Source organism: Acaricomes phytoseiuli DSM 14247, from assembly GCF_000376245.1.
Lineage (GTDB): Bacteria > Actinomycetota > Actinomycetes > Actinomycetales > Micrococcaceae > Renibacterium > Renibacterium phytoseiuli.
Genome location: NZ_AQXM01000047.1, coordinates 1 through 46,167, shown reverse-complemented (window position 1 = coordinate 46,167; position 46,167 = coordinate 1). Strand labels below are relative to the sequence as shown.

General features: G+C 62.2%; 41 protein-coding genes, 1 tRNA gene and 2 pseudogenes. 24 read left to right on the top strand and 20 right to left on the bottom strand.

What is annotated here, in order from left to right:
* Nucleotides 1–172: 172 nt before the first annotated feature.
* Both C501_RS12395 and C501_RS0103575 read left to right on the top strand, forming a co-directional pair.
* The gene (locus C501_RS12395) at nucleotides 173–1,093 is read left to right on the top strand and encodes an agmatine deiminase family protein (protein WP_083906528.1); all 921 of its coding nucleotides are present in this window, start codon (nucleotides 173–175) and stop codon (nucleotides 1,091–1,093) included.
* Between the two features lie 3 nt (nucleotides 1,094–1,096).
* A complete protein-coding gene (locus tag C501_RS0103575; protein ID WP_018134261.1) occupies nucleotides 1,097–1,675 on the top strand; it encodes a TetR/AcrR family transcriptional regulator in 579 nt (192 codons plus the stop codon).
* Here C501_RS0103575 and C501_RS0103570 read toward each other — a convergent pair.
* Together C501_RS0103570 and C501_RS0103565 are read right to left on the bottom strand one after the other, a co-directional pair.
* Entirely contained in the window at nucleotides 1,668–4,058 is a 2,391-nt protein-coding gene (locus C501_RS0103570) for an ATP-binding cassette domain-containing protein (RefSeq protein ID WP_018134260.1), read from the bottom strand. The genes C501_RS0103575 and C501_RS0103570 overlap by 8 nt on opposite strands.
* A 30-nt stretch (nucleotides 4,059–4,088) precedes the next feature.
* The gene (locus tag C501_RS0103565) at nucleotides 4,089–4,670 is read right to left on the bottom strand and encodes a helix-turn-helix domain-containing protein (protein WP_026174572.1); all 582 of its coding nucleotides are present in this window, start codon (nucleotides 4,668–4,670) and stop codon (nucleotides 4,089–4,091) included.
* Nucleotides 4,671–4,859: 189 nt separating this feature from the next.
* Between C501_RS0103565 and C501_RS0103560 the strand changes: the two genes are divergently transcribed.
* Nucleotides 4,860–5,366: a GNAT family N-acetyltransferase gene (locus C501_RS0103560; protein ID WP_018134258.1), complete on the top strand. Its 507-nt coding sequence runs from the start codon at nucleotides 4,860–4,862 to the stop codon at nucleotides 5,364–5,366.
* A gap of 36 nt (nucleotides 5,367–5,402) precedes the next feature.
* On the top strand, nucleotides 5,403–5,678 hold the full coding sequence (locus C501_RS0103555) for a glutaredoxin domain-containing protein (protein ID WP_018134257.1): 276 nt from the start codon (nucleotides 5,403–5,405) through the stop codon (nucleotides 5,676–5,678).
* Here the strand turns inward: C501_RS0103555 and C501_RS0103550 are convergent.
* From C501_RS0103550 to C501_RS0103515, 8 genes are all read right to left on the bottom strand, one after another.
* Entirely contained in the window at nucleotides 5,656–6,372 is a 717-nt protein-coding gene (locus C501_RS0103550) for a lipoate--protein ligase family protein (RefSeq protein ID WP_018134256.1), read from the bottom strand. The two genes, C501_RS0103555 and C501_RS0103550, sit on opposite strands and share 23 nt — an antisense overlap.
* A complete protein-coding gene (locus C501_RS0103545; RefSeq protein ID WP_026174571.1) occupies nucleotides 6,369–7,184 on the bottom strand; it encodes a thioesterase family protein in 816 nt (271 codons plus the stop codon). The genes C501_RS0103550 and C501_RS0103545 overlap by 4 nt, the downstream gene beginning before the upstream one ends.
* Nucleotides 7,185–7,219: 35 nt before the next feature.
* Nucleotides 7,220–7,711 (bottom strand): DedA family protein, encoded by a 492-nt coding sequence (locus tag C501_RS0103540; protein ID WP_018134254.1) that lies wholly within the window; start codon nucleotides 7,709–7,711, stop codon nucleotides 7,220–7,222.
* Nucleotides 7,712–7,778: 67 nt separating this feature from the next.
* Nucleotides 7,779–8,756, bottom strand: coding sequence for a class 1b ribonucleoside-diphosphate reductase subunit beta (gene nrdF, locus C501_RS0103535; protein WP_018134253.1), 978 nt, complete (start codon nucleotides 8,754–8,756; stop codon nucleotides 7,779–7,781).
* Between the two features lie 73 nt (nucleotides 8,757–8,829).
* The gene (nrdE, locus tag C501_RS0103530) at nucleotides 8,830–11,004 is read right to left on the bottom strand and encodes a class 1b ribonucleoside-diphosphate reductase subunit alpha (RefSeq protein ID WP_051064456.1); all 2,175 of its coding nucleotides are present in this window, start codon (nucleotides 11,002–11,004) and stop codon (nucleotides 8,830–8,832) included.
* A gap of 2 nt (nucleotides 11,005–11,006) precedes the next feature.
* A complete protein-coding gene (gene nrdI, locus C501_RS0103525; RefSeq protein ID WP_018134251.1) occupies nucleotides 11,007–11,495 on the bottom strand; it encodes a class Ib ribonucleoside-diphosphate reductase assembly flavoprotein NrdI in 489 nt (162 codons plus the stop codon).
* Entirely contained in the window at nucleotides 11,492–11,746 is a 255-nt protein-coding gene (gene nrdH, locus C501_RS0103520) for a glutaredoxin-like protein NrdH (protein WP_018134250.1), read from the bottom strand. The genes nrdI and nrdH overlap by 4 nt, the downstream gene beginning before the upstream one ends.
* Nucleotides 11,747–12,080: 334 nt before the next feature.
* Nucleotides 12,081–12,851 carry a potassium channel family protein gene (locus C501_RS0103515; protein WP_018134249.1) on the bottom strand — a complete coding sequence of 257 codons (771 nt, stop codon included), beginning with the start codon at nucleotides 12,849–12,851 and terminating at the stop codon, nucleotides 12,081–12,083.
* A 142-nt stretch (nucleotides 12,852–12,993) separates the two neighbouring features.
* Between C501_RS0103515 and C501_RS0103510 the strand changes: the two genes are divergently transcribed.
* Complete coding sequence (locus C501_RS0103510) at nucleotides 12,994–14,022, top strand: LysR family transcriptional regulator (protein WP_018134248.1); 1,029 nt, start codon at nucleotides 12,994–12,996, stop codon at nucleotides 14,020–14,022.
* On the opposite strand, the gene C501_RS0103505 is transcribed toward C501_RS0103510, so the two are convergent.
* The 4 genes and pseudogenes from C501_RS0103505 to C501_RS0103490 all read right to left on the bottom strand — a co-directional run bounded on the left by C501_RS0103505 (nucleotide 13,955) and on the right by C501_RS0103490 (nucleotide 20,504).
* On the bottom strand, nucleotides 13,955–15,511 hold the full coding sequence (locus C501_RS0103505; protein WP_018134247.1) for an aldehyde dehydrogenase family protein: 1,557 nt from the start codon (nucleotides 15,509–15,511) through the stop codon (nucleotides 13,955–13,957). The genes C501_RS0103510 and C501_RS0103505 overlap by 68 nt on opposite strands.
* 38 nt (nucleotides 15,512–15,549) lie before the next feature.
* A pseudogene (gene metE, locus C501_RS12390) lies at nucleotides 15,550–17,918 on the bottom strand (5-methyltetrahydropteroyltriglutamate--homocysteine S-methyltransferase).
* A gap of 139 nt (nucleotides 17,919–18,057) precedes the next feature.
* Nucleotides 18,058–18,969 (bottom strand): methylenetetrahydrofolate reductase, encoded by a 912-nt coding sequence (locus C501_RS0103495; RefSeq protein WP_018134243.1) that lies wholly within the window; start codon nucleotides 18,967–18,969, stop codon nucleotides 18,058–18,060.
* Between the two features lie 338 nt (nucleotides 18,970–19,307).
* Nucleotides 19,308–20,504, bottom strand: coding sequence for an ROK family transcriptional regulator (locus tag C501_RS0103490; protein WP_043568102.1), 1,197 nt, complete (start codon nucleotides 20,502–20,504; stop codon nucleotides 19,308–19,310).
* A 440-nt stretch (nucleotides 20,505–20,944) separates the two neighbouring features.
* Between C501_RS0103490 and bcp the strand changes: the two genes are divergently transcribed.
* Together bcp and C501_RS0103480 are read left to right on the top strand one after the other, a co-directional pair.
* Complete coding sequence (bcp, locus tag C501_RS0103485) at nucleotides 20,945–21,439, top strand: thioredoxin-dependent thiol peroxidase (protein WP_018134241.1); 495 nt, start codon at nucleotides 20,945–20,947, stop codon at nucleotides 21,437–21,439.
* A 108-nt stretch (nucleotides 21,440–21,547) separates the two neighbouring features.
* Nucleotides 21,548–21,629, top strand: a tRNA-Leu gene (locus tag C501_RS0103480).
* A gap of 10 nt (nucleotides 21,630–21,639) precedes the next feature.
* On the opposite strand, the gene C501_RS0103475 is transcribed toward C501_RS0103480, so the two are convergent.
* On the bottom strand, nucleotides 21,640–22,509 hold the full coding sequence (locus tag C501_RS0103475; RefSeq protein ID WP_018134240.1) for an SGNH/GDSL hydrolase family protein: 870 nt from the start codon (nucleotides 22,507–22,509) through the stop codon (nucleotides 21,640–21,642).
* Between the two features lie 231 nt (nucleotides 22,510–22,740).
* Between C501_RS0103475 and C501_RS0103470 the strand changes: the two genes are divergently transcribed.
* The 6 genes and pseudogenes from C501_RS0103470 to C501_RS0103445 all read left to right on the top strand — a co-directional run bounded on the left by C501_RS0103470 (nucleotide 22,741) and on the right by C501_RS0103445 (nucleotide 31,869).
* Nucleotides 22,741–24,432, top strand: a complete 1,692-nt coding sequence (locus tag C501_RS0103470; protein WP_245532393.1) for an ABC transporter substrate-binding protein — start codon at nucleotides 22,741–22,743, stop codon at nucleotides 24,430–24,432.
* Between the two features lie 201 nt (nucleotides 24,433–24,633).
* Nucleotides 24,634–26,133 (top strand): malate:quinone oxidoreductase, encoded by a 1,500-nt coding sequence (locus C501_RS0103465; RefSeq protein WP_018134238.1) that lies wholly within the window; start codon nucleotides 24,634–24,636, stop codon nucleotides 26,131–26,133.
* Nucleotides 26,134–26,202: 69 nt separating this feature from the next.
* Complete coding sequence (locus tag C501_RS0103460; RefSeq protein ID WP_018134237.1) at nucleotides 26,203–29,448, top strand: efflux RND transporter permease subunit; 3,246 nt, start codon at nucleotides 26,203–26,205, stop codon at nucleotides 29,446–29,448.
* 79 nt (nucleotides 29,449–29,527) lie between these two features.
* Nucleotides 29,528–30,653 (top strand): annotated as a pseudogene (locus C501_RS12385) (CE1758 family FMN-dependent luciferase-like monooxygenase).
* Complete coding sequence (locus C501_RS0103450; RefSeq protein ID WP_083906527.1) at nucleotides 30,650–31,195, top strand: MarR family winged helix-turn-helix transcriptional regulator; 546 nt, start codon at nucleotides 30,650–30,652, stop codon at nucleotides 31,193–31,195. Before C501_RS12385 ends, C501_RS0103450 begins: the two are co-directional and overlap by 4 nt.
* Nucleotides 31,192–31,869, top strand: a complete 678-nt coding sequence (locus C501_RS0103445; RefSeq protein WP_018134233.1) for a DUF1684 domain-containing protein — start codon at nucleotides 31,192–31,194, stop codon at nucleotides 31,867–31,869. Before C501_RS0103450 ends, C501_RS0103445 begins: the two co-directional genes overlap by 4 nt.
* Nucleotides 31,870–31,871: 2 nt before the next feature.
* Here C501_RS0103445 and C501_RS0103440 read toward each other — a convergent pair whose 3' ends face one another.
* Entirely contained in the window at nucleotides 31,872–32,591 is a 720-nt protein-coding gene (locus C501_RS0103440) for an ABC transporter ATP-binding protein (RefSeq protein WP_018134232.1), read from the bottom strand.
* Between the two features lie 25 nt (nucleotides 32,592–32,616).
* Complete coding sequence (locus C501_RS0103435; RefSeq protein ID WP_018134231.1) at nucleotides 32,617–33,747, bottom strand: ABC transporter permease; 1,131 nt, start codon at nucleotides 33,745–33,747, stop codon at nucleotides 32,617–32,619.
* A 187-nt stretch (nucleotides 33,748–33,934) separates the two neighbouring features.
* Between C501_RS0103435 and C501_RS0103430 the strand changes: the two genes are divergently transcribed.
* Nucleotides 33,935–35,221, top strand: coding sequence for a sensor histidine kinase (locus tag C501_RS0103430; RefSeq protein WP_018134230.1), 1,287 nt, complete (start codon nucleotides 33,935–33,937; stop codon nucleotides 35,219–35,221).
* The gene (locus C501_RS0103425; RefSeq protein ID WP_018134229.1) at nucleotides 35,214–35,873 is read left to right on the top strand and encodes a response regulator; all 660 of its coding nucleotides are present in this window, start codon (nucleotides 35,214–35,216) and stop codon (nucleotides 35,871–35,873) included. Before C501_RS0103430 ends, C501_RS0103425 begins: the two co-directional genes overlap by 8 nt.
* A 37-nt stretch (nucleotides 35,874–35,910) precedes the next feature.
* Here C501_RS0103425 and C501_RS14230 read toward each other — a convergent pair whose 3' ends face one another.
* The 3 genes from C501_RS14230 to alr all read right to left on the bottom strand — a co-directional run bounded on the left by C501_RS14230 (nucleotide 35,911) and on the right by alr (nucleotide 38,693).
* Nucleotides 35,911–36,057, bottom strand: coding sequence for a hypothetical protein (locus C501_RS14230; protein WP_018134228.1), 147 nt, complete (start codon nucleotides 36,055–36,057; stop codon nucleotides 35,911–35,913).
* Between the two features lie 519 nt (nucleotides 36,058–36,576).
* Complete coding sequence (locus C501_RS0103410; RefSeq protein ID WP_018134226.1) at nucleotides 36,577–37,545, bottom strand: D-alanine--D-alanine ligase family protein; 969 nt, start codon at nucleotides 37,543–37,545, stop codon at nucleotides 36,577–36,579.
* Nucleotides 37,542–38,693, bottom strand: coding sequence for an alanine racemase (gene alr, locus C501_RS12380; protein ID WP_051064455.1), 1,152 nt, complete (start codon nucleotides 38,691–38,693; stop codon nucleotides 37,542–37,544). Before alr ends, C501_RS0103410 begins: the two co-directional genes overlap by 4 nt.
* Nucleotides 38,694–38,780: 87 nt before the next feature.
* Here alr and C501_RS14705 point away from each other — a divergent pair, with 87 nt between their 5' ends.
* The 9 genes from C501_RS14705 to C501_RS14550 all read left to right on the top strand — a co-directional run.
* Nucleotides 38,781–39,179, top strand: coding sequence for a glycosyltransferase (locus C501_RS14705; protein WP_083906526.1), 399 nt, complete (start codon nucleotides 38,781–38,783; stop codon nucleotides 39,177–39,179).
* 229 nt (nucleotides 39,180–39,408) lie between these two features.
* A complete protein-coding gene (locus tag C501_RS0103400) occupies nucleotides 39,409–40,791 on the top strand; it encodes an amino acid permease (protein WP_018134224.1) in 1,383 nt (460 codons plus the stop codon).
* Between the two features lie 118 nt (nucleotides 40,792–40,909).
* Nucleotides 40,910–42,076 (top strand): thiamine pyrophosphate-dependent enzyme, encoded by a 1,167-nt coding sequence (locus C501_RS0103395; RefSeq protein WP_018134223.1) that lies wholly within the window; start codon nucleotides 40,910–40,912, stop codon nucleotides 42,074–42,076.
* Nucleotides 42,069–43,094 carry an alpha-ketoacid dehydrogenase subunit beta gene (locus C501_RS0103390; protein ID WP_018134222.1) on the top strand — a complete coding sequence of 342 codons (1,026 nt, stop codon included), beginning with the start codon at nucleotides 42,069–42,071 and terminating at the stop codon, nucleotides 43,092–43,094. Before C501_RS0103395 ends, C501_RS0103390 begins: the two co-directional genes overlap by 8 nt.
* Before the next feature lie 9 nt (nucleotides 43,095–43,103).
* The gene (locus C501_RS0103385; RefSeq protein ID WP_018134221.1) at nucleotides 43,104–43,433 is read left to right on the top strand and encodes a biotin/lipoyl-containing protein; all 330 of its coding nucleotides are present in this window, start codon (nucleotides 43,104–43,106) and stop codon (nucleotides 43,431–43,433) included.
* A 12-nt stretch (nucleotides 43,434–43,445) separates the two neighbouring features.
* A complete protein-coding gene (locus C501_RS0103380; protein WP_018134220.1) occupies nucleotides 43,446–44,252 on the top strand; it encodes an alpha/beta fold hydrolase in 807 nt (268 codons plus the stop codon).
* Between the two features lie 173 nt (nucleotides 44,253–44,425).
* Nucleotides 44,426–45,286 (top strand): serine/threonine-protein kinase, encoded by an 861-nt coding sequence (locus C501_RS0103375; RefSeq protein ID WP_018134219.1) that lies wholly within the window; start codon nucleotides 44,426–44,428, stop codon nucleotides 45,284–45,286.
* Between the two features lie 54 nt (nucleotides 45,287–45,340).
* Nucleotides 45,341–45,610 carry a ribbon-helix-helix domain-containing protein gene (locus C501_RS13900; RefSeq protein WP_083906525.1) on the top strand — a complete coding sequence of 90 codons (270 nt, stop codon included), beginning with the start codon at nucleotides 45,341–45,343 and terminating at the stop codon, nucleotides 45,608–45,610.
* Between the two features lie 346 nt (nucleotides 45,611–45,956).
* On the top strand, nucleotides 45,957–46,167 hold a 211-nt coding region (locus C501_RS14550), incomplete at its 3' end, for a transposase (RefSeq protein ID WP_026174527.1).

Sequence of the window (46,167 nt, the reverse complement as noted above, 5' to 3'; positions counted from 1 at the left end):
GAGATACATCCTTCCAGCGAGGACGAATCCTCACAGATCAGATGTCAACCAAACCCGGGGCAGACCCATCAGAGACCACTTCCTACAGTAGACGCTTACGACAAGCTCCTACCGAACAAGAACCGGAACAAACCGTCCTGATACGCCCTGTACTTGTCACTTCAGGACAGCTATAGGAATACCGGGCCAAGGGCAGCAGAATCTCGCGGATATCGCGAACGCCATAGCCGATTTCGAACCAGCGTCCATGCTCGTCCGCTCCACTGATACCGAACTCGCCCGGAGCCTGATGCCGAGCTCTTCGATCGATTTCGTCACCACCGATATGGATGACTTCTGGATGCGCGACACAGGTCCGGTTTTTGTGCAGAACGGAGTCAAGCAGGCTGGTGTTGACCTCAACTTCAATGGCTGGGGCGAGAAGCAGGAATACCGCGATGATGCTCAAGTCGCCCAGTTCACAGCAGAGCGCGCCGGAGTGGAACTCATCACTACGGACCTCATCCTAGAAGGCGGCGCTATCGAGGTCGACGGAGAAGGCACCGCGATCATCACGGAAAGCTGTGTGCTCAATGACAACCGGAACCCTGGGCGCACGAAAGCTGAGGTCGAGCAGGAACTCGACCGCCTGCTGGGCATCAAGAAAGTGATCTGGCTGCCCGGAATCGTGGGTAAGGATATTACCGACGGGCATACTGACTTCTATGCTCGGTTCACATCACCGGGTGTCGTGGTGGCGAGCCTCGATAACGATCCGCAATCCTATGACTACGCGGTCACCCGCAGGCACCTGGAAATCCTGCGCACCGCAACCGATGTCCAGGGCCGGGAACTGCAGGTTGAAGTGCTGGAAGCCCCCTCGGTGACCCGTGCGGGGTACGAGGAAGAGTTCGCCGCCGGTTACATCAACTTCTACGTATGCAATGGAGCTGTGATCGCCCCCGAGTTCGGTGATAGCGAAGCTGATTCTGCCGCCCGGACAACGCTGGAGAAACTCCTCCCGGAGCGGCAGATCATCCAGATCAGTATCAACGGCGTCGCAGCCGGCGGTGGTGGTATTCAATGCGCCACGCAGCAAGAACCGGCGCTGTAGTCCATGCCGAAGAAAACTGCTCAAGAGCGCCGCACGGAAATTCTCGATGCTGCTCTCCGGGTGATCGCCGAATCCGGGGTGCGCGGACTTCGAGTAGAGCAGCTGGCTGCCGAAGCCGGGGTCTCCACAGCCCTGATCTACTATCACTTCAAAGACCGCTCAGGTGTGCTCCTCGCCGCTCTGGAACACGTCAACCGTCAGGCAGAGGAGTACACCGAACCCGCGCTCGCCCAGGAGGATCCGGAAGATCGGCTGCGGCAGCTGCTTCTTCTCGAGCTGCAGGACACTCATGCACACCGGCTCAACAGCATCGCCTGGGGCGAGCTGAGGGCCAGTGCCGTGTTCACTCCCGAACTCCGGGAACCGCTGAGAGCCAGCACTCAGAAGTGGACAGAGGACATTCGAGTGCTTCTGGAGGAGGTAGGGCACACAGACTCAGCCGCGGCCGCCGAGCATCTCACCGCCTTGCTGGAGGGCCTCAGCGAACGCTGGCACGGCGGGTCGATCACCTACCCAACAGCACAGCGCACACTATCCCGGGCGATCAACCTGGAACTCAGCGCCACTGACTCGGCTAGCTGATGTACGCGGCAAGATGTTCGCCGGTGAGGGTATCCTGCTTCTTCGCCAGTTCAGCAGGGGTACCCTCGAAGACAACCTTCCCGCCGTCATGACCGGCCCCCGGGCCGAGGTCGATGATCCAGTCGGCATGGGCCATCACCGCTTGATGATGCTCGATCACGATCACCGATTTGCCGGACTCCACCAGCCGGTCGAGTAAACCGAGGAGCTGCTCGACATCGGCCAGATGCAGGCCGGTAGTCGGTTCGTCGAGAACGTAGACACCGCCCTGCTCCCCCATATGCATCGCCAGCTTGAGCCTCTGCCGCTCACCGCCGGAGAGCGTATTCAACGGCTGGCCGAGGGTCAGGTAGCCCAGGCCGACATCGGCCAGATGGGTCAGGATCTTATGCGCGGCCGGCAGCTTGGCCTCCCCCGCACCGAAGAACCCCTCTGCATCGCTGACGCTCATGGCCAGGACCTCGCTGATATCTTTTCCGCCCAAGTGGTACTCGAGCACCGAAGCATCGAACCGCTTGCCTTCGCAGACCTCGCAGGTGCTCGCGACACTGGCCATGATGCCCAGCTCGGTGTAGATCACGCCGGCCCCATTGCAATTGGGGCAGGCCCCTTCCGAATTGGCGCTGAAAAGCGCCGGCTTCACGCCATTGGTCTTGGCGAAGGCTTTGCGGATCGGCTCGAGCAGCCCGGTATAGGTCGCCGGGTTGCTGCGCCGCGAACCCTTGATGGGCGTCTGATCCACGGAGATCACGCCTTCCTGCCCCGCTACGTAGCCGTCGATCAGCGAGCTCTTGCCGGAACCTGCGACTCCGGTCACCGCGACGAGCACGCCCAGCGGAATATCGACGTCCACCTTCTGCAGGTTATGGGAGCTCGCCCCCCGGATCTCCAGCTTTCCGGAACTCTTGCGCACGCTGCCCTTGATCTGTGCCCGATCATCCAGATGCTTTCCGGTGAGTGTGCCGCTGCCCCGCAGCTCGTCCAGAGGGCCTTCGAACATGAGTTGCCCGCCCGCGCTTCCCGCCCCGGGGCCCAGATCGACGATGTGGTCGGCGATAGCGATCATCTCCGGCTTATGCTCCACCACGAGCACGGTATTGCCCTTATCCCGCAGCCTCAGCAGCAGCTCGTTCATCCGCTGGATATCGTGCGGATGCAGGCCGATGGTCGGCTCGTCGAAGACATAGGTGACATCGGTGAGCGCGGAGCCCAGATGCCGGATCATCTTGGTGCGCTGCGCTTCGCCGCCGGAGAGGGTTCCCGCGGGCCGGTCCAGGGAAAGGTATCCCAGCCCGATCTCCACAAAAGAATCAAGGGTCTCCCCCAGCGCCTTCAGCAAAGGAGCCGCAGAGGGTTCGTCGAGTCCGCGCACCCATCCGGCGAGATCACTGATCTGCATGGCGTAGGCATCGGCGATGCTGATCCCGGCGATTTTCGAAGATCTCGCCTCGGTGGTCAGCCGGGTGCCATCGCACTCCGGGCAGATACTGAAAGTGATCGCACGCTCCACGAAGCGGCGGATATGCGGTTGCATCGCCTCCGGGTCTTTGGAGAGCATCGATTTCTGGATCTTCGGGATGATGCCCTCGAACGTGAGGTTGACGCCCTCGACCTTGATCTTGGTGGGTTCCTGGTAGAGCAGACTCTTGAGCTCTTTCTGGGTGTACTTGCCGATCGGCTTGGTCATATCGAAGCCGGCACCGCTGAAGATCCTCCCGTACCAGCCGTCCATGCTGTAACCCGGTACCAGCAGTGCGCCCTCGCTCAGGGATTTGGAGTCGTCGTAGAGCGCGCTCAGGTCGAAGTCCGTTACGGAGCCACGGCCTTCGCAGCGCGAACACATGCCGCCGGTGATACTGAAGCTGCGCCGCTCCTTGATCTTCTCGCCGCCACGTTCCAGGGTCACCGCGCCGGCACCGCTGATCGAAGCCACGTTGAAGGAGAACGCCTGCGGCGAGCCGATATAGGGCTGCCCCAATCTGCTGAAGAGGATCCGCAGCATGGCCCCGGTATCCGTCGCGGTGCTCACCGTCGATCGCGGGTCGGAGCCCATCCGCTGCTGATCGACGATGATCGCCGTGGTCAAACCCTCGAGGACGTCGACATCGGGCCGGTCCAGATTCGCCATGAACCCCTGCAGGAAGGCGCTGTAGGTCTCGTTGATCATGCGCTGGGATTCTGCAGCGATGGTCGAGAACACCAGAGAGCTCTTGCCCGAGCCGGAGACGCCCGTGAAAACGGTCAGCCGGCGCTTCGGGATCTCCAGGCTGATGTCTTTGAGGTTGTTCTCCCGAGCACCTCGAACCCGGATCAGGTCATGCTGGTCAGCTGTCTGCGGATTCGAAGACTGCGCTGCGGTTGCCTGCTTCGGCGAGGTAGTCATTCTTGTATGATAATTCCCTCGGTCTGTGGATCAGGCGAGATCATTGAGGTGGACGTGCTTGCCCTCTTGACTGAACAGACTGAGCATCTCGACAGCCTGCGGGCCGGCAGCATCGAACCAGTGCGGGGTGCGGGTATCGAACTCCGCGGCCTCCCCGGGACTGAGGAAAAATTCGTGGCCTCCGAGAATTAACCGCAGCTCGCCGTCGATCACGTAGAGCCATTCATAACCTGCATGTCCCTGAGGCGTAGGCTTAGCGGGTTTCGATTTGCCGGGAAGAACATGCTTGTACACGTTGATCCCGCTGCCCTCGCGGCTAAGCGGCAGGATGATCTGGCCGAAGCGCTGCAAAGGCCTGATGTGCACGCGCGGATCCCCGAGCGCCGGAGCGCCTACGAGATCGTCAAGAGGCACCCCATAATGCTCTGCAAGTGGCAGCAGGAGTTCCAGCTGGGGTTTGCGCTGGCCGGATTCCAGCCGGGAGAGCGTGCTCACTGAGATTCCGATGACATCGGCGACTTCAGCCAGCGTGAAGCGCCGTTCGGTGCGGATCCTGCGTAAGCGGTCGCCTACGGCGGAGAGCACAAGGTAAAGGTTCGCTTTTTCAGGCATATCTACATTCTCGACCATTCCTGACTGTTCCTGAGCAGAGCTGCCGGTTCAGCAAGCACCAGGCCGACCATAAAGTTCGCTGCCGAGAAGAACCCGAAGTAGTGCGGCTACCGAACACGCCTTACTATGGCATAAAGGCGTAGTGGCGCCCGCCAGTCACATCGGCTGCCGAAAGAATAGGAGCGATCAATGAGCAGTCCCGTTACCCTCATCGCCCAGACCTCGCCCCTGCCCTTCGAATTGGATATCAGCACGCGGGCCCTGGAGTCCGCCGATATCGCAGGACTCGGTGAGCTGTACTTTACCGCTTATGACGCCGGCCTCGCCGAGGCTTCGCTCGAAGAGGCCAAGAACGTCATGGCCGAGATCTTCGACGGGAAGCTCGGCTCGCTGCTCAGCGATGCTTCCCATGCCGCGTTGAGTGATGACGGCAGCATCGTCGCCGCGATACTCGTGGTGGAACGCGCCACTCATGAAGGCGCACCGGAGTCGCCTTTCTTGATCGAGTTGTTCACCGATCGCGCCCATCGGCGGCGAGGCCTGGCGGAACGGCTGGTTCTGGTCGCCGGGGATAAGCTCTTCCACTCCGGCCATCAGCAGGTAGCCGTCCGCGTCGACGATGAGAATTCGGCTGCACTGGCGCTTTACCTCTCCATGGATTTCCGACGCTGGGATGCGGAAGAGCAAGAAGACTGAAAACAAACACGGACTCGGATACTGGGGGATCAAGAAATGACAGAACTGAAGCTTGCCGATTACATTCCGCAGGCGGGCCAGCTTACCATATTCTCTACTTTATGGTGCGGTTTCTGTACGAATCTGAAAGCTGAACTCGATGCCCAGGGCGTCCTCTATCAGGACTTCAACCTCGGCTTCACGGACGGCGCGGCAGAACTGGTTCAAGAACTGAACCAGGGTGAGGAGACTGTGCCGACCGTGATCTTCCCCGATGGCTCCAGCGCAACCAATCCTTCCCTGAACGAGGTCATGCAACGGCTCGGCGGCTGATCTTTTCCAGAATCGCGGCCTCTGTATCAGCCACAGTGACCGCGGGATTGAGATCGACCGCGGCGCCGACGGTCCCCGGATCCCACTCCAGCCCTAGTTCCCGGTAGCAGTCGATCAATACCTGGCGCAGTGAATCAGTCCCCTGGACGACCACTGCTGCGCTGAACAACCAGGCACCTGAGACCACGCGCTGCGCTGTTCCGACGAGTTTGACTCGTTCCTCCGCCCGCGGCAGTCCTTCTGGTACCGTCCCGTGAACGCTGTATTCCCCGGGGCAGTACTCCCCCGGGATCTCCCCGAGCGCTGCTGGCACGTTCAGCTCAGTGAGCAGCTCCGTGAACCATTCCCCGAAGCGGCCAAATCTTTTCTGGGAGCCGAGGATCGCATCGGATTCCGCTTGGATCCAATCCACTACCAGGCAACCGCGATGATAGGGCATGGCTCGGCCGCCGGCCTTGCGCACCAAGGGAGTGAAACCCTGTGCCGCAGCAGCCTGGTAGGCCCGTTCGAAACCTGGCAGCCGGGTGTCCCGTTGGCCGAAGGCCATGGTTGGTTCAGGCCGGTAGATTCGAATGGTGTCTGCGCGCTTGCCCTGCCGGACCTCGTCGAGCAGTTCCAGGGCATGGTTCAGATCCTGTTCGGCCCCGGCGCTGCGCGATGGCCGTATGATCTCCGGCGCCACCTGAGCTCTCATGCGTTCAGTCGGCGAACCGTGAGGATCTGCTCTGCTCTGCCGAAAGGCCCGCTCGCATCGTGCAGAACCGAGGAAGTCAGCCCGATGCCGTCGGCGCCGAAACTCACCGATGTGTCCAGGCCGAGCCATTCACCGGAGGGCTCGCGGTGAAGATGGATGGATAGATCCGTATTGGGGTAGATATATTCCTTCTTGCTGGGGTCGATGAGCGGAACGATGCCGTTGGCGGTATCCACCAGGCCCATGAGCCGCGCCAGCTCTGAGCTGGGCTGATCGGCCACCAACTCGGGGGCGCCGCGCAGCCATACCTGGCCTCGCCCCGGGATGTTTCCCGGCGCGGTGTAGATCTCCAGCGAGCGGATGAAGCCGCCGGGCCAGATCAACGACGTGTCCGGGTGGTCCAACTCGGAATCCAGCCCCGGAATCCGCCGGTCCTGAGTGGCCGCGACCTCGGTGGTGTCCGAACGCTGGAGTCGCCACGCGGTGGCGCGCACCGCTGGCCGCTCCCCTGCGATCAGTTCTGCCTGGATCAGTTCGATCGTCTTACCCGGACGCAGAACGGAGGTCTCCACCCGGAATTCACCGCCGGGGATCATCCCGAGGATATCGAAGCTGACCCGGGCGAGCCGCAGCTCCGGACGGGGCTGAAAATTCTCCAGTTCCCGGACGAGGAGCCCGGTGACCGGAGCCATATGCTGCTCTTGCGGGTTCCAGGCGCCTTGGGCGTGAAGGGTAGAGGTGAACCACCCGGGCCCGTTCTCCACGTAATACCCTGCTGCTTCGGGAAGAGACTCACTAGTCTCGGCGCTCATCTGAGAAGACACGTCAAAGAGTTTACCGTCCCGACTCAGTGCTTCCGCTCGGAATCGTTGGCGCGCTGCGTCATCCTGCGGCGGAACAGAAGAGTCACCGTGATGACGACGACCAAGCCCAGCGGGGCGAGCATAACCCCGGGCTCTCCGCCAATCATATCGATAGCCGCGGTAAAGAAGGCCAAGCCGACGGTGGCGTACAGCAGCGCCCAGAGCACCGAACCGACGACGACAGCCGGCAGGTACCGGCTGGGATACGGCATGCGGGTAGCACCGGCACTGAAATTGATGGCCGTCTGCAGGCCCACGGTCAAGAAGCACAGGCTGACAGCGATAGCACCCCAGCGCGCCACGAGCTCCTCGGCCCGGGCCATGCCGGGTGAGTCGAGATAACGGCGCATTCTGGTGCGCCGCCCTCCGGCGACTGCCCCACGCCCAGCCCAGTAGGTGGCATTGGCCCTGAGCATCACGATCACGAAAAGCGCGGCAACAGCTAGGCCGAACGGCAATGACAGGAAGTAATCCACAATGCCGTTATCCTCTCATGATGCGCTGAGCGGGCACTATGCCGGAGGCCACATCACGATGAAGCGCTCAGAACTCCCAGTCCTCGTCCTCGGTGTTGACCGCTTTGCCGATGACGTAGGAAGAACCTGAGCCGGAGAAGAAGTCGTGATTCTCATCGGCGTTCGGCGACAGGGCAGAGAGGATCGCCGGATTCACGTCCGTGACCGAGGAGGGGAACATCGCCTCGTAGCCCAGATTCATCAGGGCTTTGTTGGCGTTGTAGTGCAGGAACTTCTTCACGTCTTCGCTCAGGCCGACGCTGTCGTAGAGATCGTGGGTGTATTGGACCTCGTTCTCGTACAGTTCGTACATGAGATCGAAGGTGTAGTTCTTGATCTCCTCGCGTTTCTCCTCGCTCACCAGCTCCAAGTTGCGCTGGAACTTGTAGCCGATGTAATAGCCGTGCACGGCTTCATCCCGGATGATCAGCCGGATGAGATCTGCCGTGTTCGTCAGTTTGGCCCTGGAGGACCAGTACATTGGCAGATAGAAGCCAGAGTAGAAGAGGAAGGACTCCAACAAGGTGGAGGCGACTTTCCGTTTGAGCGGCTCATCTCCCTGGTAGTAGTCCATGACGATCCGGGCTTTTTTCTGCAGGTTCTCGTTCTCTACGGACCAGCGGAAGGCCTCGTCGATCTCCTTCGTAGAGCACAGCGTGGAGAAGATCGAGGAGTAGCTCTTGGCGTGCACCGACTCCATGAAGGCGATATTGGTGTACACCGCCTCCTCATGTGGGGTTAGCGCATCCGGGATGAGGCTCACCGCACCTACCGTGCCCTGGATGGTGTCCAGGAGGGTCAGGCCGGTGAAGACCCGCATGGTGAGCTGCTGCTCCTCAGCAGTCAGCGTGCCCCAGGACTGCACGTCATTGGAGAGCGGTACCTTCTCCGGGAGCCAGAAGTTATTGACGAGTCGGTTCCAGACCTCTACGTCTTTATCGTCCTGGATCCGGTTCCAGTTGATCGCCTGCACGTGATCGACCAGCTTGAGCTTATCGGGGGTCATCTCTCTTCTTTCCTGCTAACAGTCAGTCCTGGATCGTTGTCTTCGGGCGGTGCCTGCAGGCACCGCCCGAAGCTCACAGCATGCAGCTAACGCAGCCCTCTACTTCGGTGCCCTCGAGAGCCAGCTGGCGCAGCCGGATGTAGTAGATCGTCTTGATCCCTTTGCGCCAGGCGTAGATCTGCGCCTTGTTGATATCCCGGGTGGTGGCCGTGTCCTTGAAGAACAGGGTCAGGGACAGGCCCTGGTCCACGTGCTGGGTCGCTGCGGCGTAGGTGTCGATGATCTTCTCGTAGCCGATTTCGTAGGCATCCTGGTAGTACTCCAGGTTGTCGTTGTTCAGGTACGGTGCCGGGTAGTAGACCCGGCCGATCTTGCCTTCTTTGCGGATCTCGATCTTCGAGGCCACCGGGTGGATCGAGGATGTCGAATTGTTGATGTAGCTGATCGAGCCGGTCGGCGGAACCGCCTGGAGGTTCTGGTTGTAGATTCCGTGCTCCATGACCGAGGCTTTGAGCTCCTGCCAGTCCTCGCGAGTGGGGATATGGATCTTAGCGAAGAGTTCCTTGACCCGTTCCGTCTGCGGAATCCACTCGGTGTGAGGGTCGGTGTATTTGTCGAAGAACTCGCCGCTGGCGTACTTGGAGTTCTCGAAGCCGCCGTAGGCCTGCCCTCTGTCCATCGCGAGCTGGTTCGAGGTCCGCAGCGCGTGGTAGAGCACGCTGTAGAAGTAGATGTTGGTGAAGTCGAGGCCTTCTTCGCTGCCGTAGTGGACCCGCTCCCGGGCCAGGTAGCCGTGCAGGTTCATCTGGCCCAGGCCGATGGCGTGGGATTGCGCATTGCCTTCCGAGACCGAAGGCACGGAGCGGATGTCGGACATTTCCGAGACCGCGGTCAGTGCACGGATCGAGGTCGCGATGGATGAGCCGAAGTCCGGTGAGTCCATGGTCTTGGCGATGTTCATGGAGCCGAGGTTGCAGGAGATATCCTTGCCGATCTCGGCATAGCTGAGGTCGTCGTTGTACAGCGACGGCGAGGAGACCTGCAGGATCTCGGAGCAGAGATTGCTCATCGTGATCTTGCCCGCCACCGGATTGGCGCGGTTCACGGTGTCCTCGAACATGATGTACGGGTAACCGGATTCGAACTGGATCTCCGCGAGGGTCTGGAAGAACTCGCGGGCGCTGATCTTGCTCTTCTTGATCCGCGCGTCATCGACCATCTCGTAGTACTTCTCGGTCACCGAGATATCGGAGAACGGCACGCCGTAGACTTTTTCCACGTCATAGGGCGAGAAGAGGTACATGTCCTCGTTCTTCTTGGCTAGCTCGAAGGTGATATCCGGTACCACCACGCCCAGGGAGAGTGTCTTGATCCGGATTTTCTCATCGGCGTTCTCGCGCTTGGTATCCAGGAAGCGGTGGATGTCCGGGTGATGGGCGTGCAGGTACACGGCACCGGCACCCTGCCGGGCGCCCAGCTGATTGGCGTAGGAGAAGCTGTCTTCGAGCAGCTTCATCACCGGGATGACGCCAGAGGACTGGTTCTCGATCTGCTTGATCGGGGCCCCGTGCTCCCGGATATTGGTGAGCGATAGCGCCACGCCGCCGCCGCGCTTGGAAAGCTGCAGCGCCGAATTGATGCCCCGTGCGATGGACTCCATATTGTCCTCGATGCGCAGCAGGAAGCAGGAGACGAGCTCGCCGCGTTGCCGCTTGCCGGCGTTGAGGAAGGTCGGGGTAGCCGGCTGGAAGCGGCCATCGATGATCTCGTCGACGAGCTGGGTGGCCAGTTCTTGGTCTCCGCGGGCAAGGTGCAGGGCGACCATGCAGACCCGGTCTTCATAACGCTCGAGGTAGCGCTGGCCATCGAAGGTCTTCAGCGTGTACGAGGTGTAGAACTTGAAAGCGCCCAGGAAGGTCTCGAAGCGGAACTTCTTGGCGTAGGCGCGCTTGAAGAGATCCCGGATGAAGTTCATCGTGTACTGATCGAGGGTCTCCCGCTCGTAGTACTCGTTCTTCACCAGATAGTCGAGCTTCTCTTCGAGGTCGTGGAAGAAGACCGTGTTGTTGTTTACGTGCTGGAGGAAGTACTGATGCGCTGCTTCCCGATCCGCAGCGAACTGGATCTTCCCTTCGGCATCGTAGAGATTGAGCATCGCGTTGAGTTCGTGATAGCCTAGGCCCTCATACTTGGCAGGCGTCTGCTCGCTCGCTGCCGGCGGGGTATCTGTCGTGGTATCCGTCTGCATGGTCAGCGGCTCCGCGGTTGTCGTGTCCAAAACTGTTCCAATCCCTGCTGAACCCGGGTGACATCCTCTGAGGTGCCCATGAGTTCGAATCGATAAAGAAGGGGTACTGAGCATTTCTCGGCGACGATGTCACCGGCTAAGCAGTACGCATCCCCGAAGTTCGTATTGCCTGCGGCGATCACGCCTCGTAGTAAGGAGCGGTTCTCCGTCAGGTTGAGGAACTTGATCACCTGCTTCGGCACCGCCCCGAGCCCGTTGCCTCCGCCGTACGTGGGAAGCACCAGGACGAAGGGCTGCTGTGCGCGAAGGGTCTCCGCTTTGCTCAGCACTGGGAGCCTTGCGGCTTTCATCTTCAGCTTCTCTACGAAACGATGCGTGTTCCCGGAGACCGAAGAGAAGTAGATCAACTGATCCGAAACTGATTCCGGAGCTTGCTCCCTGGGGGCGAGCCGGCCCACCGAATCCAAGGAGGCGGCGGCCCCGTTGCTCATGCTACTGAGCTCGCGCCGTTCTGGGAGTTCCCTGCGAGCTGGTCGATCTTGTCCGGACGGAAGCCGGACCAGTGATCCTGCTCGGTGACGACGACCGGGGCCTGCAGGTAGCCCAGCGCCTGTACTCGCTCGAGGGCTTCGGGGTCCTGCGAGAGATCGATGCTCTGGTAAGCGATGCCCTTTTTGTCCAGCGCTCGGTAAGTGGCGTTGCACTGCACGCACGCTGGCTTGGTGTATACCGTGACCGTCATGATCCTTCTTCTCCCATCGACGGGGGGATCACTCCCCCGGACCCCATGATTACGGGAATCGCCGTCTGCGTATGTTCTCTGAAATCTTCGTAGTATTCCCGCAAGCCGCACTGCCTGTCTTGAGATCCTGTTCCAGAATCTGCACCAGGCCGTATCAGGCTGCACGTTCGATACTACATATAGTGATGTTCGATTGCTCGGACCCCAAGATGATGTATTACAAGTATGTCATTTTGTGCACCGATAGTCCACAGGCAAGGCGTTGAAAAACCTGAGAAATCCGTGGATCCTGCGACGTTACCCACACCCTGTGGAACACTCGCGGTGCATAAAGTCACGGCGTGTCGAAATCGTGCCGGGCGTGTCGCAACCGGGCGTTCTCCTCACGCAGTGCACGCATCTCTGCCATCAGCTCGGCATCGGGGTCAGCGTCAGCGCCGCCGTCCGCTTGCCCGGCTGACTTCCCCTGAGCGGTTTCTTGGCTGATCCTCTCCATGAAGCACGAGGCCAGGGCGCCGGTGATCACACCCAGGGCGGAGATCCCGGCCACCATCAGCGCTATCGCGATGAGCCGGCCCATCGGAGTCACCGGATAGAAGTCGCCGTAACCCACCGTGGTGACGGTGACGATGGCCCACCACAGAGCATTCGGGAAGTTGCGGATATTGCTCTCCGGATCGTTTTGTTCAGCATCGAGCACGGCGAGAGCGCCGATCAGGACGAGCAGGATGGTGCTTCCCAGCAGGTAAACGCTGACCCGCTCCCGGAAACGCGATCTGGCCTGGCCCTGGAGTACCGACAGAAGCGGTATCAACCGCAGTAGTCGCAGCGGGCGCAGGACCGGCAGGATCAGCATCAGGAGCAGATGCACATGCCGCCAGAACCAGCTACTGCGATTCTCCGCCAGATACCAGCTCACGAAATAGTCGATGCCGAAGAGCATCCAGAGCCCGATCAGCAGCACATCGAGGGCTAGGATCTGACCGTCTGAGATATCGAAAAGAATCTGGATGGCATATCCGATCAAGAACAGCAGCGCTCCGACCGCCAGGGGAATCTCGGTGTACTTCTCCCAGCGGGCCAGGTTCCAGCCGCCCTGGACCACCTTCTGGTGCCCCCGCTGATGCTATGTCTGCTTTGTCTGCTGGTTTGGCTGCCGACCGCTTTACTGTTTGCTCCGCCATGCCAGTACTATGCCAGTCTCAGGACGTTTGAGCTGAACCTCATCGAATCCGGAAGGAATCCCCGTGGTCAATCCGACGCATCTGCGGACTCTGCTGGAAGTCTCCCGGTGGGGTTCATTCAGTGCTGCCGCAACGCATCTGGGGTACACCGCCTCAGCCGTATCCCAGCAGATGTCGGCGCTGGAGCGGGATGCCGGAGTCCGGCTCTTCGAGCGCTCCGCACGATCCATTCAGATGACCGAAGCCGCCAATGTGATGATCCGGCACGCGGCCAAAGTGCTCACTGACCTGGACGCTCTGCTCGCAGCAGCCGGCAAAGCGGCCGAACGCACCACTCAGGAACTGCGGTTGGGGCTCTTCCCCTCGCTCGCCACCTATGTGCTGCCCAAGGTCTTGGAGACCGAGGCTTGGCAGAAACTGGATTGGTCCTTGCGGCTCCGGGTGGCGGAGCCCGCGCAGACGCTCCAGGGCCTGCGCGCTGAAGGCGATCTGGATATCGCGCTCGTCTACCAGGTAGGCCAATCAGGGCTCGCCTGGCCGCATACCCTGGACCGGCAATGGGTTGCCGACGATCAGTTCCGGGTGGTGCTGCCGCGCTCCTGGGGCATCCGGGACGGTGCCACGATAACTACCGCTCAGCTCGATGAGCTGCCCTGGATCATGCACCATCCGGGCACCCCGGATGCGATGGTGATCGAACGGCTTTTCGGGTCCTGCAATTTGCGCCCCCAGGTCGTCACATACAGCGATGACTTCACCGCGAGCCTGGCACTCAGCTCGGTCGGTGTGGGTGCGGCTCTGGTGCCGGATCTCGTCCTGCGGACGAGCGATGCGGACCTGGTCGTCGTCGATGTTCCGGAATTCCGGATCGCCCGCTCCATCTTCGCGCTGTTCCCCAGGGATACCGGCGGGGAGCCGGGCGAGGGAACCGCGCAAAGGTCCCGTGCCGACCGTGGCACGCCACGGGACCCGGCAGCCCTGGCGAATTTCGTCGAGCTGCTCAGCATGGGGTACGCCGAGGCGATCAGCGTTTCTTCAGACGCTTCTGCACAGCCCGGGCGCCACCGCCGATCCGCGCCGCCAGCCGGGTGATCACCTGGCGTTTGAACGGCGTGAACGGCGGATAGATGAACTTCAGCGTGTCTGGGAACAGCGGTTTGTCCAGAATCGATTTGCGATGGCTGAAGAGCTCGATCGAGTTCTTGCCGTGATAAGCCCCCATCCCGCTCGGCCCGACGCCACCGAAGGGAAGTCCGGGTACCAGCAGCTGCGCCACCGGTACCCCGAAGCACAGGGCCCCGGATGAGGTCCGTTCGGTGAAGGCCCTGCGGGTTTCCCGATCCCGGCTGAAGACGTAGAAGGCCAGCGGCTTATCGCGCTGATTGATGAAGCTGACCGCTTCCTCCGAGCCGGCCACCTCCAGCACCGGCAGGATCGGCCCGAAGATCTCCTCCTGCATCACCGCGTCATCCGGGCCCGCCTGAAGGACCGTCGGCGCGATATAGCGCTCCTCCGCTTTCGCATCGCCGCCGGCGACCGGCGTGGCCCCGTCCAGTAAAGCCATGAGCCGATCGTGATGCCGGGAGTTCACAATCCGGCTGTAATCCGGGCTCAGCGCAGGCTCCGGCCCGAAAAAATCGGCGATCGCCTCCGGCAGCAGCCGCTCCAGCTCCGCCTTGGCATGCGGCGTAGCCAGTAGGTAATCGGGTGCGACACAGGTCTGGCCTGCATTGAGGTACTTGCCCCAGGCGATCCGCGCGGCAGCAGCCCGGAGATCAACGGTCTCATCGACGTACACCGGGGATTTACCGCCCAGCTCCAGGGTCACCGGAGTCAGCTGCCGGGCGGCGGCACTCATGATGATCCGACCCACAGCACCATTGCCGGTGTAGAAGATGTAGTCGAACTTCTGCTCGAGCAGTTCCGTAGTCTCCTCCACAGCGCCCTCCACGACCTGCACGGCTGCACCCAGATACTCCGGAAGCAGCCGGGCCAGCAGTGCGGAGACAGCCGGAGCCAGCTCGCTGGGTTTGATCACCGCGGTATTGCCGCAGGCCAGGGCTCCGATGAGCGGCACGAGCGCCAGCTGCACCGGATAGTTCCACGGGGTGATGATCAGCACCACTCCGTAAGGCTCGTAAGCGATCCGGGCGCTGGCCGGCTGCAGGGCCAGGGGCACGGTAGTACGCTCCGGTCTGAGCCAGCGGCGCAGATGCTTCAGAGTATGGCTGAGCTCGGTTCCGGTGAACCCCACCTCGGTCAGCCAGGACTCATCGACGGGTTTGGCTAAATCCTGTTGCAGCGCATCGAGGAACTCCTCGGTGTTCTCGGTCAGCATCCGCTGCAGGTCTCGCAGCCGTGATACCCGCCAGTCCAGACTCCTGGTTGCTCCGGAGTCGAAGACCCCCCGGGCTGCGGCCACCGCCGCAGCGGCCGCTTCCGCTGCGCTGGGTTTTCCAGATTCCCCAGGTTTCCCTGGTTTTCCAGTGCCTTGTCCAGTCTGCTGCTCGGTCTGCCCTGTGCCGGCTCTCGAGCTGTCGGTGGAGCCCTCAGCCTCTTTGCCTGACGTCACGGTACTCATGAACCTAACTTACCTATCAGTAACTTATCTGACCAGTGTCAGTTCCCTTCCCGCTGGTTCTTCCGCCCGTCGCCGGCAAGCCGCTCACCGATCTGCTCCCGCACCGCTTCGGCAGCCAGCACCAGATTCCGCAGCGACGCCTCAACCTCCGAGTACCCCCTGGTCTTCAACCCGCAATCAGGGTTCACCCAGAGCTGGCGCACGGGAATCCGGGCCAGTGCCGTCTCCAGCAACCCGGTCAGTTCACCCTGCCCCGGCACCCGTGGTGAGTGGATATCGTAGATACCAGGGCCCACTGCCCTGCTGAAGCCGTACTCCCCCAGATCCGCGGCCACTTCCATCCGGGAACGAGCGGCTTAGATCGACGTGACATCCGCATCGAGCCCATCGATCGCCTCGATAACTTCGCCGAACTCCGAATAACACAAATGCGTATGCACCTGAGTGCTCTCATCCGCACCGGAAGTCGCCAGCCGGAAAGCGGCAACGGCCCAGTCCAGGTAGGTTTGGCGATCCGCCCGGCGCAGCGGCAGCAGCTCGCGCAAAGCGGGCTCATCGACCTGGATGATTCGCAGACCCTCGGCTTCGAGATCGGAGATCTCCTGCCGGAGCGCGAGAGCCACCTGACGCGCGGTATCCGAAAGCGGCTGATCCTCCCGGACGAACGACCAGGCGAGGATGGTGACAGGCCCCGTCAGCATGGCTTTGACCGGTTTAGACGTCAGAGATTGCGCGAAAGCACTCCACTCCACCGTCATCGGCTCCTCCCGGACAACATCCCCCAGAGAATCGAAGGCCGGGTGCAACGGCTGCCGTAGGACTGCACCCACCCCTGCTGGGTGATCGCGAAGCCTGCCAATTGCTCTCCGAAGTACTGCACCATATCGTTGCGCTCTGCTTCGCCGTGCACCAGAACATCCAGACCCAGCTCCTCTTGGAGGTCCACTGCCCTGCGGATCTCCTCCCGGAGCAGCTGCCGGTACTCCGCACCGCTCAGCTCTCCCCTGGCGTTGCGAGCCCGGGCTGATCTGATCTGCGGGGTCTGCGGAAAGGAGCCGATAGTTGTCGTGGGAAGCTCCGGCAGGCAGAGCCTGGCCGCTTGCGATGCTGCCCGGCGGCCGTAGTCGACGCGCTCGAAATCCGCCGCAGAAAGCTCCGCCAGCTGCTGCCTCACCGCTGGCTGCCATACCCCGCGAGCATCGGCGCGTGAGACGAGCAGCGCGGTGCTGGCCTCGATCCGCTCTACGACCGACGCGGGGTTCTTCAGGTGCTGTGCCAGGGTCAGAACTTCGGTGATCTTCTGGTCTGCGAACGCCAGCCAGCTGCGCAGCACCGGGTCCAGCCGGTCCTCAGCGGCGGCATCGTACGGGACGTGGAAAGTGGATGTCGCGGTGCAGACCGCGACGTCGATTCCGGTATCGCGGAGTTCTTCCAGCACCGCTGCTGAGGCAGCCAGATCATTGCGCCAGATATTGCGTCCGTCAACCACCCCGGCGACCAGCGTGGTGCCGGCCAGCCCGGCGGCCAGCGCAGGTAGGTCTTCGGGGATGCCGCCGCGGACCAGGTCCAGGTGCAGAGCTTCGATCTGAGCCCCTGCCAGTATCGGCAGCGCGGCACCGACGCTGCCATAGGGCGTGCTGACCAGAATTCTAGGACGCTTCTGCTGTGCTGGCAGAGTGCTGAGCACTCGGTAGGCCTCGGCGGTGGCAGCAAGGATCTCCGCCTCTGGCACTGCCCAGTCTGCGCAGAGCGCCGGCTCGTCGAGCTGTACCCATGAGACCCCTGCTCCGGCCAGTGCATTGAGGAATTCGGTGTAGACGGGCAGCAGATCCGCGAGCCGGTTGAGCGGCTGGAAATCCTGCGGGGCGCCCTGCTCTGCTTTGCTCAGCAACAGAAAAGAGACGGGCCCCAGAAGATAAGGACGGCTGTCGATGCCTTGCTCAAGCAGCGCCCGGGTATCGTCCAGAAGGTGCCGCGAACTGAGCGAAAACTGGGTCTGCGGGCCGACCTCCGGAACCAGGTAGTGATAATTGCTATCGAACCACTTGGTCATCTCCAGCGGCAGCCGATGCTCGTCACCCCTGGCCAAAGCGAAGTACCCCGCGGTATCCAGCTGACCGCTGGAGTCGCGCAAATCCTCGAAGCGCACCGGGATCGCACCTAAAAGGACAGCCGCGTCGAGCACCTGATCGTAGGCAGAGAAGTCTCCAGGAATCGCCCCGGCACCAGTCAGCCCGGTCGCGATCAGGTGCCTGGCCGCCGCAAGCTGCAAGCGGCGGGCCTCGGCTTGGAACTCTTCGGCGTCGATCCGGCCGGCCCAGTACGACTCGAGGGCTCTTTTCAGCTCGCGTCGCGATCCGATACGCGGGTAACCCAGAATCGTGGCTGTCGGAAAGCTCGTCGCCATGGCGTTGCCACCGGCTTGATGCCCCTGGGAGCTCTGCGCGGCCGTGAATTCGCGATGCTGTGCTGATGAGGTCATGGGGTCCTCCAAAATGAAAATAGTTCTGTGGGGTGCGGGCAATGACAGGGGAAGGGGCGAGAACTTAAGCCGCCGGCCTGGGTAAGTCCAGACGTTCCAAAACGTCGAGTGCACTACGGTGCTCGTTGAAGGTGTAAAGGTGGATTCCCGGTGCGCCGGCCTCCAGCGCTACCCGTGCCAGCCGTACGGTCGCGGCGACTCCAATGCGACGGCGGGTAGCATCATCATCGACTGCGGCCAACTCCGCCAGGAGGGCCTCATCCGGAGCTGCCCCGCTGAGCTCGGCAAGCCTGCGCAACCGGACCAGACTGGTGAGCGGCATGAGCCCCGGAATGATCGGAATGCTGACTCCCGCCCGTTGCGCCCGGCTCAGCAGATCCTCGTACTCGGCGGGGTGGAAGAACACCTGAGTGATCGCGAAATCAGCCCCGGAGCGCTGCTTGGCAAGGAGCACCTCGATATCGTGAGCGCTATCCGGTGACTCCGGATGCTTGGCCGGATATGCCGCCACTCCGATAGCCAATTTGCCTGCCGCGAGCAGCGCAGAGCGGCGCTGCTCTACGCGCCGGATCAGTTCGACGAGGTCCTGCGCATGAAGCAGGCCGCGCTCATCGGGCTGCTCCGATGCCCTCGTTTGGCTCGGGGCCCGGTCTCCGCGCAGAGCCAGTATGCCGCGCACGCCGTGGTCCAGTAACTCGGCGATGAGCAGAGCCAATTCTTGAGCCGTATTGCCAATACAGGTCAGATGCGCGAGCGGGCGCAGGGAGGTCTCCTGCAGCTGGCGCAGCAGGCTCACTGCGGTATCCCGGTTAGAGCCGCTGGCACCGTAGGTCACAGAAACATAGTCGGGATGAGTGCTCTCCAGAGCCCGGATGGTCTCCCAGAGGCTATCCGCGGCGGCAGGGGTCCGGGGTGGAAAGAGTTCGTAGGAAAGCGCCGGCGGAGCGGGTGGCAGAGCAAGGTTCGGTGGTGACATTTGCATTCCTTCGTGCACTGACCCGGCTGGACGCGCGGGAATTCAGATATGGAAAGCCCGTCCCGTAGGTGGCCCTTTGGCAGGACACGAGGACGAACAGCAAATGTCAGACCCTCATGGGGGCACCCACACCCCCGGATGCCGGGGATCGCTGACATCAAGAATCAGTGCCGAAGCGAAGCGGGGCACTGTAGTTCTTCTCTGATCCTAAGAAGGCTCTGGACCAAAGGCAACAGATTTCGACAATAAGTCAGAGTCTTACGCCCGGCCGGAAAGCGCTGAGAGTGGGGCTCCGGTTCCGGAGCCCCACTCTCAGCAGGCTTAGTGCGGCGTCTGGCTCAGGCGTTGGCCGCGAGCATCAGGGACGAAGCATGCGGCCCGAAACTCTCCTCCAGTACCAGGCAGGCCGCGCCGACTGCGCCGACGTTCTTGGGCACTGCGGTTCCCATAACTTTCAGACTATGCACTTTCGTGGTCGCGCTGAAGTCCGCAAGCCGGGCCGGCAGCTCGGCCAGAAAAAGATCCTGGAAATACTTCCAGTACGGGCCGCCGAAAACCACATGATCGACATCCAGCAAGTTCACCTGCGCCGACAGCAGCGTGGCGAAACGGTCCAAGGTACGATCCATGATCTCCCGCGCCGCCGCATCACCGGCTTGCGCAGCCTCGGCGAGTGCCGCCATCTGCTCCTGCAGCGAAGCGCTCTTGAGTTTGCTCAATGCCTTCACGCCGGCCTCAACGGCCTCGGTGACGATATCTTCCGGCATGCAACTGCCCTTGACCCGGCCGCGGAAGCCGTCGACTTCCCTGGTGCTCTCACGGTCGGTGATGAAGAGCCCGACTTCACCCGCGTTACCCGAACTGCCCCGGACCACCTCATCTTCGAGCACAATGCCCGAGCCGATCCCGGTGCCCATATAGACGAAAATGAAGCTACCCGCACCGGACTGGCCACCGGACCAGATCTCGGCGACCGCTGCTGCGGTGACGTCCTTATCCAGGATCACCGGTAAGTCAACCGCTTCGCTGAGCTCTTTTCGCAGCTCGACTTTGCCCCAGCCCGGCATATGCGGCGGGTCGACCACTTCGCCGGCAGGGCCGTTGATAGGTCCTGGTGAGGCAACGCCGAGGCCCGCGATCTTAGCCCGGGGCACCTGGAATTCCTTGACGATGGACTCGGTCTCCTTGGCGATCTGAGCGATCACCGCCTTCGGCCCTTCAGCGGTGGGCAACGCCCGGTGAGCAACTACCGCGCCGGTCAAGTCCAGTAGTGCATATGTTGTTTCCGCCGGATCCAGATGCACCCCCAGAGCGTACATACCACTCGGGTTTAGCCTGAGGATAGTCCTCGGTTTACCCGGCCCGTTGCCGTACTTACCGGCTTCGACGATCAATTTCTGATCCAGGAGACGGCGGCAGATATTGGATACCGTCTGCGCCGCGAGGCCCACGATCCCAGCAAGCTCCACCCTACTCAAGCCATCTGGGCTGCGCCGGATAGCGTCCAGAATTACGGACAGATTAAAATCCCCCATACGCGGCAGATTGGTGCCGCGCCTACGTACCAATGCCTTTGCTTCCGGCAATGTCATCACATTCCTCGTCATCTTCATAGACCCACCCAGGTCGGTGCGGTTCGATGGAAGCAGCCCGCATACCCCTGGATTACCCAGCGGTACCCCGCCAGCGCGCCCCCATAGCACCGAGCCCAGTTGAATCCGATCATTCTGATGACCGAATAACACTTAAGGCGTACTCCTTGTCACCACTCTATCGAATAACCGGTATTATTCACCCGCCTAGTGAAGAAAAATCACGCATCATGCCGAATCATCTGGAGTAAATATCAACAATGCCGGTTGCAATAATGCCAGGGCCGGTTCGGCAGCATCGAACAGCACCGGGTGGCAGCGGAGACCGTTCCCCCGGCGGATGCAGCGTTAGGTACGCTGGGAAAAGCAAGCGAACAGGAGCCATGATGAATACCTCAACCGCTAACTTCCGGTTATCCCCAGGAGATACTGCACCTGCTTTCAGTCTCAGCGATGCCACGGGCCAGACGGTCGATTCAGTGCAATTCGCCGGGCAGCAGACCATCATCTACTTCTATCCGGCCGCGGCGACTCCAGGTTGCACCAAACAAGCCTGCGATTTCCGGGATAATCTGAACTCCCTGAAGTCTGCGGGCTATGCGGTGATAGGCATCTCCCCTGATCAGCCGGAGAAGCTGGCTCGTTTCGTCGAGGCGGAGGCGCTCAATTTCCCGCTGCTCTCTGATCCGGATCACCACGTGGCAGAGAGCTACGGGGCTTGGGGAGAGAAGAAGAACTACGGCAAGACCTACGAAGGCCTGATCCGCTCCACCTTCGTGCTCAGCCCGGAGTGGACAGTGGAACTAGCGCAATACAATGTCCGCGCCACCGGGCATGTCGCGAAGCTGCGGCGAGATTTGGGGCTGGACGACGCCTGAACGACTCTGGGGCACTAACGTCGCGGCAGTGCCAACAAAGCCCCAGAATAGCTACTGACCCTGAATAACTACTACACTGTTATGTGCTCGTCATTGCGAGCTGGGCAAGCGCGAGTGGTGAAATTGGTATACACGCCAGATTTAGGTTCTGGTGTCTTCGGACGTGCGGGTTCGAGTCCCGCCTCGCGCACTTACTTCACTCAAACAGCTACCTGCGTTTGCAGTAGTGGTTCCAACAAGGCTTCGAACTTCTTCGCTAGATATTGATGCCCGGCCACTGACGGGTGGGTTCCATCGGGCCCGATCAATTCGTCCTCGCGGCCCATGATCCAGCCTTCCTCGATCGGATCGAGGAAAAGGGCATCGAGATTCTGTGCCCCCTGTGCTATCTCGTCACGGACGGCCTGAAGTTCAGGGTCGACATCTTCTGAGTAGGAAGCCGGCCCGACGAAAACCAGTTTCACCGCTGGCGCGCGCTGCGAGACCTCCTCCGCGATCTGCTTCATCTGCTCAGGAATATCGGAAAGATCCATGCCGATGTCGTTCTCCGAGCCGTAGACCAAAACCACCGAGGCGTCGGGGCTTAGAGCGCTGCTTGCTTGCTCCCCGAAGTCCCTCCCATATTCACCCGGCACCAGATAACCTGCGCCGTTTTCGGCTGCATTTCGCAGACGCACCGGGCTGCCCTCGTCAGCTTGTTCCTGAACCAGTACATTGGGCCAGGAATCGGCGATGGAGGTCTGGAAGCCGGTGGAGATGGAGTCCCCGATCAGCACGATCAGCTGGCTCGCCTGGGGATCCCCCAGGAGGAATGGCGGCTCTGGATCCGCTGCCTCTGTATCATCCTCTGCATCGCCGTCCGCTTCATTGCCCGCTTCAGCAGCAGCTCCGTTATCAGCAGAATTACCGGCAGAGCCATTATCAGAAGCGCCGCCGGGCGAAAGCCAACCCGCTGCGGTCGAACCGTGCCCCAAGGCGCAGGCGGACAAAGTCAGCAGCATGGTCAGGAACAATGCGGCAAGACTCGCTGCCCGGATCGCAGCGGAACCGGGTGGGCTACTGATCGCCATGGCTCCACGCTAGTCCATTGAGGCAGAACCTCGAAAACATCAGTTTTTGCCTAGCGGTTCCTCAGTCGAAGCTGAGAGTAGGGCCGGGTCGCATGTCCGCGGAAGCCAAAAGCTGCCCCGCCCGTCTATACTAGATAAATCGTATTTCGTTTCTGGGCCGACCGTCGGCTCATGATCTTCTCTGTCCTCGGTGCTCTTCGAGGATGGGTATCTTGCAGGATGGAGGCCCGCGTGCGTGCTAGAACAGGCCTGTTCCGGATAGCCACCGGACTTCTGGCCTTGGGCCTCGCCGGCTGCACTACCGTGCCGAATGCCAATGACACTGGCACCAGCACGGGCACGGGAAGCAGCACTCCAGCCCCAACTGTCTTCAGCTTCGGTACCGCCGCGACTCCCAGCAGCCTGGATCCGGCTTTGGCTAGCGACGATCTGGATTCGCTCCGGATCACCAGGCAGATTTTCGAAGGTTTGGTGACCGTCGACCCCAATAACGGCAGTGCCGCACCCGCACTGGCTACCTCCTGGAAATCTCTGGAAGAGGGGGACGGGTACCAGTTTGCGCTGCGGGAAGGCGTACAGTTCCAGGATGGCACTGCCTTCGACGCCGCCGCAGTGTGCGCGAACTTCGAGCGCTGGTTCAACTATCCCGCGCAGAACGGGTCCGGGCAGAGCGGCACCACCGGGTTCCCAACGGCTTTTCAGAATGTCTTCAAGGCTTTCGCGAATGACGCCGGCAATTCCGTATATCAGGGCTGCTCCGCGCCGGATCCGATGACCGCGATGGTCTCCCTCAGTTCCCCGCTGACCGGGTTCATCGACGCCCTGACCAGCCCAGCCTTCGGCATCGCCTCCCCCGCCGCGCTGAAAGACAAGACCGCCGATGTCCTCGACCAGACCGTGGGCGGTACTGCGGTCTCGGCGTTCGGCCTGAGCCCGGTGGGCACCGGCCCCTATCAGTTCTCCAATTGGGAAGGCAGCACCGTGACCCTGGTGCAGAATCCTGGCTACTGGGGAACCGATGAGGGTGCTCCGCCGCAGATCGAGACCATCGAATTCATCGCCTACCCCAAAGCGCAGAACCGCTTGCAGGCACTGCTGCGCGGGGATATCGACGGCTACGACTCGGTGACCACCGCTAATCTGGACTCACTGGTCCGCGGCGGATTCCAGGTGCTCCAACGGGATCCCTTCTCCGTGATGTACCTGGGCATCAACCAGAGCAATCCGGTACTCGCCGATGCTGATGTCCGCCAAGCCGCAGCAATGGCCATCGACAAAGAGAGTCTGGTCAAGAACTACTTCTTCGATGGTTCGGCTAAAACTGGCCAGTTCATCCCGCCCAAGCTGAGCGGGTTCAATAACCAGGTATCAGGGCCGAGCTACAACCAGTCCGAGGCCAAGCGCCTGCTGGCTGAGTCCGGCTACCAAGGCGAGGAGCTCAAATTCTACTACCCGCTGGATGTCACCCGCCCGTACCTGCCGGTGCCGGAGAAGATCTATGCGGATATCTCTGCCCAGCTCACCGCGGTCGGGTTCAATATCAAACCCGTGCCCATTGAGTGGTCCAAAGGCTATCTCAACCAGGTAAGCCAAGGGCAGGGCAGCGATCTGTTCTTGCTGGGCACCAACGGCCTCTACGCAGACCCGGATAACTTCCTGGGGCCCCTCTTCGGTGCCCCCAATGCCTCCCTTAATTTCAAAGACCCGCAGTTGATCCGCGAGGTCAATCAGGCCAGAACCCTTCCGGCCGGCCCTGAACGCAGCGCGGCTTATCAGGAGCTCAATCGGGACCTCGCAGAATCCCTACCTGCTATCCCCATCGCCTTCCCGATTTCCGCGGTGGCGCTTTCGCCCAAGGTCTCGGACTTCCCCATCAGCCCGGTCCTCAACGAGGTCTTCACCAGCATCAAGATCCGGCCCTGACCGCCCTTCAGAAGGCTTCAGATCGTCTCGTTTAGGCCTGGAACCACGCCTCGCGATACGCTTCATGGGCGTGCTCCACGATGTTGTGGCCATGCCCGGTAGACCCGACCGGAGCATCCCCCGGCTATGAATCGATCACGGGCATTAGCTTCACATTGCAGGCGCAACTTACCCCCTATGGCATCGCATCGGAGATGAATCGTGACCTTCATTTCACAGACCAAGGAAGCTGACGTCGTACTGATCGGCGGCGGCATCATGAGCGCTACGCTCGGAGCGATGCTCCGGCAGCTGCAGCCAGATTGGTCCATTGTCCTCTTCGAACGACTCGAAGAACTCGCCCTGGAGTCCTCAGGCCCCTGGAATAACGCCGGTACCGGTCACTCCGCGCTCTGCGAGCTCAACTACAGCCCCATCGACAAAGACGGCAATGTCGCCCCGGCTAAGGCCATCCAGATCAATGAGCAGTTCCAGCTCTCCCGGCAATTCTGGGCGCATATGGTCAGCGAGGGTCTGATCGGGGCACCGGAACACTTCATCCACGCCGTTCCGCATATGTCCTTCGTGATGGGCGGGGGCCATGTGGACTACCTCAAGAAGCGTTTTGAAGCGCTCAGGAGCAGCCCGCTGTTCGCCTCCATGGAATACTCCGAGGACCGGGCCAAGATCGCGCAATGGGCTCCCCTGGTGATGTCCGGCCGGCGAGATGATGTACCAGTAGCCGCCACCAGGGCTACAGAGGGCACCGACGTCGATTTCGGCAGACTCACCAAAGAGCTGGTGAACTACCTCACGACCCATCAGGTCGAAGTGAACTACGGCACCGAGGTCACCGACCTGAAGCGGACCAGCGATAAGCGCTGGGATCTCAAGCTCAAGCACGGCGGCTCCGGCGAGAGCAGTAGCATCCGCGCGAAGTTCGTCTTCATCGGCGGCGGCGGTGGGGCCCTGCCGCTGCTGCAGCGTTCCGGGATCCCCGAGGGCAAGGGGTACGGCGGGTTCCCGGTGTCGGGGCAGTTCTTCCGATGCACCGCACCGGAGGTCAGCGAAAAGCATCACGCGAAGGTCTACGGCCAGGCGTCCGTGGGTGCTCCGCCGATGTCCGTACCGCATCTGGACACCCGTTACGTCAATGGCAAGAAGGCTCTGCTCTTCGGCCCCTATGCCGGGTTCTCCACTAACTTCCTCAAATCAGGCTCGCTCTGGGATCTGCCCGGTTCCATTCGGCCGTCGAATATCGTGCCGATGCTCGCGGCGGGCTGGCACAACCTGGGTCTGACCAAGTACCTCATCACGGAAGTCCTGAAGTCCCGTTCGGCCAAGGTCGATGCGCTGCACGAATACTTCCCGGAAGCAGACGGCTCCCAGTGGGAGCTCATCACCGCCGGCCAGCGCGTGCAGATCATCAAGAAGGACTCCCGAGCCGGTGGAGTATTGCAGTTCGGAACCGAGGTCATTACGGCCAGAAACGGTTCGATCAGTGCGCTCCTGGGAGCCTCACCGGGGGCTTCGACCGCGGTGCCGATTATGCTTGAACTCCTGGAACGGTGTTTCCCCAGGGAATTTAAGACCCAGTGGCAGGACAAGCTGGGTATGATGATTCCGACGTTCGGCAGCAAACTTCATGAAGACGCGGATCTGGCTCAGCAGACTCTGAACCAGACCGCAGAGGTGCTGAAACTGAGTTATCAGGCTCGCTAGCCAGCGAGCCCTCAGAAAATCGGCTCGGGGCCGGGGGTCCCTGCGTCCTACGCTCTTGGAGAATTGACGATGTTCCGACTCGCAGTGCTGTCCTTGGGGAACCGGGCCCTCATCGCCTTGATCACCGTTTTCGCCGCGGTCTTCGGCGTGATCGCGATGGGCTCGCTCAAACAGGAGCTCATTCCTTCCATCGAGTTCCCGCAGGTCACCGTCGTCACCTCGATGCCGGGAGACTCCCCCGAGGTGATCGATGCCCAGGTCAGCCGGCCCCTGGAGAGCGCGCTCAACGCCGTGGAGAATCTGCAGTCCTCCACGGCCACCTCGCGGAGCGGAATCTCCACGATCAACCTGACATTCGCGTACGGAACGAATCTGGACCGGGCCCGGAATCAAGTCGATCGGGCAATCGCCAATGTGCGCCGTCAGCTGCCCGATGCCGCCGAACCCCGCTCCGTGATCGGCAGTGTCAGCGATCTGCCGATCCGCTACATCGCGGTCTCCTCGGACCAATCGCTTTCCGAGCTCGGCGATCAGCTGCAGCGAGTCGCCGTCCCACAGCTCCTAAAACTTGAAGGGGTTCGGGGCGTCGAAGTGACCGGGACGAATGGTCAGCACCTGCAGATCACCCCGGATCCGGCGAAGCTCGCCGCCGCGGGGGTCGGCGTCACCGCGATCAGCGATGCGCTGAAGAACAACGGGAATCTGGTCTCCGCAGGCAGCATCACCACTGAGGACAGCTCGCTCTCCGTGCAGGTCGGTAGCCCGATCACCTCTCTGGACGCCGTACGCGACCTGCCGCTGAGCGGCTCCCGGCCCGAAGGCGCCCCGGCGACCATCGGTTCGGTGGCCGAAGTCTCCCTGCAGGATGACGCAGTCACCTCCATCACGCGCACCAATGGGCAGCCCACCCTGGCGCTTTCGATCACGAAGAAACCGGAGGCGGATACCGTCGCGGTCTCCCATGCCGTGACCGAGGCGCTGCCCGGTATCAGCGACAGCATCGTTTCCGGGGTGCAATTCACCTCTGTCTTCGATCAGGCCTCCTTCATCGAGCGGTCCATCAACGATCTCGGCACCGAGGGGCTTCTGGGACTGGGGTTCGCGGTTCTAGTGATCCTGCTGTTCCTGCTCTCGGTGCGGTCCACTCTGGTGACCGCGGTCTCCATTCCGCTGTCCCTGCTGATCACCCTGATCGGGCTCTGGGCCACTAATTATTCGCTCAATATCATGACCCTGGGCGCGCTCACGATCGCCATCGGCCGGGTGGTAGATGACTCCATCGTGGTGATCGAGAACATCAAACGGCATCAGAGCTACGGCGAGGACAAACTCACCGCGATCACTTCTGCGATCTGGGAGGTCGCCGGCGCTGTGACGGCCTCGACGCTCACCACGGTGGCCGTTTTCGCTCCTATCGCCTTTTTGGGCGAACTGGCCGGAGAGCTGTTCCGGCCCTTCGCTCTGACTGTCAGCATCGCCCTGCTCGCCTCGCTGCTGGTGTCCCTGACCATCGTTCCGGTACTCGCCTACTGGTTCCTACACTCTCCGCAGAACGGCAGCGCTCCGGCGGCTGGCGACCGGGCCCGGATACTGGCTGAAGCCGAGCGCAAAGAGCGCCAGGGCTGGTTGCAGCGCGGCTACCTCCCTGTTCTGCAGCAGACCCAGCGCCGCCCCGTGCTGACACTCAGCGTCGGTGCCGTGATCCTGATCGGAACGATCGTGGTCATTCCCCTGCTGCCGCAGAACCTGCTCGGCGACTCGGGTGAGAATTCGATGTCCATCACCCAGACGCTGCCGCCGGGCACTTCGCTCCAGGCCACCAGTGATGCTGCGGAGCAGGTCGAACAGGTGCTCCAGGACATCGACGGGATCCAGGATGTGCAGGTCACTGTCGGAAACGCTTCCGGCAGCATCGGCTCGCTGGTTTCCGCGGGTGCCTCTAGCTCGAGCTTCCAGATAGTGACCGATGAGAAGCAGAATCAGCCTCAGCTGCAAAGCCGGGTCCGCTCGGCCCTGGAGGAAATCCAGGGCGCCGGGACGCTGCAGCTGCGAGCCTCCGGTTATGGGCTGGGCACCTTGAGCACCGCGGACGTACGAGTCTGGGCCAGTAATATGGAGGATCTCCAGCAGGCCAATGACACGGTGCTTTCGGCATTGCAGGATCTCCCGGAGGCCAGGGATGTCGTGAGCAATCTGGCAGCGGCGACACCGGTGGTCCAGGTCACGATAGACCGGGCAAAAGTCGTTGCTGCGGGCCTCAACGAGCAGCAGGTCGCGGGTGCTCTCGCCGCCACGGTCAGCCCGGTTCCGGCCGGAACCGTTCGGCTCAATGCCTCCGATTACACAGTGCAGATCGGCGAGGGAACCAGATTCGATTCGGTAGCGGCCCTGGCTGCTGCCGAGATCCCGGCAGGCTCCCAATCCGTGCCGCTTTCCAGCGTAGCGACCGTTGAACAGGTCCAGGTGCCGAGCAGCATCACTTCCAGCAATGGCCAGCGCACGGCCAGGGTCTCCCTGACGCCCACCGGCGATGACCTCAGCGGTCTGAGCGCCGGGGTGGAGCGCCGGCTCGAAGGCCTCCAGCTGCCGGCCGGAGCCAGCACGGAGCTCGGCGGCGTCGCCACTCACCAGCGCACCTCCTTCAACCAGCTGGGCCTCGCGCTGCTCGCGGCGATAGCGATTGTCTACATCATCATGGTCGCGACGTTCAAGTCCCTGATCCAGCCGCTCATCCTGCTGGTCTCGATCCCCTTCGCCGCCACCGGAGCGGTGGGCCTGCTGCTGCTCACCGGGGTTCCACTCGGGCTACCCTCGCTGATCGGCATGCTGATGCTGGTGGGCATCGTGGTGACGAATGCCATCGTCCTCATCGATCTGATCAATCAGGCGCGCAGACCGCGCCCAGGGCCCGATGGGAAGCGCATGCTGCCGAGCCTGAGCGTGGCTGAAGCCATCGAGTACGGTGCCCGGCACCGGCTCCGGCCGATCCTGATGACGGCCCTGGCCACCATCTGTGCGCTCATCCCGATGGCATTGGGCATCACCGGAGGCGGAGGATTCATCTCCCAGCCGCTCGCCATCGTGGTGATCGGCGGCCTGATCTCGTCAACCGTGCTGACGCTGATCCTGGTACCGGTGCTCTACCGTCTGGTGGAAGGCGGCCGGGAGCGCCGGGCGCTGCTCAAGCAATTGCAGCAGGTTCCAGAACCGGCAGGTGCCCCTGCGGGCAGTGCGCGCAATGCCGATGATTTCGCCTCCCGGGACTGGACCACGGGAGCGGTCCCTAAAGTCCGGGGGCGCCGCTCCTCGCATTGAGTCCCTCGGCCGCAGCGCTTCAATAGATGCAAACGCATGTATTTCAGCGTATGGTGAAAGGTGACAAAAGGAGCCCAGCATGCAGATCGGCATCTTCACTGTTGGTGATGTCACTCCGGACCCTACGACCCATCGTATGCCCAGTGAGCACGAGCGGATCAAAGCGATGGTGCGCATCGCCAAGCATGCCGAGGAGATCGGCCTAGACGTCTTCGCCACCGGCGAGCACCATAATCCCCCTTTCGTCCCCAGCTCTCCGACAACCCTGCTGGGGTACATCGCAGCGCAGACCGAGCGGATCATCCTCTCCACCTCCACCACGCTAATCACCACCAATGACCCGGTGAAGATCGCAGAAGACTATGCCATGCTGCAGCATCTAGCAGATGGCCGGGTGGACTTGATCCTAGGCCGCGGGAACACCGCGCCGGTCTATCCCTGGTTCGGCAAGCATCCGGAGAACAGCCTGGAGCTGACCCTGGAGAACTACGCCCTGCTACGGCGGCTCTGGGACGAAGATGTAATCAACTGGCAGGGCAAGCACAGAACACCCCTGGAAGCTTTCACCGCAACACCTCGGCCATTGGCGGCGTTCCGCCTTTCGTCTAGCACGGGTCCATCCGCACCCGCAAATCGCCGAGATCGCCGCCTACTACGGCGATGGCTACTTCGCCAACAACATCTTCTGGCCCAAAGAGCACTATCAGCAGCTGATCGAACTGTACCGGGAACGCTTCGAGCACTACGGCCACGGCAGTGCGCAGGAAGCCATTGTCGGCGTGGGCGGTCAGTTCTTCATGTGGCCCAACTCCCAAGATGCCCTCCGGGAGATCCGGCCCTATTTCGACAACGCGCCGGTCTACGGCCACGGCCCTGCTATGGAGGACTTCATGGCGCAGACTCCGTTGACCGTCGGCAGCCCGCAGGAGGTCATCGAAAAAACCTTGACCTTCCGCGAAGCTTTCGGTGATTATCAGCGTCAGCTGTTCCTGATCGACCACGTCGGGCTGCCGCTGAGTACAGTACTCGAGCAGCTTGACCTCTTCGGCGATCAGGTGCTGCCCGCGCTCCGGGAGGAATTCGGCAGACGAACCCCCGCAACGGTGCCTCCGGCCCCCACGCACAGCTCTCGACTCGCCACGCGGCACAGCAACGAAGCCGGTCAGCAGAGCAGCAACCAGGAACAGGAAGGAGCCCGCGCATGAGCACCGGCGATCTAAACCGCAGCCAGCCTCCCGCGAGCCCCCGGGCCGTAACCGCAGCAGGACGCAAAAGACCGAGTCGGGTTAGGCTCAGCCCTGCCGAGCATCGGCGACTCAGCGTGCAAACCTGGGAATCGCTTTTCCAGTCTCAGGTGGCTGTGATGCAGCTGCTCCGGGAGAACCCGGTGTTCCGGCAGCTGAGCATGCGCGAATACGATGTGCTCTATACCCTCTCCCGCTGCCCGGATGGTTGGTTGCGCCTCCATGAACTCAATCGGCATGTCCTGCTGACCCAGCCGAGCATCTCACGGCTCGTCGAACGCCTTGAAGCCCAGGGACTGCTGCAGCGCAGAATCGCTGAAGACGATCGGCGCGGGGTACTGATCGGCCTGACTGAGGCCGGACGCCAGATGCAGCGCGAGCTCGGCCGGGAACACGTCAAGGATATCCACCGGCTGATCGGCTCCGCGCTCAGCCCCAAGGAGATGAAGCAGCTGGCCGCACTGACGCATAAGCTCAAGCTCGCCGTTCAGGACGAGTCATGATGAGCAGCCCCTTGCACAGTGATCCCCTGCTCACCGCGCAGCAGACCGCGGATTGGCGGTTAAGGGTTTTCTCGATCTATCAGCGGGTCAGGGAACTCCTCCCGGCCGATCCGGCCGCGGCGCACCAGCACTGGGTGACGGCCCGGAATGCATTATTCGCCGGACATCCTGCCTCACCGTTGTCCGACGCGGCTCAGGAGGATTTCCAGGGGCTCACGGTAGCCCCGTGCGATCCGAAGTATCGCGTCCGAGCCCAGTTCAGCGAGGCTGGGAGCGGCGAGCTGCTGGAAGTTCTCACCGGAACCGCTGGGATTGCGAACATGGAGCGGCTGGGCACACTGCACCTCCCGGAACTTGGCGAGCTGGCTCTCTGGCGGCACTGCGGTTACGGAGGCGGCCTCTTCCTGCCCTTGCGGGACGGCGGCTCAGGCCTGCCGGGTGGCAGTTACGGAGGCGGACGTTACCTGCTGGACAGCATCAAAGGGGCGGCTCTGGAAGAAATGACCCCCGGGTCCGCAGAGAGAGAATCCTGGGTACTCGACTTCAACTTCTGCTACCAGCCCTCCTGCGCCTATGATCCGGCCTGGGCCTGCCCCCTGCCCGGAGCAGCGAACCGGCTCGCAGAAACCATCCCGGCAGGGGAACTCTACGACCCCGGCCTGCTCACGACGTGATGCTACGCAGCTGAGGGCTCAGCGGCAGCCGTCACAGGAGCGGCCAGTCGCCCGTCGCGCATGGTCGCGGTAGCGTCAGTCAGGGTGACGAATTCGACGTCATGAGTGACCATCACAGTGGCCACCCCGAACTCATCCGTCACCCGGCGCAGCAGCCGCACGATGGCATCGCTGCGCTCGTGGTCCAGGGCGGCAGTCGGCTCATCGACAAGCAGCACTCGAGGATCCCCCATGAGTGCCCGGGCGATATTGACCCGCTGACGCTGGCCGCCGGACAGCTGATGCGGGCGCTTACCGGCGCTGGAGCCGAGGCCGACGATATCGAGCAGTTCCATCGCCTTGGCCCGCGCCGCTTTGACTGACTTGCCGCGCAAATGATCGCCGATCATGAGCTGCTCCGCGGCGTTGAGCGAGGCAAGCAGATTGGGCTGCTGGAAAATGATGCCGACTTTCTCGCGCCGCAATGCGGTCAGCGCTTTATCGCTGAGGCCGACCACATCGGTGCCGTCGATCAGCACCTGCCCGGCCGTGGGCCGCACGAGTGTTGCCGCTACCGCCAGAAGGCTCGACTTGCCGGATCCGGAAGGGCCTACCAGAGATAGCATCTGGCCTGCCTTTACGCTGAGATCCACGGCGTCGAGCGCCTTGACCGTCCCCTCACCGTCCGGGTATTCGAGGGTGACATCGATGAGCTCGAGCAGGGGCTGCGCAGTGATGGACATGGGATTGTTTCCTTTCTGAAGAAGTTCAGTTGCCGCCGAGCGCGATGAGCGCGTCGATCTTGGTGACCCGCCGGACAGCAAGGGCTGCACCCGCTAAGCCAAGCAGAATGATCCCCAGCACCGGCAGGAGGGTCGTCGCCGGATCGTTGAGGAAAGGGACGGCCTGCGCGGCGAAGGAGCCGCCTACGATGCCGATGACGCCGCCTACCCCGGCCCCGGCCAGAAGCACTAGGGCAGCTTGCGTGATGGCGTCGCGCAGGATGTACCGATTGGAGCCGCCGATCGCCTTGAGCACGGCGATATCGCGGGTTCGCTGAATCGTCCAGACCGTGAGGAAGGCGACGATGACCAAGGCGGAGATCCCGTAGAGGAACGTCTGCATGAGCATCAGGGAGCCATTCTCACTCGAAAAAGAAGCCAGCGCCTGGAAAGAGCCGGTGCGCGAGGCGCTGACCGTGCCGGCGGCAGCATCCGCTGCAGCGGTATCGACGGAGGCGCGATCCTGATAGGTGATGGCTGCAACAGTGCCGACCTGCCCCGGATCGGACAGATGCGAAAGCTCGACCCAGTCGGCTGAAGAGGCCCAGACGACACTGGTATGGGAATACCACTGGTCTGCTATGACAGCGCTGATGGTCAGCTCTTTGCCGCCGACGCTAACCTTATCGCCTGCGGTGAGCGCTAGTGCCTCAGCAACGCTCTCCCCGATCACGACATCGCCTGAAGCGAGCCCCGCAGGGGCCAATTCGCCCTCCGGTGCAACGCCAAAGACCGCGACGTTGGTGGTTCCGGCGCCTGAGCCATCTTGTGCCAGTGCCTGGAAACGGGTCTGGCTGATCCCCAGGGCTTCAGCACTTTGGACGCCGGGCTGCTCCTGCCAACTCGCCACCTGGTCTGCCGTGATCGTGCTCTCCGTGAAAGACGCGGTGGGCACGTCTCCGCCCGGAGCCCCGAAAGCGATGCGATCGACCGGCCGGCCGATCTCGCCGTCACGCTCTTGGGCACCCAGATCATTGATCGCGGAAGTGGACTGATCGCCTAATCCGGCCGTCAGCCCGGAGAGCATGACCAGCAGCAGGGTGATCAAGGCGACGACCCCACCCATCAGGGCGAATCTACCTTTAGCGGCACGGAGATCACGGATAGCAAGGAACATCTTCACTCTTCTTTCGGTACGGATGCGGCTCGCGGATGACACGAGCACTGATCGTGATATCCACTCTGCCGCGGGCACGCCGCCGCGCCATCGCGCAGGCGGTTGAACCCCGGAGGCCGAAAGGTTGATCCCGGGATCAACCTTTCGGTTGAGGCTGACTCCTGCCGAATCCGAGTAAGCTGATCTGATGCCTGCCGCAGAAGCTGAAAGGGGCCTGTCCACCGCCGCCATCTTGCGCGCGCTCAGAGTCGCGCTGCACGTCGGCTTCGCCCTGCTGCTCGGCGTTTCTGTGATGAGGCTGCTGGCCTCAGCCGGGGATGAGACGCGCTCCTATCTCCTCCTGGGAGTTGCTTTGCTACTGGCAGGGGCCTACCTCGCCGGGACCATTGTGGAGAAGCGCTTCGCCGCTGATAGCAATCGGCCCGATCCGCGACGCTACGGGGTGCTGTGGCTCGGGCTGATCACCGCGCTTTGGGCCGTCCTGCTGATCGGCAGCGCTGATTTTGCCTGGCTGGCCTTCCCTTTTTTCTTCCTGCACCTGCATCTGCTGCCCCGGCGGGTTGCCCTGGTGACGATCGCCGCCATGACGGCTGCGGTCATCCTGGCGCTCTGGACGGCTTCCGGGGCCTCGGAGCCATCGCTCGCGCTCATCCTCGGCCCCGTGCTCGGGGCGGCGTTTTCCGTGGTGACGGGACTCGCGTATCAAGGGCTCTACCGGGAAGCGGAGCAGCAGCGCCGAGCTGCTGACGAGCTGAGACGCACCCGTGCGAAACTTGCGGAATCCCAGCATCGTGCCGGGGTGCTCGCCGAGCGCGAGCGGTTGGCCAGGGAGATCCATGACACCCTGGCCCAGGGATTCTCCAGCATCGTGCTAATGGCCCGTGCCGCGGAGCGGTCTCTTTTGGGCGGTGACACCGGTACAGCAGCCGAGCGGCTGGCCACAGTGCAGCGGACCGCCGCAGAGAACCTGGGCGAGGCTCGAAGCTTCGTCCGAGGGCTCGCCTCCCCGCAGCTTCAGCAGGCCCCATTGGCAGAAAGCCTCAGAAAACTCTGCGCGGAGACAGAGACCAGTGCTGCGGCGCAGGGGCTCGAGCTGCGCTGCCGATTCCAACTCGATGGCGAAGCCGCTGAGCTCTCGCAAACTCATCAGATCACTTTGTTCCGGGCGGCCCAGGCAAGCCTGGCCAACATCAGCGAGCATGCCGGGGCCAGTACCGCCGTTGTCACCCTCGCATTTCTTGAAAGCGAGGTTACCCTAGATATTTACGATGACGGCCGCGGCTTCGATCTCAATCAGCTGCCTGGGCTCGAGCAGCGCAGTGACGGCAGCGGGTTCGGCATCCGGTCCCTGCAAGAGCGGGTGGCAGCGCTGCAAGGATCTTTGGATCTCGAGTCTGCCCCGGGCGAGGGCACTGTGGTCGGGATCAGCCTGCCCTTGACCGCCGCCCAGGAAGGAACCCCGCAGCATGAGTGAGATCCGCGTTCTCTTAGTGGACGACCATCCCGTGGTCAGGGCCGGTTTGCGGGCGATGCTGACCGATTTTGAGGATATCGCCGTGATCGCCGAAGCAGCTGACGGAGACGCTGCGCTCAAAGAGCTAAAACGCCTGCAGACCACCGGCACCCCGGCGGATGTGGTGCTCATGGATCTGCAGATGGGCTCCGGCATGAACGGAACCACGGCTACGGCCCAGATCAAGCTGATGGAGCAGCCGCCGCCGGTGCTGATCCTGACGACCTATGACACCGACGCGGATATTTTGGCCGCAGTTGCGGCAGGAGCCAGTGGCTACATGCTCAAGGACGCGCCGCCGGAGCAGATCCATCAAGCCGTGGTCTCCGCGGCCGCAGGCAATACCGCGCTGGCCCCTAGAGTGGCGGCGCTGCTTATGAACCGGGTCAGCAATCCATCACATAGCCTCACCTCGCGTGAGGTCCAGCTGTTGGAGCTGCTGTCCACCGGGCTCTCCAACAGGACAATGGCGAAACAGCTTTTCGTCTCCGAAGCCACGGTGAAGACCCATCTGGTGCACATCTACGCCAAGCTGGGGGTGGAGAACCGCACTGCGGCTATCGCTGCGGCAGTTCAGCGTGGGGTCATCAGAGCTCCGGGGCAGCAGAATTAATTAGCACCTTCCGCGTCGCCCCGGGCAGGGGCTCGCCTTATGCGCCATGTGCGCAGAAGGCATCAGGGCCCGTTAGCGCTTCCCGGAGCCCGGCAACCGCCCGGTGCAGCTCCTGACGCGAAGTGCTGCCGGAGATGAGATACACCGCGGTGCCGGTGATCTCGGCAACCCGTTGCCGGGTCACTGTGCCACTGGCTTCCGCAAGCGCGCCCGGCGATCAGGGAGACTGTCGCCTTGGCCCGGTTCTCCTGAGCGTGTCATGAGCGCCAAATTTGTGGTGTGCGTTTTGAGGTACAGGTAGAGGGTTTTCGCGGCTGATGCTGAACTTGCGGGCCAGGCTCGACTTCTGCGAGCGTTCATGTTTAGTGGCGTTGTCTTCGCGTCGTTAAATTACAGTCGGTCAGCTGTTGATTCCGAGGACTCTTGCGATGTGCGGGAGGAAGCGTTCGAGGAGTCGGAGCTTGCCGTGGGCGGCGAAGCAAACCGAAAAGAGTGAGAAGAGCGGCATCCTCACCGGCTAGGTGAAGCGGGCAACCAGTCCCTATTCGCTGGGGCCGGGGTACCGATTCGCTAGTCGATCCCCATGCAGGTCTTAACAACCGCGTGCCAGAACACGATGGAACAATTAATACCCGGATCGAGCCCGCCTATACGAGCCGAGGCGTAGGGCTGTTCTCTGAGGTAATCACGCCTAGCGCACCGTTCAGGGCTTGGTGATGACCGCATCGAGGAGCTCGGCGATCAATGCCGCGTAGTCGAGACCGATCGCGGCATACATTAGCGGAACCTGAGAGCACTCGGTCATGCCCGGGGCCGTGTTCACCTCGTTGAGTACAGGCCCGTGATCGGTGACGAAAAAGTCGAAACGGGCGACCCCGGCGCACCCAAGCGCCTCGTACAGTGCAACGGCGGCGGCACGGATCTTTGCTTCATTGTCGCGGTCGATCGGCGCCGGTACCGTGAATCGTGCACTGCCGTCATATTTCTCGGAGGTGCCGAACACACTTCCCGTCGCAACTCCAATTGCAAGACTGGCCCCAATACGGAACTCGCCATGTCTGTCGCGGAATACTGCGATGTCGACCTCTCGGCCGGAGACATACTCTTCGATTAGTACCGGATCCCCGAATTCCCGAGCGCGGCGCACAGCATGGTGAATGCCATCGACTTTGGTGACGACGAAAACACCGTTGCTGGATCCACCGTTGGACGGCTTCACGACGAACGGTGGCTTAAGGTCGTGCACCGCTGCATCAGAGGGTGTTTCGACCGGATAGGCATTTGCTGTCAGAATGCCGAGTGATCGTGCAATCAGTTTCGTCGCATGCTTATCCATGCCGAGTGCCCCAGCTCGCACAGGCGATCCGACGAACGGCACGCCGCAGAGGTCGAGGAACCCCGCGATTGCTCCATCCTCGCCGTGAACACCGTGCAGTGCAGGAAAGGCGGCGTCACAGCTGGTGAGTACCTTCACTGCTTGATGCGCGGGCAATGAGACCCCGGCCTCGTCGAACCATCCACCGTTCATACCGATGGTGAGCGGAACTGCGGTGTGCCCCGGGACCGCTCGGAGGGCTCGGACGATAGCGGACGCAGAAGCGAGCGAAATCGCGTGCTCGTCGTTGGCCCCACCACCAATAACAGCAATCCGGCGGCATTGTGGTTTTGTCATGCGGCTTCTCCAGTGTCTTGGTGGGATCTACAGGTTGTCGTATCGACGGACCGGCGGATGCGAGACGTGCGTGCTCCGACGCGGGTGACGATTTCATGTTCGATGGTGCGTGACCACCCAGCCCACTCGGCGACCGTCGGCTCGCCCCGTGCTCTCGGGCCGAAGATCGTAACGTGCTCGCCCGGGTTGAGAAGCATGTCGCCAGTGTCGACGACAACCATGTCCATCGAGAATCGTCCGACCAGCGGTCTGCGTCGTCCTCGTACGAGCACCTCCGCATGATCGGAAGCGACGCGCGGTAGTCCGTCGCCATAACCGATGGGCAGGAGCGCCAGGTGTGTGCGGACTGGGGCGATGAAATCGTGACCGTAGCCGACACCGGTTCCCGCAGGTACCTCATGGGCGGACACGACCGTCGATGTCAAGGTGAGCGCTGGTCGTAGATCGTCGATCGTATGCGATGGGTCAATGCCGAACAGCCCAGCGCCGATCCGATGGAAGCCGAACCCGTCTCCAACGCCCGTAAGCGTTGCCGCTGTCGCCGCTAGATGCAGATGCGAAGGATTCAGCGCACCTCGGCGCGCTGTCCGGATCGCGTTCTGGAAGACGAGGCGCTCGCGCATGTTCTGTCCGTTCGTAGGGTCATCGGCACACGACATGTGCCCCATGATCCCGACCACCCGAACCGTAAGGGCAGCCTCGTACTGCCGGGCGAGAGCACATAGATTCGCCCAATCGCGTGCCGGGCACCCATCACGCCCGGTGCCGACGTCGATGTGTAGGTGTACCCGCGCAGTCGTTCCCTCCGTGTGCGCCGCTCGCGCGACGGCGTACAGTAGCTCTCCATTCGGCACGGCGAGATCGATATTTGCTCGCAAGGCCGAGGCAAAATCGCTCTCCGGTGTGTTCAGCCAGCTCAGAATCGGAGCACTGATGCCCTGCCCGCGCAGCCGGAGCGCTTCTTCGATGCTCGTCACGCCGATCGAGTCTGCTCCCGACTGAAGTACAGAGGGAACGATGTCGCCGTGACCGAAAGCATCTGCTTTGACCACGGCCATGAGTCGTCCATGTGATAGAGCGTGGAACCGCGCTGTATTCGCTCGGATGGCGTCATCGTGAATAATGAGTTCAGAAGCCGGTGTACGCATAGTCTGCAGTTAAGCAGTCGCAGTGTTTTCTTAACGTATCGAGGTTTCGATACGTGGACAATATGCGATGTCGAATAACCTCCCGCTGTGACCAACTATTTGCTCTCCGGGGGTGGCAGCGCGGGTCACGTCAATCCGTTGTTAGCCACCGCCGATCGTATCCTCCAGCGCTCGTCCCGTGACCGTATTACGATGGTCGGAACCGCGGAGGGTCTAGAAGCGCGATTGGTTCCCGCGCGGGGACATACTCTTGAGACGATCCCGCGCGCTCCCTTTCCACGCCGTACAGGAGTCGACGCGCTTCGGTTCCCGATACGCTTCCATCACGCGGTGGGGCAGGTGCGTCGGCTTCTCACCGAGGGCGCAGCAAAGCGGTGCTCCGAAATATTAGCGACCACTGAATACTGGGTACGTGGATCAATAGGGGGAATCCGGGGCTTGCTAATTCCGCCAGCCCATTTCCCTCCCGGGGTTCCAGGCCCATGAGCTTAGGGTCACCATGACATTAGGCTCGGTGAAGCGCCATGCCTGAGGAATTACTGGGCGAAGCTCATTAGACTGCTGACTAAACACACCCGCACCCCTGTGGCTTACATCACGCTCTGTTATGGTTGGGCGTTATCCGGCTGACTAGCGGCTTCAGTCCTTTATTATTTTTATGCGCCTCCGTCAAGGAGGTTGATGGGGCGTAGACCTCGCACGCAGAAAGCGAATCATGAAGCAGACCGCAGCAGCCCCGCCACACCCATCAGAACTACGCCGAGGCCTCAAGCCCCGCCAGCTCATCATGATGGCCCTCGGCTCATCGATCGGCACGGGTTTGTTCATCGGCTCCGGCCAGGCCATCGGCGCAGCAGGCCCCGCCGTCCTGATCTCCTTCCTGATCGCCGGCACCATCGTCATCCTGGTGATGCGGATGCTCGGCGAAATGGCCACGGCGCACCCGAACAGCGGAGCTTTCTCCTACTACGCGGAAAAGGCGATGGGCAGGGTCGCTGGAGCCACCGTCGGTTGGCTGTGGTGGCTGCAGGTGGTGGTCGTCATCGCCGCCGAGGCGACTGCGGCGGCGCAAATCATCAGCGCCTTGTGGCCGGCCCTTCCGCAATGGCTGCTGGCACTGGTGTTCATGCTCCTGTTCACCGTCATCAACCTGCTGGGCGTGCGGCAGTTCGGCGAAATGGAGTTCTGGTTCGCCATCCTCAAGGTCGGCATCATCGTGATCTTCCTGGTGATCGGAACCCTGCTGATCACCGGCGTACTGCCCAGCAGCTCGGGGCCGGGCTTCAGCAATCTCTTCGACCACGGCGGCTTCCTGCCCACCGGCTGGGCGGGTGTCGCCGCCGGGCTGCTGATCGTCATGTTCGCCTTCGGCGGCACCGAGCTCGTCGTCATCGCGGCAGCCGAAACCGAGAATGCGGAGCGCAATGTCGGCAAAGCCATCCGCTCAGTGCTCTGGCGGATCATGGTCTTCTACCTGGGCTCGGCCCTGGTCATGGTCACGGTGCTCGTCTGGAACTGCCCCGAAGCGGCCAATCCCTTCGCCTCCGTGCTGGCCGAAGCGAACATCCCCTATGCTCGGGAAGTCACCACTCTGGCCATCGCCGTTGCGGTGCTCTCCGCCTTGAACGCCAATCTATACGGCGCGTCCCGGATGATCTTCTCCTTGAGCGAACGCGGCATGGCACCCAAGCTGCTCAGCCGGATCACGGGCCGCCAGGTTCCCCGCTATGCGGTTCTGGCCTCCGTATCCTTCGGCTTCATCGCCGTTCTGCTGAACTACCTGGACCCCGAGAATATCTTGCGCATTCTGCTTCAGCTGGTCGGCTCCACAGTGCTCATCATGTGGACGGCGACCATCATCTCCCAGATCATCCTGCGCCGGCGCGCCGATGCAGCAGGGGTCAAACTAGGCCTGCCCATGTGGTTCTTCCCGTACTTCTCCTACATGGCCTTGGGCTTGATCGCTCTGGTCTTCATCCTCGGGTTCCTGGATGAGGGCGTGCGGGTCCAGCTGTTGAGCACGCTGAGCCTGGCGATAGTCGTCGCACTGGGCTCGCTGATTGTTCACAATCTGTCCACGAAACGCGCCAAGAAATAGGCAATCCCTGGCAGATTGTCTCGATCGGCAGTGATATCTTGCATGCTCATCCGAGGGTGACTAGGCTCACAGTGCTACGCGGTGATGCGTGCCGGAGATGAGACGAGCAGAGATGACGATGTCCGACGCTACTTCCAGGGATCAAACTGCATTGGCTGATCCGAAGGCTGTTCCGGTAGATCCGCCCCGTAGCGAACGGCTCAGCACCGTGGAGCCTCCCTCCGAGCCTCTCGACGCAGCACCGCCAGCCTTGGAATCCTTACCCGCCGAGCTCAGCGCTGAGCAGCGACGGGAACTCTACCGCCTCCTGGTCACCGTCCGGCATCTAGACCTTTCCGCGATCGCCTGGCAACGTCAAGGGCTGATTCCGGGGTATGCCCCTTGCCGCGGCCAGGAAGCAGCTCAGATCGGCAGCGCCTTCGCCATGCAGCCGCAACGGGACTTCGCCTTTCCGACCTACCGCGAACTCGGCGTAGCCCGGGCCTGGGGCGTCGATATGGTCGACTATATGGCCACGCATAAGGCCACCGGGCACGGCGGCCTCTACAACCCGGCGCGCAGCCGGTTCGCCCCCATCCAGGCCGTGGTGGCCGGATCAGCTCTGCACGCAGTGGGCTGGGCGCACGGGCAGCGCCTGGACCAGCCCGAACCGGGGCCCGAAGGTTATGGCGTGGCGATCAGCTACTTCGGTGACGGCGCTTCTTCGCAAGGCGACGTCCACGAGGCCATGAACTTCGCCGGGGTCTTCGGCTCCCCCGTGATCTTCTTCGTGCAGAACAACGGCTGGGCGATTTCCGTCCCCACGGAGCAGCAGGTTGCCGGGGGCTCGGTGGCCGCGCGCGGCGCAGGGTACGGCTTCCCCTCGCTGCTGATCGACGGCGATGATGTCGAAGCCGTCGTAGCGGCCACCCGTACCGCCCGGGCGCACGCGGCGAGCGGCGCGGGGCCGGTGCTGATCGAGGCCATGACTTACCGGCGGGGCCCGCATTCGACGAGCGATGACCCGGGGCGCTACCGCAGCCTTGATGAGGAGCGGCGCGAGGGCGGGGTGGATCCGGTGGACCGGTACGCGCAGAAGCTGCTCAGCGAGGGCCTCGTGGATCAGGAATTCCTGGAACAGGCTCAGCGCGACGCCGAAGCCGAGGAGAACCGAGTCCGCACCGGAGTCGCGGCGCTGGGCCCCCGGCCCGGAGCAGAGATGTTCGACTTCGTCTTCGCCGACCCACCCTCTTCCCTGACCGAGCAAGCAGCCTCCTGGCGAACGGAGCACGATGACTATGCCTGAGCTGATCACCGGCGCTGAGATCTCCCTGCAGAAAGCACTTAATCAAGCTCTGCACGACGCTTTGGCGGAAGATCCTAAGGTCCTCGTCCTGGGCGAAGACGTGGGCGCGCTGGGCGGCGTCTTCCGGGTGACCGACGGTTTGCAGGCTACTTTCGGTGCGCAACGGGTCTTCGACACGCCACTCGCGGAATCCGGCATCCTCGACATGAGCGTCGGGCTCGCGATGGCCGGCTATCACCCCGTCCCGGAGGTGCAGTTCGACGGCTTCGCCTACCCGGCGGTCAACCAGATCGTGAGCCAGATCGCTCGGATGAACTATCGCAGCCGTGGCGCTCTGCCCATGCCGATCACCTTGCGCGTGCCGAGCTTCGGTGGGCTGCGAGCCCCGGAGATGCACACGGAGAGCCTCGAAGCGCTCTTCGCGCATACTCCCGGGCTGAAAGTCGTTTCACCGGCGGACCCGCAGCAGGCCTACCATCTGCTCCGGCAGGCTGCCCGGATGCCGGACCCGGTGATGTTCCTGGAGCCCAAGCCCCGCTATTGGCAGAAAGGCGCTGTGCTGAAAGAACCAACTGAGCCGCTCTCCGGTGCGCGGATCGCGCGCGAAGGGCGGCATGTCACGCTGATCGCCTATGGCGCGATGGTGGCCCGCTGCCTCCAGGTGGCGGAACTCGCCGCGGAGGACGGAGTCGAGGTGGAAGTCATCGATGTGCGCTGGATCAAGCCGCTAGATATCGGGACTATCGCCGCATCCGTCGCGAAAACCCGGCGCGCCGTGGTGGTCCATGAAGCACCGTTGACCTCCGGCTTCGGCGCGGAGATCGCCGCGCAGCTGAGCACCGCCTGCTTCGATATGCTCCGTGCCCCGGTAGAGCGGGTCACCGGATTCGATGTGCCTTATCCTTCCGGAGACCTCGAAGACGAATACCTGCCGCATCCGGACCGGATACTCTCGGGCATTCAACGCACCCTGACCCGACGGGCCCGAACCGCAGAAACCCCGAACCGCAGCGCATAGGAGGCTGATATGGCAGAACTGTCTTTTCCCTTGCCGGATCTAGGCGAGGGCCTGATCGAGGCGACCATCCTCGAGTGGCTGGTCGCCGTGGGCGATCAGGTGGAGCGCAATACGCCCCTGGTCGAGGTGGAAACCAGCAAGTCGGCGGTAGAGCTGCCTTCCCCGCAGGCCGGTAAAGTGCTCAAGACTTATGGCGCACCGGGTGAGGTGATCTCCGTGGGCGATCCGCTGATCGTCTTCGAGGTGGCCGATGACACCGCGGTCATCGTCGGTACGGTGCCTTCGGAGCAGGCACCGCAGCGCCGGGTGCGGCTGAGTCTTGATGATCTTGACGACTGAGCGCCAGGGATCATGAGCGCAGATCTGGCCGTGCACGAGTTCGGCCTGGAGCAGCAAGAACTTACTGCGCAGCGGCCGGTTCTGCTGCTGCACGGCTTCGCGTCTTCCACCGAACTCAACTGGGTGCGGACCGGCTGGGTGAACGCGCTCACCACGGCGGGCCACCGGGTCATCGCCGTGGACCTTCCCGGCCATGGTGACTCGTCCGCACCACAGGACATCGGCAGTTACGTCCCCAGTCGGATTCGCGCCATGATCCGGCAAGCCCTGATCGACTGCGGCGTAGTGCCGCTGGATGCTTCAGCACCTGATTCTTCTGGTGTGGATGTGATCGGCTACTCCCTGGGATCGCGACTCGCTTGGGAGTTCGGCGCAGCATACCCGGAACTCGTGCACCGGATGGTCCTCGGCGGGCCGTCTGCTGAGGATCCATTAGCGGCTTTCGATACCGCCGCTGCGGAGCAGCACCTCGCCGAGGGCGCTGAGATCAGTGACCCGTTGACCGCTGAGCTGCTGCAGATGGCCCGACTCGTCCCCGAAAACAACCTGAAGGCTCTGCTCACGCTCATCCGGGCGATAGCCGAAGACCCCTTCGATCCGGCGGAAAGAATCCCGCAGATGCCCTTGCTACTGGTCGCCGGAGAGCAGGACCACCTCACCAAGAGCATGCCCCGGCTGGCTGAGCTGAAAACTCAGACAGGCGGAGCTCCAGCTCAGACGCTGCTGATCCCGGGCCGGACCCATGCCAATGCCGTCACCTCCCGAGCGTTCAAAGAAGCCGCGCTGGCCTTCCTGGGCTCTTCTGCTGATCACTCCTGATCGTGAACCTGGTGCGTGAATAGGGGCGCTCAGAGTCCGGGACTCGCCGAAGCGCACAGCCTCAGCAGCACGCCCACATTTCAGACCTAGACTGGGCTCAGGAAGTCCCCGGGATTCCTGAGTCACTTCACTACCTGCTGTGTTCACTTCCCACTCATCCTTGAGGAACGCACATGGACGTCTTGCCGGTCTCGGCTGCCCGCATGCCGCCTGCAGCGCCTGCTACCAGGCCCGCAGGCGCGATAAGCACGCTCAATGAGCGCTACCAGCTGGGCGAAAAACTCGGTATGGGTGCCTACGCCACGGTTTTCCGCGCCCAGGATCTGGCGTGGGGCAGAGCCGCCGCGATCAAGCTTTTCGCACCAGGAACTCGCAGGGCGGATGCCGAATTCCACGTGTTGTGCCGGGTCCAGCACCCTTTTCTGGTCTCCTTGTACGACTACGGGCGCTGGGATGCTGGAATCGACGGCTGCCGGCCGGCGCTGGTCATGGAACTCGTCACCCACGGGGATCTGAGGGATCGCCTGGGCGTTTCCGGCGGAGCGCTCTCCCCCACGGCCACCGCGCAGCTGGGCTGGGCCGTGAGCAGCGCTTTGGCGGCCTTGCATGAAAACGGGATCGTGCACCGGGATGTGAAGCCTGCGAATATCCTGCTCACCTCTTCCGGGTTGCCGAAGCTCTGCGATTTCGGGGTATCGCGCCTGCAGGACAGCGGGCTCGTGACCGCCCCGGGCGCTACGATCGGCACTGCGAGCTACCTCAGCCCTGAGCAGGCCACCGGTGATCCGGTGGGGCCCAGTGCTGATATCTATTCGCTCGGCCTGGTGCTGCTGGAATGCCTCACCGGGGTCCGAGCCTTCCCCGGCCCGGCTCTTGAAGCCGCCGTGGCACGTCTGCTGAAAGACCCGCAGATCCCGGACTCGCTCAGCCCCGCCTGGCGACAGCTGCTCGCAGCGATGACGGTGCGGGACCCCGCCCAGCGACCCAATGCCGACGAATGCACCGAAGCGCTTTTCCGACTACAGCGGGTCTAGAACGAAACAAGCCGCGTCCTAGGCGCGTCTCATATTTACGTATACGATATTGATATGAGTGAGCACCTAACTCGAGGCGAATCTGTCACTGGCAAGCAGATTCAGGACTGGGCCGATGAAGCAGAAACCGGTTATGGCCTCTCGCAGACACCTAAGCCCCGTCGTGGCCGGCCCTCCCTCGGCGATGGGCCAGGCATCGTTGTACCTGTCAGGCTCGATGAAGCAACCATCGCTGCATTAACCGAAAGAGCAAAGGCGGAAGGCATCACGAACCGCTCTGAAGCCATCAGGGCAGCAGTGCGGGAGTGGGCCTACATCGCTTGAATATCCACCATTCAGCACGCAAGCACTACCCAGCGACCGCCTCAATGACACCGCCATACCGTACGCAGTAAAGCACGTCCTATCGTCTTGACTCGATGATGACGATGACCCGAGACGGTGGCTGCTGCCCGGAACAGACCCAGCAGGTCGCCTTCTTGAAATCTCAATCCTGACATTCGATGACGGTTATGAACTCATCATTCACACCATGAAAGCCACCCCCAATACTTAGAGCAGATCTAAGCCTAGCTTTCAGCTTGGTACCTTCTCTCTGTGCGGGGGTCTGCCCCGGGTTTGGTTGACATCTGATCTGTGAGGATTCGTCCTCGCTGGAAGGATGTATCTCTTGCCCAAGCCCTATCCGAAAGAGTTCCGTGACGATGTCGTGGCTGTGGCCCGTAAAGCCCGGGCCCCGTTATCGCAGATTGCGAGAGACTTCGGGATTTCCGAAGCCTCGTTGTTCAACTGGCTGAAGAAAGCAAACATCGAAGACGGGCGCGTGCCGGGCCTGACCGAGGACGAGCGTAAGCAGCTCCGCGAGGCGAACAAGCGGATCC

Coding starts and splice junctions, on each gene's coding strand:
- C501_RS0103575 (WP_018134261.1), top strand. CDS start 1,097: ATGCCGAAGAAAACTGCTCAAGAGCGCCGCACGGAAATTCTCGATGCT.
- C501_RS0103570 (WP_018134260.1), bottom strand. CDS start 4,058: ATGACTACCTCGCCGAAGCAGGCAACCGCAGCGCAGTCTTCGAATCCG.
- C501_RS0103565 (WP_026174572.1), bottom strand. CDS start 4,670: ATGCCTGAAAAAGCGAACCTTTACCTTGTGCTCTCCGCCGTAGGCGAC.
- C501_RS0103560 (WP_018134258.1), top strand. CDS start 4,860: ATGAGCAGTCCCGTTACCCTCATCGCCCAGACCTCGCCCCTGCCCTTC.
- C501_RS0103555 (WP_018134257.1), top strand. CDS start 5,403: ATGACAGAACTGAAGCTTGCCGATTACATTCCGCAGGCGGGCCAGCTT.
- C501_RS0103550 (WP_018134256.1), bottom strand. CDS start 6,372: ATGAGAGCTCAGGTGGCGCCGGAGATCATACGGCCATCGCGCAGCGCC.
- C501_RS0103545 (WP_026174571.1), bottom strand. CDS start 7,184: ATGAGCGCCGAGACTAGTGAGTCTCTTCCCGAAGCAGCAGGGTATTAC.
- nrdF (WP_018134253.1), bottom strand. CDS start 8,756: ATGACCCCCGATAAGCTCAAGCTGGTCGATCACGTGCAGGCGATCAAC.
- nrdE (WP_051064456.1), bottom strand. CDS start 11,004: ATGCAGACGGATACCACGACAGATACCCCGCCGGCAGCGAGCGAGCAG.
- nrdI (WP_018134251.1), bottom strand. CDS start 11,495: ATGAGCAACGGGGCCGCCGCCTCCTTGGATTCGGTGGGCCGGCTCGCC.
- nrdH (WP_018134250.1), bottom strand. CDS start 11,746: ATGACGGTCACGGTATACACCAAGCCAGCGTGCGTGCAGTGCAACGCC.
- C501_RS0103505 (WP_018134247.1), bottom strand. CDS start 15,511: ATGAGTACCGTGACGTCAGGCAAAGAGGCTGAGGGCTCCACCGACAGC.
- C501_RS0103495 (WP_018134243.1), bottom strand. CDS start 18,969: ATGTCACCACCGAACCTTGCTCTGCCACCCGCTCCGCCGGCGCTTTCC.
- C501_RS0103490 (WP_043568102.1), bottom strand. CDS start 20,504: ATGGGGGATTTTAATCTGTCCGTAATTCTGGACGCTATCCGGCGCAGC.
- bcp (WP_018134241.1), top strand. CDS start 20,945: ATGATGAATACCTCAACCGCTAACTTCCGGTTATCCCCAGGAGATACT.
- C501_RS0103475 (WP_018134240.1), bottom strand. CDS start 22,509: ATGGCGATCAGTAGCCCACCCGGTTCCGCTGCGATCCGGGCAGCGAGT.
- C501_RS0103460 (WP_018134237.1), top strand. CDS start 26,203: ATGTTCCGACTCGCAGTGCTGTCCTTGGGGAACCGGGCCCTCATCGCC.
- C501_RS0103450 (WP_083906527.1), top strand. CDS start 30,650: ATGAGCACCGGCGATCTAAACCGCAGCCAGCCTCCCGCGAGCCCCCGG.
- C501_RS0103445 (WP_018134233.1), top strand. CDS start 31,192: ATGATGAGCAGCCCCTTGCACAGTGATCCCCTGCTCACCGCGCAGCAG.
- C501_RS0103440 (WP_018134232.1), bottom strand. CDS start 32,591: ATGTCCATCACTGCGCAGCCCCTGCTCGAGCTCATCGATGTCACCCTC.
- C501_RS0103435 (WP_018134231.1), bottom strand. CDS start 33,747: ATGTTCCTTGCTATCCGTGATCTCCGTGCCGCTAAAGGTAGATTCGCC.
- C501_RS0103430 (WP_018134230.1), top strand. CDS start 33,935: ATGCCTGCCGCAGAAGCTGAAAGGGGCCTGTCCACCGCCGCCATCTTG.
- C501_RS0103425 (WP_018134229.1), top strand. CDS start 35,214: ATGAGTGAGATCCGCGTTCTCTTAGTGGACGACCATCCCGTGGTCAGG.
- C501_RS0103410 (WP_018134226.1), bottom strand. CDS start 37,545: ATGACAAAACCACAATGCCGCCGGATTGCTGTTATTGGTGGTGGGGCC.
- alr (WP_051064455.1), bottom strand. CDS start 38,693: ATGCGTACACCGGCTTCTGAACTCATTATTCACGATGACGCCATCCGA.
- C501_RS0103400 (WP_018134224.1), top strand. CDS start 39,409: ATGAAGCAGACCGCAGCAGCCCCGCCACACCCATCAGAACTACGCCGA.
- C501_RS0103395 (WP_018134223.1), top strand. CDS start 40,910: ATGTCCGACGCTACTTCCAGGGATCAAACTGCATTGGCTGATCCGAAG.
- C501_RS0103390 (WP_018134222.1), top strand. CDS start 42,069: ATGCCTGAGCTGATCACCGGCGCTGAGATCTCCCTGCAGAAAGCACTT.
- C501_RS0103385 (WP_018134221.1), top strand. CDS start 43,104: ATGGCAGAACTGTCTTTTCCCTTGCCGGATCTAGGCGAGGGCCTGATC.
- C501_RS0103380 (WP_018134220.1), top strand. CDS start 43,446: ATGAGCGCAGATCTGGCCGTGCACGAGTTCGGCCTGGAGCAGCAAGAA.
- C501_RS0103375 (WP_018134219.1), top strand. CDS start 44,426: ATGGACGTCTTGCCGGTCTCGGCTGCCCGCATGCCGCCTGCAGCGCCT.
- C501_RS13900 (WP_083906525.1), top strand. CDS start 45,341: ATGAGTGAGCACCTAACTCGAGGCGAATCTGTCACTGGCAAGCAGATT.